Origin of the sequence: Mammaliicoccus sp. D-M19, from assembly GCF_022386695.1 — a bacterium.
In the GTDB taxonomy this organism is placed as follows: domain Bacteria; phylum Bacillota; class Bacilli; order Staphylococcales; family Staphylococcaceae; genus Mammaliicoccus; species Mammaliicoccus sciuri.
Genome location: NZ_JAJNHW010000008.1, coordinates 1 through 57,671, shown reverse-complemented (window position 1 = coordinate 57,671; position 57,671 = coordinate 1). Strand labels below are relative to the sequence as shown.

Annotated in this window: 45 protein-coding genes, 2 pseudogenes and 1 riboswitch (1 of these 48 running past the window's edge); of the genes and pseudogenes, 28 read left to right on the top strand and 19 right to left on the bottom strand. The window is 33.8% G+C overall.

What is annotated here, in order from left to right:
• Positions 1-526: the start of an L-aspartate oxidase gene (locus LQ675_RS12645; RefSeq protein ID WP_107611026.1), read on the bottom strand. It extends 1,049 nt beyond the left edge of the window; 526 of the gene's 1,575 nt are visible here — the first part of the coding sequence; it begins with the start codon at positions 524-526; its stop codon lies off the left edge, out of view.
• 88 nt (positions 527-614) lie between these two features.
• Between LQ675_RS12645 and LQ675_RS12640 the strand changes: the two genes are divergently transcribed.
• From LQ675_RS12640 to LQ675_RS12620, 5 genes are all read left to right on the top strand, one after another.
• On the top strand, positions 615-1,703 hold the full coding sequence (locus LQ675_RS12640; protein WP_048540469.1) for a cysteine desulfurase family protein: 1,089 nt from the start codon (positions 615-617) through the stop codon (positions 1,701-1,703).
• A 4-nt stretch (positions 1,704-1,707) separates the two neighbouring features.
• Positions 1,708-2,226: a transcription repressor NadR gene (locus tag LQ675_RS12635; RefSeq protein WP_025907553.1), complete on the top strand. Its 519-nt coding sequence runs from the start codon at positions 1,708-1,710 to the stop codon at positions 2,224-2,226.
• Between the two features lie 177 nt (positions 2,227-2,403).
• Positions 2,404-4,740 carry an immune inhibitor A domain-containing protein gene (locus LQ675_RS12630; protein ID WP_107611029.1) on the top strand — a complete coding sequence of 779 codons (2,337 nt, stop codon included), beginning with the start codon at positions 2,404-2,406 and terminating at the stop codon, positions 4,738-4,740.
• Positions 4,741-4,888: 148 nt separating this feature from the next.
• On the top strand, positions 4,889-5,401 hold the full coding sequence (locus LQ675_RS12625; RefSeq protein ID WP_048540576.1) for a YfiT family bacillithiol transferase: 513 nt from the start codon (positions 4,889-4,891) through the stop codon (positions 5,399-5,401).
• Between the two features lie 146 nt (positions 5,402-5,547).
• Positions 5,548-6,855, top strand: coding sequence for a CitMHS family transporter (locus tag LQ675_RS12620; protein ID WP_048540470.1), 1,308 nt, complete (start codon positions 5,548-5,550; stop codon positions 6,853-6,855).
• A 176-nt stretch (positions 6,856-7,031) separates the two neighbouring features.
• Here LQ675_RS12620 and trhO read toward each other — a convergent pair whose 3' ends face one another.
• The 3 genes from trhO to spn all read right to left on the bottom strand — a co-directional run bounded on the left by trhO (position 7,032) and on the right by spn (position 9,214).
• On the bottom strand, positions 7,032-7,979 hold the full coding sequence (trhO, locus tag LQ675_RS12615) for an oxygen-dependent tRNA uridine(34) hydroxylase TrhO (RefSeq protein ID WP_107611027.1): 948 nt from the start codon (positions 7,977-7,979) through the stop codon (positions 7,032-7,034).
• A 234-nt stretch (positions 7,980-8,213) separates the two neighbouring features.
• Entirely contained in the window at positions 8,214-8,690 is a 477-nt protein-coding gene (locus LQ675_RS12610; RefSeq protein WP_048540472.1) for a MarR family winged helix-turn-helix transcriptional regulator, read from the bottom strand.
• A 191-nt stretch (positions 8,691-8,881) separates the two neighbouring features.
• Positions 8,882-9,214, bottom strand: coding sequence for an SPIN family peroxidase inhibitor (gene spn / locus LQ675_RS12605; RefSeq protein WP_048540473.1), 333 nt, complete (start codon positions 9,212-9,214; stop codon positions 8,882-8,884).
• Between the two features lie 123 nt (positions 9,215-9,337).
• On the opposite strand from spn, the gene LQ675_RS12600 reads away from it, so the two are divergent.
• Complete coding sequence (locus LQ675_RS12600) at positions 9,338-10,189, top strand: alpha/beta fold hydrolase (protein WP_048540474.1); 852 nt, start codon at positions 9,338-9,340, stop codon at positions 10,187-10,189.
• A gap of 8 nt (positions 10,190-10,197) precedes the next feature.
• On the opposite strand, the gene LQ675_RS12595 is transcribed toward LQ675_RS12600, so the two are convergent.
• A complete protein-coding gene (locus tag LQ675_RS12595) occupies positions 10,198-10,674 on the bottom strand; it encodes a GNAT family N-acetyltransferase (RefSeq protein WP_207593281.1) in 477 nt (158 codons plus the stop codon).
• A 149-nt stretch (positions 10,675-10,823) separates the two neighbouring features.
• Between LQ675_RS12595 and LQ675_RS12590 the strand changes: the two genes are divergently transcribed.
• Both LQ675_RS12590 and LQ675_RS12585 read left to right on the top strand, forming a co-directional pair.
• Entirely contained in the window at positions 10,824-11,648 is an 825-nt protein-coding gene (locus tag LQ675_RS12590) for a class I SAM-dependent methyltransferase (RefSeq protein WP_048540476.1), read from the top strand.
• Positions 11,649-11,673: 25 nt separating this feature from the next.
• Positions 11,674-12,144, top strand: coding sequence for a peptide-methionine (S)-S-oxide reductase (locus LQ675_RS12585; RefSeq protein ID WP_048540477.1), 471 nt, complete (start codon positions 11,674-11,676; stop codon positions 12,142-12,144).
• A 410-nt stretch (positions 12,145-12,554) separates the two neighbouring features.
• Here the strand turns inward: LQ675_RS12585 and LQ675_RS12580 are convergent, their stop codons facing one another.
• The 5 genes from LQ675_RS12580 to fni form a co-directional block, all read right to left on the bottom strand.
• The gene (locus LQ675_RS12580; RefSeq protein WP_048540478.1) at positions 12,555-13,631 is read right to left on the bottom strand and encodes a phosphomevalonate kinase; all 1,077 of its coding nucleotides are present in this window, start codon (positions 13,629-13,631) and stop codon (positions 12,555-12,557) included.
• Positions 13,632-13,643: 12 nt separating this feature from the next.
• Positions 13,644-14,627, bottom strand: coding sequence for a diphosphomevalonate decarboxylase (mvaD, locus tag LQ675_RS12575; RefSeq protein ID WP_119493650.1), 984 nt, complete (start codon positions 14,625-14,627; stop codon positions 13,644-13,646).
• A gap of 5 nt (positions 14,628-14,632) precedes the next feature.
• Positions 14,633-15,556 carry a mevalonate kinase gene (gene mvk / locus LQ675_RS12570; RefSeq protein WP_048540479.1) on the bottom strand — a complete coding sequence of 308 codons (924 nt, stop codon included), beginning with the start codon at positions 15,554-15,556 and terminating at the stop codon, positions 14,633-14,635.
• A 117-nt stretch (positions 15,557-15,673) separates the two neighbouring features.
• Positions 15,674-16,648, bottom strand: a complete 975-nt coding sequence (locus tag LQ675_RS12565) for an SMP-30/gluconolactonase/LRE family protein (protein WP_048540480.1) — start codon at positions 16,646-16,648, stop codon at positions 15,674-15,676.
• Between the two features lie 200 nt (positions 16,649-16,848).
• Positions 16,849-17,895 carry a type 2 isopentenyl-diphosphate Delta-isomerase gene (gene fni / locus LQ675_RS12560; RefSeq protein ID WP_048540481.1) on the bottom strand — a complete coding sequence of 349 codons (1,047 nt, stop codon included), beginning with the start codon at positions 17,893-17,895 and terminating at the stop codon, positions 16,849-16,851.
• A gap of 201 nt (positions 17,896-18,096) precedes the next feature.
• On the opposite strand from fni, the gene LQ675_RS12555 reads away from it, so the two are divergent.
• Complete coding sequence (locus LQ675_RS12555; RefSeq protein ID WP_345772964.1) at positions 18,097-19,008, top strand: osmoprotectant ABC transporter substrate-binding protein; 912 nt, start codon at positions 18,097-18,099, stop codon at positions 19,006-19,008.
• A gap of 556 nt (positions 19,009-19,564) precedes the next feature.
• On the opposite strand, the gene LQ675_RS12550 is transcribed toward LQ675_RS12555, so the two are convergent.
• A complete protein-coding gene (locus LQ675_RS12550) occupies positions 19,565-20,809 on the bottom strand; it encodes a Glu/Leu/Phe/Val family dehydrogenase (RefSeq protein WP_048540483.1) in 1,245 nt (414 codons plus the stop codon).
• A 636-nt stretch (positions 20,810-21,445) separates the two neighbouring features.
• Between LQ675_RS12550 and LQ675_RS12545 the strand changes: the two genes are divergently transcribed.
• Positions 21,446-22,369: an AEC family transporter gene (locus tag LQ675_RS12545; RefSeq protein WP_048540484.1), complete on the top strand. Its 924-nt coding sequence runs from the start codon at positions 21,446-21,448 to the stop codon at positions 22,367-22,369.
• On the opposite strand, the gene LQ675_RS12540 is transcribed toward LQ675_RS12545, so the two are convergent.
• Positions 22,366-23,673 (bottom strand): NtaA/DmoA family FMN-dependent monooxygenase, encoded by a 1,308-nt coding sequence (locus LQ675_RS12540; RefSeq protein ID WP_048540485.1) that lies wholly within the window; start codon positions 23,671-23,673, stop codon positions 22,366-22,368. The genes LQ675_RS12545 and LQ675_RS12540 overlap by 4 nt on opposite strands.
• Before the next feature lie 30 nt (positions 23,674-23,703).
• Positions 23,704-24,456: a 3-oxoacyl-ACP reductase gene (locus LQ675_RS12535; RefSeq protein ID WP_239727793.1), complete on the bottom strand. Its 753-nt coding sequence runs from the start codon at positions 24,454-24,456 to the stop codon at positions 23,704-23,706.
• Positions 24,457-24,565: 109 nt separating this feature from the next.
• Positions 24,566-24,666: riboswitch (TPP riboswitch) on the bottom strand.
• A gap of 131 nt (positions 24,667-24,797) precedes the next feature.
• Here LQ675_RS12535 and LQ675_RS12530 point away from each other — a divergent pair.
• On the top strand, positions 24,798-25,946 hold the full coding sequence (locus tag LQ675_RS12530; protein WP_207593276.1) for an NAD(P)-binding domain-containing protein: 1,149 nt from the start codon (positions 24,798-24,800) through the stop codon (positions 25,944-25,946).
• Between the two features lie 51 nt (positions 25,947-25,997).
• Here LQ675_RS12530 and LQ675_RS15090 read toward each other — a convergent pair.
• The 3 genes and pseudogenes from LQ675_RS15090 to LQ675_RS12520 all read right to left on the bottom strand — a co-directional run.
• A pseudogene (locus LQ675_RS15090) lies at positions 25,998-26,432 on the bottom strand (PTS sugar transporter subunit IIA); the annotation flags it as partial.
• Between the two features lie 71 nt (positions 26,433-26,503).
• Positions 26,504-27,959, bottom strand: a pseudogene (locus LQ675_RS12525) (PTS fructose transporter subunit IIC); the annotation flags it as partial.
• Between the two features lie 79 nt (positions 27,960-28,038).
• Entirely contained in the window at positions 28,039-29,877 is a 1,839-nt protein-coding gene (locus LQ675_RS12520; RefSeq protein ID WP_239753260.1) for a BglG family transcription antiterminator, read from the bottom strand.
• A gap of 213 nt (positions 29,878-30,090) precedes the next feature.
• Between LQ675_RS12520 and LQ675_RS12515 the strand changes: the two genes are divergently transcribed.
• A complete protein-coding gene (locus LQ675_RS12515; RefSeq protein WP_239727801.1) occupies positions 30,091-30,387 on the top strand; it encodes a DUF3219 family protein in 297 nt (98 codons plus the stop codon).
• Between the two features lie 5 nt (positions 30,388-30,392).
• Entirely contained in the window at positions 30,393-31,358 is a 966-nt protein-coding gene (locus LQ675_RS12510) for an LLM class flavin-dependent oxidoreductase (RefSeq protein ID WP_239727803.1), read from the top strand.
• Positions 31,359-31,543: 185 nt separating this feature from the next.
• Here LQ675_RS12510 and LQ675_RS12505 read toward each other — a convergent pair whose 3' ends face one another.
• Complete coding sequence (locus tag LQ675_RS12505; protein ID WP_239727806.1) at positions 31,544-33,349, bottom strand: acyltransferase family protein; 1,806 nt, start codon at positions 33,347-33,349, stop codon at positions 31,544-31,546.
• Positions 33,350-33,562: 213 nt separating this feature from the next.
• The gene (locus LQ675_RS12500) at positions 33,563-33,865 is read right to left on the bottom strand and encodes a hypothetical protein (protein ID WP_239727809.1); all 303 of its coding nucleotides are present in this window, start codon (positions 33,863-33,865) and stop codon (positions 33,563-33,565) included.
• A 316-nt stretch (positions 33,866-34,181) separates the two neighbouring features.
• Here LQ675_RS12500 and mqo point away from each other — a divergent pair, with 316 nt between their 5' ends.
• The 6 genes from mqo (at position 34,182) to LQ675_RS12470 (ending at position 44,158) form a co-directional block, all read left to right on the top strand.
• Positions 34,182-35,666, top strand: a complete 1,485-nt coding sequence (mqo, locus tag LQ675_RS12495; RefSeq protein ID WP_048540493.1) for a malate dehydrogenase (quinone) — start codon at positions 34,182-34,184, stop codon at positions 35,664-35,666.
• 582 nt (positions 35,667-36,248) lie between these two features.
• Positions 36,249-37,826, top strand: coding sequence for a fatty acid degradation protein FadX (gene fadX / locus LQ675_RS12490; protein ID WP_048540494.1), 1,578 nt, complete (start codon positions 36,249-36,251; stop codon positions 37,824-37,826).
• Positions 37,827-37,840: 14 nt separating this feature from the next.
• Positions 37,841-39,340 (top strand): long-chain-fatty-acid--CoA ligase FadD, encoded by a 1,500-nt coding sequence (gene fadD, locus LQ675_RS12485; protein ID WP_207593271.1) that lies wholly within the window; start codon positions 37,841-37,843, stop codon positions 39,338-39,340.
• 80 nt (positions 39,341-39,420) lie between these two features.
• A complete protein-coding gene (fadE, locus tag LQ675_RS12480; RefSeq protein ID WP_025907634.1) occupies positions 39,421-40,626 on the top strand; it encodes an acyl-CoA dehydrogenase FadE in 1,206 nt (401 codons plus the stop codon).
• A 54-nt stretch (positions 40,627-40,680) separates the two neighbouring features.
• A complete protein-coding gene (gene fadB / locus LQ675_RS12475) occupies positions 40,681-42,939 on the top strand; it encodes a 3-hydroxyacyl-CoA dehydrogenase/crotonase FadB (RefSeq protein ID WP_107602103.1) in 2,259 nt (752 codons plus the stop codon).
• Between the two features lie 31 nt (positions 42,940-42,970).
• Positions 42,971-44,158 (top strand): thiolase family protein, encoded by a 1,188-nt coding sequence (locus LQ675_RS12470; protein WP_048540497.1) that lies wholly within the window; start codon positions 42,971-42,973, stop codon positions 44,156-44,158.
• Positions 44,159-44,610: 452 nt separating this feature from the next.
• Here the strand turns inward: LQ675_RS12470 and mbcS are convergent, their stop codons facing one another.
• Entirely contained in the window at positions 44,611-46,197 is a 1,587-nt protein-coding gene (gene mbcS, locus LQ675_RS12465; RefSeq protein ID WP_207593269.1) for an acyl-CoA synthetase MbcS, read from the bottom strand.
• Positions 46,198-46,585: 388 nt separating this feature from the next.
• Between mbcS and LQ675_RS12460 the strand changes: the two genes are divergently transcribed.
• The 9 genes from LQ675_RS12460 (at position 46,586) to LQ675_RS12420 (ending at position 57,536) form a co-directional block, all read left to right on the top strand.
• Positions 46,586-48,115: an NADH dehydrogenase subunit 5 gene (locus LQ675_RS12460; protein WP_107602101.1), complete on the top strand. Its 1,530-nt coding sequence runs from the start codon at positions 46,586-46,588 to the stop codon at positions 48,113-48,115.
• Positions 48,099-50,648 (top strand): DUF2309 domain-containing protein, encoded by a 2,550-nt coding sequence (locus LQ675_RS12455; protein ID WP_207593268.1) that lies wholly within the window; start codon positions 48,099-48,101, stop codon positions 50,646-50,648. The genes LQ675_RS12460 and LQ675_RS12455 overlap by 17 nt, the downstream gene beginning before the upstream one ends.
• Positions 50,649-50,699: 51 nt before the next feature.
• Complete coding sequence (locus LQ675_RS12450; RefSeq protein ID WP_048540501.1) at positions 50,700-51,182, top strand: carbonic anhydrase; 483 nt, start codon at positions 50,700-50,702, stop codon at positions 51,180-51,182.
• A 29-nt stretch (positions 51,183-51,211) separates the two neighbouring features.
• Complete coding sequence (locus LQ675_RS12445) at positions 51,212-51,580, top strand: Na-translocating system protein MpsC family protein (RefSeq protein ID WP_048540502.1); 369 nt, start codon at positions 51,212-51,214, stop codon at positions 51,578-51,580.
• A gap of 148 nt (positions 51,581-51,728) precedes the next feature.
• Complete coding sequence (locus LQ675_RS12440; RefSeq protein ID WP_207593267.1) at positions 51,729-53,381, top strand: Na/Pi cotransporter family protein; 1,653 nt, start codon at positions 51,729-51,731, stop codon at positions 53,379-53,381.
• 307 nt (positions 53,382-53,688) lie between these two features.
• Positions 53,689-54,765 carry a Gfo/Idh/MocA family protein gene (locus LQ675_RS12435; RefSeq protein WP_075578329.1) on the top strand — a complete coding sequence of 359 codons (1,077 nt, stop codon included), beginning with the start codon at positions 53,689-53,691 and terminating at the stop codon, positions 54,763-54,765.
• 15 nt (positions 54,766-54,780) lie between these two features.
• The gene (locus LQ675_RS12430) at positions 54,781-55,497 is read left to right on the top strand and encodes a ThuA domain-containing protein (RefSeq protein WP_048540505.1); all 717 of its coding nucleotides are present in this window, start codon (positions 54,781-54,783) and stop codon (positions 55,495-55,497) included.
• A 17-nt stretch (positions 55,498-55,514) separates the two neighbouring features.
• Entirely contained in the window at positions 55,515-56,555 is a 1,041-nt protein-coding gene (locus LQ675_RS12425; RefSeq protein ID WP_048540506.1) for a Gfo/Idh/MocA family protein, read from the top strand.
• 12 nt (positions 56,556-56,567) lie between these two features.
• The gene (locus LQ675_RS12420; protein WP_107602097.1) at positions 56,568-57,536 is read left to right on the top strand and encodes a sugar phosphate isomerase/epimerase family protein; all 969 of its coding nucleotides are present in this window, start codon (positions 56,568-56,570) and stop codon (positions 57,534-57,536) included.
• The last annotated feature ends 135 nt before the right edge of the window (positions 57,537-57,671 follow it).

Below are 57,671 nucleotides of genomic sequence, written 5' to 3'. Positions count from 1 at the left end.
GTTGTTGTCCATGTTTATCAAGGGCACGTACACCACAAATAGCGTGTTCAGTATCTTTCAACAAATCGATTACTTCAGTTTCTTCATGAATCTTAATATGCTTGGATGATAATTGATTCATCAAATGGTGCGTTAAATATTTACCTGTTTGATCTCCACCAATATGTAAAATACGTGGTCGAGTATGTGCACCTTCCATCGCAAAATCTAAATCATGTTGATTTGTAATCGTATCAAAATTCAATCCATTTTGAATGAGTTGATCAATGTAACGATGACTATGTTGGATGATGGATTGTATGACATCAATATCTCCAAGTTCATTGCCAGCTTTATACGTATCTACAATATGCGCATAACCATTGTCATGTTCGTATTGAGAACAACAAATTCCGCCTTGAGCTAGTGAACTGTTATGTTGATTTAGTTTATCTTTCGTAATGCAATGAATTTCAGTTTGCTCATTAAATGACTGTATAGCTGCTAATGCAGCGATGCCAGAACCTACTATAATGACTTTTCTCAAAGTTTACACCTAACTTTACATATATGTTATCATTTTATATACAATATATTGACACAAAGAAACGTAAATAACAAGAGGGGGATTATAATTGATTTATTTAGATAACGCATCAACTACAATGGTTGATCGCCAAGTGATGGATGTCTATCAAGATATACAGCGTGAAGCATATTACAATAGCGAAAGTTTACATATAGGTGGTGTACATACTAGACAGTTGTTGAATGAGTGTAAACAATTTATAAAGGATTACTTCTCAACAGATAAAGAAGTGATTTATACAAGAAGTGGTTCTCATGCAAATGAAATTGCGATACATAGTTTTTTGAAAGAGAAGGAGGGCGGTAAAGTACTCGTTTCACCTTATGAACACCCCTCTATACATGCTGCTTTAGAAGTTTATCAAGATGATTTTGATATCATTATGTTGCCTTTAGACAACAATGGCGAAATAGATTTAGAACAGACGACTGACTTAATGACGGATGATGTTGTGCTCATCATTGCTCAACATGTTAATTCTGAGACTGGATATATATTGCCTGTTGAAGAATTGAGTCAAATGGCACAGGATAACAATATTTCAATGCATGTTGATGGCGTACAAGCAGTTCATAAATTAAAGGATATTAATGTAAAATGGTTCAGTTCATATGCATTTTCAGGTCATAAGTTTCACGGTACTAAAGGTTCAGGTGTGTTAATGATTAATCATGAGTATGTAAAGCCTTTAAATCAACATTACTTTCATGAAATGTATACACAAAATGGTACAATAGATTCACCAAGTATTATCGCGATGACAAAAGCATTATCAATATTACCAAGTATTGAACATATGCAAAATTTACAACAATACTTCATCGAACAATTAAGTGACTTGTCATTTACACCTATTGTTTACAAAGCGCAAGCACCACATATTATTGCAGTATTAACACCGATATATGAAGGGCAATATATTATGCAATATTTGTCGAATAGAAATATATGTGTTTCGACAGGCACTGCATGTGGTCATGGCGCATTGTTAAGTAGTGGTTTACAAGTTAAAATAGATTCAATACCTGAGAAAACGTATGACCAATATATACGTTTGTCTATTGGGAAATTTACGACTAGAAATGACATAGATACTTGTTTGCACCATTTAAAAACAGCTATAAGAGGAGATTAGTGAAATGAATAACCCTTTTAAAAGAAGAGAGCAAATTTTACAATTACTCGAATCTTCAGATGAACCAATCAGCGGTAAACAATTGAGTCAACAATTTGATGTTTCGAGACAGATTATTGTGAAAGATATTTCTATATTGAAATCACAAAATTATAATATTGATTCAACAAGTCGTGGTTATGTTGTTAATAATGTACAATGTGGTAAAAGATATAAACGTGTCATTGTTTGCCAACATGATAATGACAGAATGGAAGAAGAGTTAAAGCTTATATTGGATAATGGGGCAATGATTGATGATGTTGCAATTGATCATCCTGTATATGGTAGTATTAAAGCAGATTTAATGATTGAAACGTATGAAGATTTATCAAAATTCATTAGTGAAATGGAAAAGTTTGAAGGACAAATGTTAGCACACTTAACAGATAACCTTCATTTACATACGATTTCTGCACATACTGAAAAGATTTTAGACAATGCTGTAAGAGATTTAAAAGAACACCAATTTATTGTAGAATAACCAACAATATACCTCCGTATAATTTGCTTAATGTAAAATTATACGGAGGTATATTATTTAGATATATTAAAAAGAAAAATTAGAATTTTTAGAATTCTCACTACTATTTTATGGGAATATGTATATAATGTATATAGATTAGATAAATAAGGGGGATTTTTTAAAGTGAATTTATTTATGAAAAAGTTATCAGTTGCTTCATTAAGTGCTCTGATTGCACTACCTGCATTTGCTACTCAAGCATCTGCAAATAGTGTCGCACCAAATGAAGACAGGTTACTCGAAACATTAGAAAAAGAAGGTGTCATTGAATCAACTGAAACACCTGAACAGAAAAACAAGAAAATCAGAGAGTATATGGATGGTAAAGGTGAGCAATATCATCAAAAATACATACCGAATAAAGGGCTTTTTGATAAGAAGTATAACAAGGGGAACAATGGTAAGCGTTTAGAACCATTAAATAAGAATCAAAAAGAAATGTATAAAAAGAAAAACAACGGTAAACGTGTTGATAATGTTGAAGAAGAAAAATATAAAGGTAAAGTACGACAAGATAAAGTGTTAGTATTAGCGATGGAATTTCCAGATTATCCTCATAGTTCGATTACAAAAGATGAAACGGATATGTACTATGATGATTACCCAGTTTCTCATTTTCAAGATATGGTATTTGGAGAAAATGGCTATAAAGGTCCAAATGGCGAGAATTTAATGAGTATGAAACAGTATTACAAAAACCAATCTGGTGGTAGTTATGATATAGATGGAAAAGTGCATGGTTGGTATAAAGCTAAACATCCTGCAAGTTATTATGGTGGGAATGTGCCAGACGAAAGTGGCAGCGATGGTAAACCGAAAGAATTGATTAAAGAAGCGCTAGAACAAGCAGCGAAAGATCCAGATATTAATTTAAGTGATTATGACCAATGGGATCGTGATGATATTGATGGTGATGGTGTTTATGATGAGAAAGATGGTATCATTGATCACATTATGATTGTACACTCTGGTCCTGGTGAAGAAGCGGGTGGCGGTAAATTAGGAACAGATGCCATTTGGTCACATAGATGGTCACTTGATTTTGATGATAAAGGTGAACCTTACACAATTCCTGGTACTGATTCAGGGCTTGATCAATTTGATGGGAAATTAGCAGCAATTGATTACACCGTTCAACCTGAAGATGGTGCAGCAGGTGTGTTCTCTCATGAATTTGGACACGACTTAGGATTACCAGACGAATATGATACTGAGTATTCAGGTAAAGGTGAACCCGTTTCATTCTGGTCTATTATGTCATCAGGTAGTTGGGCAGGTACTGTTCCAGGTACTGAACCGACTGGATTTGATCCATACATGAAAGAAATGCTTCAACAATTACATGGTGGTAATTGGCAAACAGGTAATGAAATCAATGCATCTGAATTTAAAGGTGAAACGTCAGAACTTATAGATGAAGCATCTACTAAAGGCACAAACAATGATGCGATAAAAGTTAAGCTCCCTGACAAATCGACTTTAATTCAAAAGCCAATTCAAGGTAAGAAAGCATACTGGAGTGGTGCAGATGATGATTCTCAATATTCTATGGAAACTGCATTAGATTTAAGTTCTGCTAAATCAAGTACGTTAAAATTTAAGACTTGGTATGATATAGAACAAGGATTTGACTATGGTTATGTTCAAGTATCTACTGACGATGGTCAAAATTGGGAAAACGTAGCAGGTAATATTACGAACAATGATGACCCATCAGAGAGTGGACAGAACCAAGGTAATGGTATTGATGGTCAGTCTGAAGGATATGTTAATGCTAAATTTGATTTATCAAAATATGATGGTAAAAAAGTAAAATTAAGATTCTTATATGTAACAGATAAATTTGAAACAAACCCAGGTTGGTTTGTCGATAAAGTTAAAGTAACTTCAGAAAATGGACAAAACATCTTCAGTGATAATGCAGAAGGTAAAGCGAAATTTGATTTACAAGGCTTCGAACAAAGTGATGGCAATAGATATGATGAGAACTACTATTTATTACAATGGAGAAACTTTACAGGACCAGATAAAGGATTACAACACATTAAACGCGGTGGCGGAACGATGTCTTACAACAAAGGTTTAACAGTTTGGTACGTTGATAAGAGTTTCTCAGATAACAACGTAAGTTCTCACCAAGGACAAGGTTTCATAAGCGTTGTAGATGCTGACCAAAATGCATTGAATTGGAAGAAAAAAGGTGTAGCTGATGATCCAGCAACAACACAATTCCAAATTAGAGACGCAGCATTTAGTTTAGATCATCAACCAAAATTAAAATTGAAAAACGAAGAGGGCTATAAACTACACGATAATAAAACGAAGAAAAACCCTGTATTCGATGATAGTCAAGATTACTCAAACCAAGGACAAAAAGATGCAGGCGTATTATTACCGAATAATGGCTTGAAATTTGAAGTATCAGCAAAAAGTAAAGACAACTCAGTCGGTAAAGTAAAAATTACAAAATAAATATGAATCTTATAACAGGAACGCCAATTGGTGTTCCTGTTTTTGGAAATTAATAATTTACCGCACGACACGATATGTTTAATTTTCATTAATCATAAATATAACCTATAATAAAGGTGAATTTAATCTAATGAAAAGGGTGATTATTGTGGATGTAAGATTTCCAATTGGAGAATTAGAATTACCTGAAAAAGTAACAATGAATGATATTAATCAGTGGTTAGATGAGATTGGTAACTACGCAAATCGATTAAGAAAAGTTGTTGATGGATTAAACGACGAAGCATTAAAGAAAAAGTACAGAGAAGGTAGTTGGACAGTTAGACAGCTTGTCCATCATATAGCTGATTCTCAACTTAATATGTATCAACGTTTGAAGATTGCTTTGACTGATGATAGAAAGCCGACAATAGTTGGTTTTGATCAAGAAAAATGGATTGAATTACCAGATAATGAATTACCTATCGAATGTTCACTTAGAATGTTAGAAGGTATTAATGAACGGATAGTTGCAGTTGGACGAAGTTTATCTGAAGAACAACTGCAACGCGCATTCATTCATGAAGATAATGGCGAAACAACAGTAGCCTTTAAAATCGCTAAATTATCATGGCACGAAGAACATCATTTAGCACATATTAAATTAGCTTTAAGTAATTAATCATAATACCGTCCAAATTATATTTGGATGGTATTTTTTATATTAAAAAATGGTAATTAATATTCTGAAAATTTTTAAAATAGTCTATTGCGAATATTTATAAAAACGCTTACAATAATAAAATACAATAGAGGGGGTACAACATCATGAATTTGGCAATACTTGGATTCATAATGGTAATCATTTTTATGATTCTCATTATGAGCAAAAAGATGTCAGCTTTAGCAGCATTAATTATAGTGCCAACAGTTTTCGGACTGATTGGAGGATTTTATTCAAAATTAGGCGAATATATGGTGGATGGACTATTAACAGTGGCACCAACGGGTATTATGCTCGTATTCGCAATTTTATACTTTGGGGTTATGATTGACGCAGGATTATTTAATCCTGTTATTGAGGCGATTATGAAAGCAGTTAAAGGTGATCCAGTTAAGATTACAATTGGAACAGTTGCTTTAGCATCACTAGTTGCGTTAGATGGAGATGGCACGACAACATTTATAATTACCGTTACGGCTATGCTTCCTTTATATAAGAAAATGGGCATGAACTTATACATATTATCAACGTTAGCATTACTATCTATTGGCGTTATGAATATGACACCATGGGGTGGACCAACTGCTAGAGCGATTTCTTCGCTACAGTTAACGACTGAAGAAGTATTTACACCGATTATTCCAGTAATGATAGCTGGTATACTATTTGCTGTATTTTCAGCTTATGTATTAGGTGTTAAAGAAAGAAAAAGAGTCGGTATTAAAAATCATTTAAGTTTAACACTTGATGAAATGCATAATTCTAATGGTACAGATGAAGATGAAAAAGCATTATTAAGACCAAAAATTGTGATTGTTAATGCACTTTTAACAATATTATTATTAATCGCATTGATTACAAGTTTCTTACCAATTCCAGTATTATTCATGATTGGTTTTGCAATTGCATTATTAATCAATTATCCAAGCCTTGAAGTGCAATCTGAATTGATTAAACGTCATGCAGGCAATGTATTAGCAGTTGTAGGGTTAGTGTTTGCTTCTGGAATTTTCACAGGGGTTATGAATGGTACAGAAATGGTAGATGAGATGGCAAAAGCATTAGTAAATGTTATTCCTGAATCAATGGGGAATCACTTTGCACTCATCACAGCAATCTTAAGTATGCCATTCACATATTTTATGGCCAATGATCCATTTTATTATGGTATATTGCCAATCTTAGCAGAGTCTGCCCAACAATTCGGTGTAGCAAAAGCTGAAATGGCAAGAGCATCGATATTAGGACAACCATTACACGTATTAAGTCCGCTTTACGCCGCCGGTTATTTATTAGTCGGTATGTTAGGCATAGATTATGGTACAAACCAAAAAGTTGTTATGAAGTGGGCAATAGGTTCCTCAGTGTTTATGATATTTGTTGCTGGAATAATAGGCGTTATTTCGTTTTAATAGTCGAATAGTGTTTGTTTAAATGAAATAATTTGAAAGTAAGAGATGTCTATTTATAAACCAGCTTATTTACAAATTTTAGGAGATGCAGTATAATAAATGATACATAATTTCCATAGGCATCACCAAACCCCCTTACTAGTTGCGTAGTAAGGGGGTTATTTAGTGATATTTTTTTATACTAATGCTTTAAAGTTTTCTAAGCGGTTTGCTTTTTCTTCTTCGCTAATGTTGTGTGCTTTTACGTAACGGTTTCTTTCGTGTGATGCACATTCGTGGGAGCATGCACCAAGATATTTGTGTTCGTTCTCTTCTGTAACTAAGAATTGACGGTTACATTCTGGGTTACTACAGTTAATGTATCTTTCACATGGTGTGCCGTCGAACCATTCTTTACCGACTACTGTTTTTTCAACTTGGTTTACGTCTACGCTAATTCTTTCATCGAATACGTACATTTTACCGTCCCAGAATTCACCTTTAGTTTCTGGATCTTTACCATATGTTGCGATTCCGCCTTCTAATTGGCTTACGTCTTCGAAACCTTCTTTTAATAAGAATCCTGAGAATTTTTCACAACGGATACCACCTGTACAATAAGTGACGATTTTCTTATCCATAAATTGTTCTTTATTTTCTTTAATCCAGTCTGGTAAATCTCTGAATCTTGTTATATCTGGACGAATTGCACCGCGGAAGTGTCCTAAGTCGTATTCGTAATCATTTCTTGCATCAATTACGATTGTATCTTCTTCTAATAAAGCTTCTTTAAATTCTTTTGGTGATAAGTAGTTACCAGTTAATTCTCTAGGGTCTACATCATCTTCTAAGTCTAATGCTACGATTTCTGGTCTTGGACGCACGTGCATTTTCTTGAAAGTATGTCCTTCTGCTTCATCGATTTTGAATGTAATACCTTCAAATCTTTCGTCTGCTTTCATTTGTTCCATGTATTTATCCGTGTCAGCTTTCGTACCTGAAAGTGTCCCGTTGATACCTTCAGTTGCTACTAAAATACGTCCTTTAAGATCAAGCTCTTTACAAAATTCTAAATGTTCTGCTGCAAAAGTTTCGGGGGCAGTAATTGTTGTATATTTATAAAACAATAGTACTCTATAATCCATTTTCTTATCTCCTCTAATTCTCTTTTTTTATTTATATGATATGTCAATTTGAAAGTATCTAGTTGATATGGAATAATTTTTATATGAATGCACATTTTTATCCTCATTATATTGTATCAAAAAAGTTGCATTTTTCAATTGTTTGATTTTGTAAAATAATATGAAATCGTTTTTATCTTTCTTAAAAGTGAGTTTGAGGTCGAATTGGAGTAATATTGACTATTTTTTATGAAGTTAAACTTGGAGTTCCCCGTCTTTAATTACTTTTGCGTAATTACTAAAATGATTGTCTAATTTATCTAAAGTGGAAATGAAGTTCGTAAATTCTTCATTAGGTAATATTTTTAACAAGTGATCTAGATTTGTGATACATATTTTATTTAATTCTTTAATTTTTTCACTACCAACTTCTGTTATAAAGACATGAATTTTTCTATTATCTTGAGGATCCATTTTCTTTTCTACATAGCCTTCTCTAATTTGTTCATTTAATAATCGACTTAAATTTCCTTTATCCATGTCTAAGGATTCGGCAAGTCCAGCTAAAGTCATACCTTCATTTTCACTAATAAAATACAATAAGTTCAGGTAATTTAATGAATAACCATTACTATTAGCAACATGTCCACATAGAAATTTAAAATTAGTATTCAATCGTAAAAGCTTAGTTTTAAAATCTTGTAATAACTCTTCTTTCTCTATATTTTCCATATTGTATTCCTCCATTAAATTAATTAATGCATTAAGATTTTACCAAACTTTCAATTATAAAAAAAGTAAAATTTCTTAAATAGTATAAAAAAGTTTAGTTGTTAAGAACAATTAAATGTATGTGAATCATAATATGTAAATTCACATAAAAAGTTGAATGACATGAATTATGCCATTCAACTCTTTATTTCCTATTTCCAGCCTTTATGATTTCTATATTTATAAAAAGCAGAAACATCAATGTTTTGCTTTTCAGCAGTTTTAATAACTTGTCCTACATTTTTAAAGCCTAATAATTTAAAATAATCAATAAGTTGCTTTTTAGTTAATGCATCAGTATCTTTACTTAATAGAGTAGCTAAATCTTGATCAGTATGGAAAGGTAAGCGCGTATCATCATGAAGCGTTAATCCATTTTGAGAATACGTTCTAGCATCAGCATGATGAGAATCAGTAATACTAATCGCACCAAAACCTAAAATAACAGCAGATAAAGTAACAGGAATTAATTTTTTGAATTTCATATATAACCATCTCCAATCATTTGATGAGTTGATTATAATATAAAAATTCCAAAAAAATAGGCAGTTAAAAGTTATTTAATAATAGTTAAGAAATAGGGGATAATTTAAAAAGGGGAGAAGAAAATGTTCGAAAAGTTTCATGTGTATGCCAAAAGAGGCAAGTTTGAAGTCTTTAAAAAGGGCAATGGAGAACCATTAATATATACGCACCATTATAGTCAATTTAATGAAAATGGTGACTACTTTTCACAATTATTAAGTAAGTATTATACAGTGTATATAATTAACCTTAGAGGTGCTGGTAGCTCAGACGGTATTACAAAAGACTGTACATATAGTATGAAAGATACTGTTCGAGATTTGGAAAGTATCAAAGAAAAATTAGGAATTAAGAAATGGACTATGGCAGGGCATTCTACTGGAGGTTTTTTAGCATTATATTATGCGATATTATATCCTAAATCTTTAAAGAAAATTATTGCTGGTGGAATTGCAGCTTCTGGCGAGTATATGAATCATGCAAAAAGTATATATAATGAAACTAACCCGAATCATAATCGATTGATGGAAATATTTAAGTTGCTAGAAAACCCAGAAACTAGTATTGAAGAAAAAAGAGCTTTAAATAAAGAGTGGATTATGATGTCTTTACATCAAAAGGATGCTTACTATGAAATGATTAATATAAAACAAAGTGGAAAAGTCTTGTCAGATAGACTGAATTATTTTAGTGAAGAACTACCTTACTATAATATTACTAATCAATTAAGAGATACAGAAACTGTAGCTTATATATATTGTGGGATTTATGATGCACAATGTCCATATGAATTTAGTGAAGAGGTGTCACTTAACATGCCTAATGCACAATTAGAAACATTTTATGAAAGTAATCATTATCCTTTCTTTGAAGAAAAAGAAAAATTTATAAATTATGTTGAGGATATAGTTTCTTCAAGTAGAAAAAGTTGCTAATCAACTTCTCATAAATGCTTCTTCATTAATATTGTTAAATCACCATCGTTATTTATTTCTACGCCGGTATCTACAAAGCCTAATTTATTATATAGCTCATATGCAATTCGATTTGGGATATCAACTAAGAGTGCAATGTGATTTATATGTGGCATATGTTCTGATAAGTAATGATTGAGTTGTTGTAAGCTTTGTTTTGCGTAACCTTGTCTTAAGTATCGTTTATCTGTTGATAATGATCTTACAAAAATTGTGGATTCATCAGGTGTTGAAAAGTACTTTGTAAACTCGCTATGTTCATGCAAGACGAAGAATACAGCCAGATTATCATCTTCTGTTAATCCTAATATGCAATGTCTATTTTTATTTTGTGGTGCCAGTTTAATATTTTCTTGTGGAGACTTTGTAAACTGCAATTGTGAATCATCCATTTGATATGACTGCACTTTATCATAATGATTATCGTTATATGCAATTAATTTCATAGTAGTCCTCCAATTTGATTTTTTAGATTTTAGTTTATTGTATTTTATCATAATTTGAATATCCTTCCTTAAAAAGAATAAAAAGTTTAAATTGACATTTTTTAACAATGTGCAATAATAAATTTAAAATTCTAGTGGGGGGCTATGGTATGTCAGAATTAAAAGGAATACCTGAATCTATGTTAATACCACTTGCTGCTAAGGCGAGAGAGACTTTAAGTGATATGCCAATTATCGATGATCCTTTATCTGTTAAAATAATAAAAGAAATAGATGATCTTGTACTTGATACATATGTGGACTGGCGATCACAGCTTGGTATTAGTATTAGGACTGAGATTTTAGATGAAATTGTTATAAACTTTATTAATCATGCTAATCATCCATTTATTATCAATATTGGATGTGGGTTAGATACGCGTTTCAGTCGATTGAAATTGACCAATATTCCATGGATTGATATTGATCTGCCGGGAAGTATAAATCTTAGAAAACAATTTTTTAATGAAACATATTTTTATAAAATGATTAATAAGTCTATGTTTGATTATACTTGGATTGATAGTGTTAAGAGTAATGTACATTTTAAAGAAGATAGTGATATTTTAATAATATTTGAAGGTGTGTTAATGTATTTTGAGAAAGAAGAAATTGAAGCTTTGTATAAAGAAATTGCTCGGTCATTTGACAAGCATCAATTAGTAATTGCTTCAGAATTTTGCTCAAAGTTTATGACTAAACATACAAATCATCATCCATCTGTCTCTAAGCTTTCTAGTAAACCATTATTTAAGTTTGGTTATAATAATGTGGTGGAACTAAAAAATATTTTGCCAGGAAATTGGAAAGTTGTTAAAGAATATAATTATTTTGATAGATATCCACATAGATGGCGACATTTGAAATGGTTTAAGTATATAGTCTTTCTTAAAAATCGATTTAATAATAAAATTGTATTAATCAAAAACACTTAATATAAAAGTGTAGTGGGAGTTGGCTATGGAAACGATATATTTAGCGGGTGGTTGTTTATGGGGCGTACAAGCTTTTGTAAAGACGTTACCCGGTGTAGTTGAGACAGAAGCGGGTAGGGCGAATGGAAGTAGTTGTACACTTGAAGGTGTATACGATGGTTATGCAGAATGTGTAAAGACTGTATTTGATCCTGCAATCGTTCAAGTAGAAAATTTGATGACATACTTGTTTGAAATCATAGACCCATATAGTGTGAACAAACAGGGTGAAGACGTCGGGTTAAAATATCGAACAGGTGTCTATAGTGAAGAAGAGCATCATTTAAAAGTTGCACGCCAATTTATAGCAAATAGAAGTGATGCAGACCGAATTGTAGTTGAGGTTAAACCTTTAGAGAATTATGTACGAAGCGCAGAAGAACACCAAGACCGTTTAGAAAAATGCCCAGACGATTATTGTCACATTTCCCAAGAAATGATGAATAAATATAAATAAAAGAAATATGAGAGATGTGTTCAGAGGTGCTGTATTTATCAAGACAGGTGAAACAAGATAAATAGGAGCTTTGTATTTATCAAGACTGACCAAACAAGATAAATAGGCGCCTCGAATTTATCAAGACAGGCGAAACAAGATAAATAGGGACGTTGTATTTATCAAGACTGACTAAACAAGATAAATAAGGACGCTGTATTTATCAAGACTGACTAAACAAGATAAATAGAACCGTCGAAAATTGCAAGACGGCCATGACTAGCAACATAGAGGCGCTGAATATTGCAAGACAGCCATGACTAGCAACATAGAGCGACCGAATATTGCAAGATAGCTCTAACTAGCAACATTCACCATATATTTTTCCACAAAAAAGCTAGGACTTGTTCAAAGTCCTAGCTTTACTTATATTATTGTCCATGATAAATACTAAAGTTAAGTGGCTTAATGCCATTGCTCAACCATTCATTGTATATTTTTTGTTTATTTCTATCGTTTTCTACAATTGTGATACCGCAGTCACCACCGCCAGCTCCTGATGTTTTACTTGCGCCACCGTATGATTCTCCGATATCGCATAATTTTTTAAGGTGTGGTGTTTCGATATCTATTGTAGCGAATGAATCTAAATATTGTATAACGGTACGATTCTTTCTAATTGTATCTTGAACACCTTGTATATTATTTGTCTTAAATGCTTTAATTAGTTGTTCAACATATTTCTGTGATTGATCTAAAAATTGTGTATATATTGTTGGGTCTGCTTTTAAACGTTTTACTTCACTAACTAAATGATGTGAAGAAGCGGGTGAGCCTGTCCAACCGATTAATACTTCCATATGCTCTGGTGCTTGAAGTGGTTCTATGTGTAAGCCTGGCCAGTTTTTATATAGTACGTCCATTACAGATGTTTCTTCTATTTGTTGTTTGACCCAAACGTGATCAAAAGTACTATAGACTAACCAACCTGTATAAACACTTACTGCGATATCACCGCAAGAACTTAAACTTTGTAATTTCATATTAGCGATAACAGCTAATTTATAAATAAATAAATTTGATAATTGTAAGTTATAGAATTCGTTTAGAGCTTTGATAACAGATACTAATACTGCAGCACTAGAGCCTAAACCATATTTATGACCGGATGCATCATCGAGGTTACTGTCAATCGTTAAGTTATAATGTCTTAATGTGACATTGGAACTTTTAGCAAATTGTTCAAAGACTTCTATAGCTTGTGTAATATATTTAAGCTGATCTGCAGCATCATTATCAGAAATGATGATTTTGTCTTGTTCTCTTGTAAATGTAATCGGCTCATGATGTAAAGTCTTAGAATGGATAAATCCTGATGATGAATTCGTATCTTCAATTGTTGCCGTCACAAATCGATCAACTGCAATTAAGACAGATTTATATCCAGGCTCTGTTACTGCATATTCTCCAGCAATATACAGCTTTCCTGGCGCTTTGACTTGAATCATTATATCTCTTCCTTACTCAATAATTTCAATTCCTGTGTTTGTAATATCACTCGCAATAACTTGTTCTTTATTAAAAGATTTAAGTAAAGCGTCTATTATAAATTGCTGGTTTTTCTTTTCGACTAATATTTTAACATTTGGACCTGCATCCATTGTGAAATAGCATGGATATCCAGCTTTTCTACATTGATGTACAATATCCATAACTTCATAACTTTCTGGTACTAAGTATGTGAAAGGTGGCTCTGCACCTAAATTAGTAGCGTGCATGCGTAAGCCATTTTCTTCGATAACTTCACCTAAATGTTTGAAGTCTTTGTTACGTATCGCTTCTTTAACTGATGCAATATCTTCATCAACATGATCTAACCAATATTGGTAGAAACGAGATGTGTCTCTTGTATGGGACATGCCTGAACGACTAGATACTTTTTTAGATTGGTTATTGATGACAACAAATACCATTGATAAATCTTCTTCCCAACCTTGTGCATCGATTGCGTGTGCATATGAGGTTTCGTCGTCGTGACCTTTATCCCATTCAGCAAATCCACCAAAAATACTTCTAGAAGCTGAGCCTGAACCTCTTCTAGCTAGTCTTGATAAATCTTTATCAGACATATTTAAGTTAAGTGCTTCGTTACAAGCTCCTGCAAGGGCTGCAAATGCACTTGCTGATGAAGCAAGACCTGCTGCTGTAGGAACATAATTGACACTTTCAATATGAGCATAGTGTGAAGTATGACTACGTTTTCTTACAAGGTTCATAAACTGATAAATTTTCTTCGATTGTTCTTCGTTTACTTCTTCACCATTTAGAACGAGTATATCTTTCGTGTATTCAGGACTAAATGTTACTTTTGTTTCTGTATAAAATTTATCAAGCGTAACGGATAAGCTATTATTCATGGGGATGATAAGTGATTCATCGGCTTTTCCCCAATATTTAATTAAAGCAATATTTGTGTGCGCACGGGCTTTACCACTCATATTCAATCTCGTTAACCTCCTAAATTTTCAATCCAAGTATGATGAGCACCGAATTTTTCAGCACTTGTTGCAATTTTTTCAGCAATGTCGAGATTTTGAGCGAGTACAATCATGCTGCCACCTCGGCCGCCGCCTGTAAGCTTGCCAGCAGTTGCACCTTGTAATTTACTTATTTCAAGTAATGCTTCAATATTGTCATGACTAACTGTTAACTTGCGTAAATTTTCTTGTGCACGTTCAAATACGTGTGCTAATTGTGTGAAATCATGATGTTCGATTGCTTCATTAGCATCATATACGAGCGTACCGATATGCTCTATGTACTGCATATATTGTTCGTTATGATCACATAATTGGTGGACATCTTCGACTGCTTGTTTAGTAGAACCTTGAACACCTGTATCTATCACGACCATATAGCCGTTTATGGATAATGGTTTTAAAGTAGTTACTTTTCCTTGGTGGAACCATACTGGTTTATTAGAGACAATCGTTTGTGTATCGATGCCACTCGGTTTGCCATGAGCGATTTGTTCTGCCCAATTCGCTTCTTCTATTAATAATTCGTCAGAAAGAGGCTCTCCTATATAATCATAACTTGCTCTTACAAAGGCGATAGCCATAGCAGCACTGGAACCTAATCCTCTTGAAGGGGGGAGATTTGTTTCGAATTTAACATTTATAGGCTCTTTGATATGATGTTTATCGATAAATCTTGAAATAACAGATTTAATATGTTCAGGAGCTGTTTGTAATGTTCCTTCAAATACATCACTATTAATATATGAAGTATCACCAGCGTTAAGTGATTGGATAGTTACGTTCACTTTACCTGTTGTAAATGGAATCGCTATTGCTGGTTGCCCAAAAGTAACAGCATGTTCTCCTATTAAAATAACTTTCCCATTTGCTTCCCCGTATCCTATTTGTGCCATATTTTCAATCACCTTTAGTATTTCTTATTTTATTTTTGTTAAACACTTTATTATTATAAAGCTCTGTCACCATATATTCAAAAACTTTAACTAATTAATGTGCAATAATTACAATTTTTAATGAAATTGATAGCTATTATGACCTTTTGCGAAGCCTTTTGCTATAAATAACCAAGAATCGCCACCACGTTCTATATCATTGGCGCAAATAATTAATTGATTTGTACCTGGTATAAATGCAGGATGTGTCGATCTTAACATATGCCCTTGGTCACGACCTGGCATTAATATTTGACCGATAGGGTAACCACTTTTGTTAAAGACAAGTACTCTACCTTGACCATACATAGCAACATACAGATTATCGTCACTATCAATACAACAAGAATCTGGACCTTCATGACCTGTAAAATGATATGGAATAGATGCACCAAAAGGTTCGATTGTTACACCATCTTCTTCCAATGAAATACGATGTAATCTATTCGCATTTGTTTCAGTCACCCATAGTACACGTTCATCAGTACTTAATGCAATACCATTTGCTACTGCGATATTTTGAATAATAGGTGTAATCGTTTGATGATCAGGTGAGACATAATATACGCCACCAAGTGGATTTGTAGAATATCCTCTAAAATCAGTAAAGTAGAATCCACCTTTACTATCGAATACTAAATCATCAACGCAATATTCTGTATCGATATCAGAAACGATACTTTGTGGATTTTTGCCGTCTGGATCAGTAGCAAAAATACCACCAGAACTTTTGAAGTCACCTAAATAAGACATATATAATCGTCCGTCTTTATGTATTTTAACAGAAGCCGGGTTAGTTTTCTCAGATTTAAATACTGTATTAACTTTTTTCTCAGGTAAATCTATGCGGAAAATAGTTCCGCCAAATACTTCACATAAGAAAAGATTATGATTTCTATCAAAGCATAAACCTTCTAATTGAAGACCTTCATCAGAAATTTTGAGCCAAGGTTCAGCTGTTACAGTTTGCAAGTGCTGTTCATGCGCAAGTAGCGGTACAGCACTTTTTGAAGCTTCCGTATAATATAAAGATGGTATATGTTGATCAGACATGATAATCTCTCCTTTAAGTTGTACAATATAGAAAAGTACACATGTACTTTAAAGATATGTTTAATATATATGTTTAATATTATCACTTTTAACTTACAATGAAAATGAATATTAAATTGCGAAAAATATGAATGATGTTTGAGATATTATAGTCATATAAAAAACAGCTTTTCGACAAGAAGAAAAGCTGTTTTTTATGATTAAGCTTTAATTGATTTCACGCGTTGTTCTACATATGTCTGTAATTCTGGAGACAATACATAGCTGACTGATTTTAAATCAGATACGTTTGATGCATTCAATAAATTAGCAATGACATGCATTTGTTCTATAAATTGTTTCATATGTTCAATTGTATCTTCTACGCCATAAGCATCTAAATATTTGAGAACATATCCAGATAAGCCAACAGCTTCTGCGCCTAGTACAAGAGACTTAATGGCATCGAGTGGGTTTTTAACGCCACCACTAGCTAATATGTGAATATCTGCATTTAATAATTGTGCTTCTAATAAGCTTTGAACAGTACTTTGTCCCCATTGATTTAAGAATGCCATATCTTTTAATGGTCTTCTTTGATTTTCAATGTCCGCAAAATTCGTACCGCCTCTACCACTGACATCTACATATTGAATGCCAATATCTTTAACTTTTTGAATCGTTTCAGCACTCATACCGAAACCAACTTCTTTGATGATCACTGGTATATCAATATTATCTTGAATTTCTTGAATGTTCGTTAACCAATTTTCAAATTCAGTATCACCTTCAGGCATTATAAGTTCTTGAGGTGCATTGACGTGAATTTGTAAGGCATCAGCATTTAAAAGTTCTATTGATTTCTTAGCTTTTGCATATTCAATATCTGCTCCAACATTACTAAATATTAGACCTTCAGGATTTTCGTCACGTACTACTGTGAAACTTGATTCAGCGTTAGGGTCTTTTAGAGCTGAATGTGTAGAACCTACTGCCATAGGTATGTTACAAGCTTTAGCGATTTGAGCTAACTCTTTGTTAATAGTTGCTGCTCTTTCACTTCCACCCGTCATCGCATTGATATAAATAGGGTATTTAAAAGTGAAATGCGGAAATTTTACTGATAAATCAATTTGATTTTTATTAATAGAAGGAATGGATTGATGTATAAGCTGTACTTTATCAAAATCAGTACTAACTGGTGAATACGTATCTAATGCCAGCTGAATATGTTCATTCTTCCTTTTGCTTCTTAATGAGTCGTCCATTCATTTATCCTCCGTGCGTCTATATGTTTAATGATATATTTTATCTTAATACACATTATAGCAGTTGTATAATTGAATATAAACTAAACATTGTTATACAATCCGCTTCTAAATCTTTTTCCAAATACCTAAAAATTTGATCAAACAATTTATGATAATATTAATACTATACAAATATACATAAAATGGAGGAGAATCGTTATTAAATTTAAAAAACTTACTTTAATTTTAATTTGTACATTATTATTAAGCGGTTGTACTTTACCAGGCTTAGGTGGCGCATCGTCTGATACAGTGAAAATTACGGCGCTTGCTACAAGCGAGTCTCAAATCATGGCGCATATGATTCGCTTGCAAATCGAGCATGATACAAAAGGGCAAGTAAAACCGATAATTGTAAATAATCTTGGTTCTGCGGTAATTGAACATAACGCGATATTAAATGATAATGCGCAAATATCTGCTACAAGATATACAGGTACTGATTTAGTAGGTGCTTTAAACTCTGAACCCATTACAAATACTAAAAAAGCTGAGAAAGCTGTCAAAACAGGTTTCCAAAAGAAATTTGATCAAACATTTTTTGACTCATATGGATTTGAAAATACCTTTGCATTTACAGTCACTAAAGAAACAGCTAAAAAGTACAATTTAAAAAAAGTTTCGGATTTAGCCAAGCATAAAGATGAATTAAGAGTAGCAAGTGATCCTACATGGATTAAGAGAAAAGGGGACGGCTATCCAGCTTTTTCAAAAGCATACGGATTTGAATTTAAGGATATTAGAACAATGCAAATCGGACTCGTATATGATGCATTGAAGAACAAGAGCATCGATGCAGCACTTGGATATACAACAGACGGTAGAATAGCTGCTTATAATTTAGTGACACTAGAAGATGATCGTCACTTTTTCCCACCATATGACGCCAGCCCATTAGCAACAAATGATTATTTAAAAAATAATCCAACAGCTAAAAAATCTATAGAAAAATTGGTTGGGAAAGTATCTACTAAAAAAATGCAAGAATTGAATTATAGAGCAGACGGTCAAAAAGAAGAGCCAGCTATAATCGCAGAAAAATTTCTTAAAGAACATCGCTACTTTGAATAGTTAATATAGTAAAAAGCAGGAACCACAAGTGCGGTTCCTGCTTTTTTGATACCTATTGAGGATGAAATATAAGGGGAATAGGAGATTCAAGGCTTAATAGGGACGTTAAGCCAAGAGATAGACGAAGTCGTGGCTTAAGTGATGAATAAAGCTAAGAGAACGTCCAAGTCTTGTCTTAAGTACCGAGTAAAGCCAAGAGATAGGGCAAGTCGTGGCTTAAGTATCGAGTAAAGCCAAGAGAACGTCCAAGTCATGGCTTAAGTGTCGAGTAAAGCCAAGAGATAGCCCAAGTCATGGCTTAAGTACTGAATAAAGCCAAGAGATAGGGCAAGTCATGGCTTAAGTACTGAATAAAGCCAAGAGATAGGGCAAGTCGTGGCTTAAGTATCGAGTAAAGCCAAGAGATAGACGAAGTCGTGGCTTAAGTGATGAATAAAGCCAAGAGAACGTCCAAGTCTTGTCTTAAGTACCGAGTAAAGCAAAGAGATAGCCCAAGTCATGGCTTAAGTATTAAGTAAAGCCACGACTTAGATCATTTTCTTTAATATTCTATTTATTAAGCCCATCCTCTGAAACGTGTTGCTTCTGCTGTACGTCTAACACCTACAACGTAAGCTGATAATCTCATGTCTAATTTTCTTTTTTGTGAAATGTCATATACTTTGTCAAAAGCTTCTACAATTTTAGTTCTTAATAACTGAATTACTTCTTCTTCTGACCAATAAAGTCCTTGATTGTTCTGTACCCATTCAAAGTATGAAACAGTTACACCACCGGCACTGGCAAGTACATCTGGAATTAAAAGTACATCATTTTCTGTCAGAATACGTGTTGCTTCTTGTGTTGTAGGACCGTTAGCCGCTTCTGCTACTATACTCGCTTTTATGTCTCCTGCATTTTGTGCGGTGATTTGGTTTGCTAAAGCTGCTGGTACTAAAATGTCACAATCAATTCCAAATATATCTTCGTTCGGAATAATGTTATCAAATAAAGGTGTGATTCTGCCGTGTTCTTTACGAAGCTCTAATAAATGATCAATATCTAAACCTTCTGGATTATATATAGCACCACGACTTTCTGAGATACATACAATTTTTGCACCTTTATCATGTAGGATTTTAGCGATAAAGCTACCTGCATTACCAAATCCTTGTATAACAACTTTTGAACCTTCGATATTTATATGCTTACGTTTAGCCGCTTCTTCGATCGTAATCACAGCACCTAATGCTGTTGCTTGTTCTCGACCAAGTGAACCACCTAAAGAAATGGGTTTACCTGTAATGAAATTTGGCGCGTTAACTTTATGCATAATACTATATTCATCCATCATCCAAGACATGATTTGAGCATCTGTATATACATCTGGTGCAGGAATATCCTTAGTTGGTCCGACGATTTGAGCAATTGCTCTAACATATCCACGTGACAATCTTTCTAGTTCATTTTGACTCATGCTATGAGGGTCACATTGAATTGCCCCTTTACCACCACCATAAGGTAAGTTAACGAGACCACATTTTAAAGTCATCCACATAGATAATGCTTTTACTTCATTTTCATCTACATCAGGGTGGAAGCGGACGCCACCTTTAGTAGGTCCTACTGAACTATTATGTTGAGATCGATATCCTGTAAAAGTTTTTACAGATCCATCATCCATTTTAACTGGAATACGAACTCTTAAAAATCTAGCAGGTTCTTTAATCAATTCAAAAAGACCTTCATCGTACCCTAATTTATATAAAGCTTGTTCAATTATATTTTGTGTAGAAGTTACAAGATTGCTATTTTCACTCATGAATGACGCTCCTTTGTTGGTTAAAATAATGTCTAAAAAAAACATATTAAATAAAATCATAATACAAATGAAAATGGTTTTCAATAAAATAAACTGAATTTACTAAAAATTCTATTATGTATAATGATAAATTTTGTTGCATTTTAATGTAATGAGTAGAAGTAGTTGGTAGTAATTGGAAGGCATGATATAATTCAATTACGAGCATATACAAATATAATGAAACCATTATATTTACTAGTGTGAATGAATCTGGGGCAAATGAATTTTTGTCCCAGATTCTTCTTTTTTATGTAAATGATGTGGTGTAGAAAAAGAGGTTCATGAAGCCATAATGTATATTTTATAAATTGAGTGATGAGTGGAATGAGAATATTGGGTGAGATGTGAGTTAAAGAGGCAGTAAACTCACAAGATCTCAAAAGACGTGAGTTAATACCCTAGTAAACTCACAAATTCCATAAAAACCCAGCTCTATCCCACATCTCAGCCCCTAATCCGATTCAAAGTTTGTATCATTTTCTCACATATAGCACACGATTATTCGCAATACTAAAAAGACGCCCCCAACAATTATCTAAGAATGTTATGATATTACTATCAAAAACTTATCTTATACATCGTGGGGGTGTCTTTTTGTCTGAAATGCTCAATATTTTACTAACGGTTGTTGTACCGATTTTTCTAATGACAGCGTTAGGTTATGTTCTTCAAAAGCGTGTGAAACTTGATTTACGTACGCTCGCAAAATTAAATATCAATGTGTTTGTGCCTGGATTTATTTTTGCGAAGTTTTACAAAGCTGAGTTAGCAGTAAATTTATTATTATTAATCATCGTATTCTTCGTTATATACATAATTGCATTATATATCGTCGCATTTGCTATCGCCAAAATGCAAAATTTAGATAAGGGTAAAGAGACAACTTTAACAAACAGTGTACTCTTCTTTAACTCTGGTAACTACGGTGCGCCGTTAAATGATATTGTATTTAAAAGTGATCCACTTGCAATGTCTGCACAAGTTATTGTATTAACGCTACAAAATGTCTTCACGTTTACATATGGTGTCTTCGCAATTCAATCCGTTCAATTAGGTAAACTTAAAGCATTACTCAATTACTTTAAGATGCCCATTATTTATGCACTCATTCTTGCTATTATTTTAAACTATAATCATATTCCAATTCCTGAATTCATGTGGACGACTGTCAGTTATTTGTCTGATGCTATGATTGCGATTGCTTTAATTCTTCTCGGTGCACAAATTGCTAATATTAAACTTAATTTTAAATGGTCATCTTCTTATATTTATATCTTTATAAGATTAGTAGTTGGACCAGCTATCGCATTTGTCATTATAAAATGCATGGGTTTAGACGGCATTATCGCTCAAACATTATTTATTGCTTCAGCGATGCCGACATCCGTGAACAGCTCAGTTATTGCACAAGAATATGATAATTATCCAGCTTTAGCTGCAGAATTAGTCTTCATGTCTACGTTGTTTAGTTCTATTTCTGTTGTTATTGTCATTTATTTATCTTATTTAATTTTTTAATTTACATTTAAAAGTTCTTTAAATGTCTGACTTGAATATGCTTCTCTATAGAGTCCGCGTCGTTGTAATTCTGGAACAATATATGTTACAAAATCTTCGAGACTATGTGGTAAAGTAGGTGGCATTAGATTAAAACCATCAGCAACACCAGACTTAAACCAAAGTTCCATTTCATCTACTATTTCTTCAGATGTACCTATTAATGTGAGATGCCCACCACCTGCATTGAGATAACCTAATAATTCTCTCACTGTAGGTTTGGTATCTTCTATAATTTCTAAAATCGTTTCATATCTGCCTACTGGACCATCGAATGCATCTACAGGTGGCAATTCTGGGACAGGTTCATCCAATGACCATTTCGAACAATCTTGCCTAACAAATGTACTTAATTGTTTGATGGCATTTTCAATTGGTAAAGCTTTATCTAATTTTTCTTTTTTTAGCAGTGCTTCTTCACGTGTTTCCCCAACATAAGTAACCAATCCTGGAAAGACTTTAATATATTTCTCGGGTGTATCGCTTTCGCTAATGGCCTTATTTAATTTATTTCTATAAGCTTTCGCTTGTTTCAAATTCCATGATACTGAATAAACAGCATCAGCATGTTTGACGGCTAATGCAATACCTTGTTTGGATGCACCAGCTTGCATAGCGACCGGTTTGCCTTGTGGGCTACTCGGTGTCGATAACGGTCCATTTACTTGGAAATAATCGCCAGAATGGTGGAAAGCATGCACATGCTCATGGTTAATCACTTTATTGTTATGACGGTCATGAACGAAGTCTTCTTTATGCCAAGATGTAAATAATTTGTCCATCAACTCAGCAAATTCTTGAGCTTTATGATATCTATCATCATGTTGAGGTAAAGCTTTCATACTATGGTTTTGAGCTTCTATATCTGTCATGGATGTTACTAAGTTCCAACCGACACGACCATTCGTTGCATGATCGAGGGTTAAAATTTGTCTAGCCGCAGTATAAGGGTTTGAAAATGAACTTGATATTGTTGAAACTAAACCAATATGTTTTGTAACTTGTGATATAGCAGTCAAGTTCACAATTGGATCCAACCAGAATGCTGGTAATTCACTATCTGATTTTGCAGGGAATGATTGATTATCTGCAAAGAACACAGCATCTAATAAACCTCTTTCTGATAGTTGTGCTAATGATTGATAATAAGAGATATCACCAATCTGTTCAATAGAGGAGTCTTCCATAAGCCATGCTGCTTGATGATGGCCACATCCATATAATAAGACACCAATATTGAGTTGATCGCTTCTTAAATTACGCATTTCTATTCTCCTTATCTCTCTTTTGGAATTCTAGTTCATTGTTAAGCCACCATCTACAGTATAATTTTGTCCAGTTATACCACTTGCTTTATCAGAAGCAAGAAAGCTCACCATATTTGCGACATCTTGTGGTGAAGTGACTTTTTTAAGAGGTGTTGATTGAGCAATTAAGTCAAACACTTCAGGTGTTGTCACAGAGCTGGCATCGGTCGTTTTGAGTAGGCCACCAGAAACAACATTGGCTGTAATGCCATGTTGACCTAATTCAGCAGCGATATTACGCGTGAAGCCAATTAAACCAGCTTTCGCAGTTGTATATTCGTGATAAGGTACGACAGGATTTTGGAATAAATTCGTACCGATGCTAATAACCGCACCTTGTTTTCTTTCAATGAATTGAGGTGCAACACTTTGCACAATATTAAATGCTGCTTTTAATGTGCCATCAATTTGTTGTTGATAGTCTTCCCATGCAAGGTCGACGAATGCTTTTTGTTTTACTGGGTCAAATTTAAAGTTAACTAAGGCATTGTTGACGACGACATCAATTTTTTCAAAATGTTTCGTACCTTCATCAATTAACTGATCAACTTCAGCGCGATTCGTCACATCCGCTTGAATAGCAATCGCTTGTTCTGCTCCAATTTCAGCAACTAACTGTTCTGCTAACGCTTTACTATTATGATAATTAATGATGACTTGATGTCCTTCAGATGCTAATGTACGTGCGATTGTTGCGCCTAATCCTCTACTACTACCTGTTACTAATATTGTCTTTGTCATATGTAACACTCCCATATAGAATTTTAAATAAAAAAATACACAACCTTCTCGTAAGAAAGTTGTGTAAAAACAAAGATATTTATAAAAAGGGCATAGTCATCCCTATAAATTCATTTCACAAACACTTTCCTACGCTAGTACGATCTAGTTCAGGTTCAAAGGGTTCGAGTTCATCCTCATCTCAGTTAAAAAACACCCCTAGTGCATCTATTTAATTACTATCAATGTATAGTTTTTAATAATCGATGTCAAGTTTGTATAAATGTCAGTTGCAAATGATAGGAAAAATCGGTTATGATATAAAACGTATTGATTACGATTTATAAAATGAAGGTGATAAGATGAAGTGGACGATAGTAGGTGGTGGCATCCACGCTATAACGATAGCATTAGAATTAAAAGTTAAAGGATTAAAAAATAAAGACTTAACAATTATTGACCCGCACGATGTGTTCTGTCATCAATTTGACCATCGAACACAGAATATTAGTATGCCTTATTTAAGGTCTCCAATCGTACACCATGTTCACCCAAATCCTTTTCATTTAAAACAATATTTAAAGAAAATGGACTATGCAGGTGGAATTTATGGTAAGTATAAAAGACCAAAAAGAGATATGTTTATGGACCATACAGCGGAACAAGTTGAATATTATCGATTACATGAATGCCATATTAAAGACACTGCTGTAGATATAAAGAAATATAGAGATGATTGGTGTGTCGTATTGGAATCAGGGGAGATGATATATACACAGAATGTCATCATCGCATCAGGTTGTAATCATAAGCCAAAGGTTCCAGAAATGTATGAGCATGCACCAGATGTACAACATATTTTTGAAGATGCAAATATTCAATTTAATGAAAGTTCTCACGTTGTTGGAAGTGGGATATCAGCTGCACACTTAGCGTTAAAATTAATTTATCATGATGATGAAAAACATGTGCATCTATGGACGAATAAGCCGTTAGAAATTCATGATTTTGATGCTGATCCAGGATGGTTAGGACCTAAAAATATGGCAAGTTTTTCAAAAGTGATAGATCCAGAAGAAAAGATGGATATTGTTTTAAAAGAACGTCATAAAGGTTCTATGCCTCAGGAGTTGTTCATTAGATTAAAGAAATATGTGAAAAAGGGCAGACTAACGATACATCTCAATGAACTAGACTATATTAACAATCATCAAATCATAACAGTAGATGGGAAACATATTGATTATGATCATATATTGTTGGCAACAGGGTTTGACAATACTTTGTTAACACAACCGATATTAAATCGCTTAATTCATGAGTATGAAGCACCACTCAATAAATGTGGTTACCCTGAAATCAGTAAACATTTGGAATGGCTGCCGAATTTATTTGTATCAGGTGGATTAGCAGATTTAGAACTGGGACCTTTCGCAAGAAATATTATGGGTGGAAGAGAAGCGGCACGTAAGATAGGTGAAAAGTATCACGAAATAGAGCAATGCAGTTAGATTTATCAGACATAGAAAAGCCTGGAACAAATTCGTTCCAGGCTTTTTAAATTAAATTTCTTTCAAAATATGATAAATAGCTTCTGTGCTTTCAGCGTTGATTAATTTTTCTCTTGTTTCATCATCCATAAGTGTACGTGACAGTCTTTGTAATAACTTCAAGTGTGTATCACTACTATCATTTGGTACAGCAATTAAGAAGATGATTTTAGGTTGTGTTTCATCTAAACTTTCCCATTCAACACCATGTTTGTTTTTCAGAACAGCTACGACAGGCTGTTTGACAACATTTGATTTAGCATGCGGGATGGCTACATTCATACCGATTGCTGTTGTTGATTCTGATTCGCGTTTCAATACAGATTCTTTTAACGTTTCTTCATCGTCTATAAAGTTGTGATATTTTAAATTGTGAATCAGTTTATCTATTGCGTCATCTCGTGACATTTCAGCGTCTTCTATCGTAATGACTTTTTCATGAAAGACTTGTTCTGAATCTGTTTTAGTTTCATCATTTGAAGTGGATGTTTCTTTTTGATCGTTATCATCTTCATCTAATCCCATAAATGATGTTGTCATACCACTATTAGATGATTCCATTTCAGGTGATGCAACTGTTGCTTCTTTTTTCTTCAATAAAAGTGTAACAAGCATTGTAACACTACTTCCGATAATTACAGCAATAAAGAACCATATTATTTTATCGATACCACCAAGTACGGCTACAATTGGACCACCATGTGCAACTCTATCTCCAACGCCACCTATAGCTGCTATGGCTGCTGCGACCATTGCACCAATCATATTTGCAGGAATAATACGTAATGGGTCTTGTGCGGCAAATGGAATAGCACCTTCAGTAATACCGAATAATCCCATCGTAAATGATGCTTTACCCATTTCAATTTCACCTTTATTAAATTTACGTTTATTGATAAAAGTAGCAAGACCTAAACCAATTGGTGGTGTACATACAGCTACTGCAACCATACCCATAACGGCATAGTTTCCTTCAGCAATTAAAGCTGATCCGAATAAGAAAGCAACTTTGTTTACTGGACCACCCATATCGAATGCAATCATAGCTCCGATAATAAGTGCTAAGATAATGCTATTTGTACCTTGCATACCTTTTAACCATGTTGTTAAGCCTTCAAAAATACTTGCAATCGGCGCACCGATAACAAATATGAAAATAAGTCCTACAATAATTGAAGAAATAATAGGAATAATGATAATTGGCATAATAGGTGCCATTGCTTTAGGAATTTTAATGTTTTTAATCCATTTAGCAATATAACCTGCTAAGAAACCAGCGACAATACCACCTAGGAATCCTGCACCAGCTTCACTTCCGTAAAAGCTACCATCAGCAGCAATTGCGCCACCAATCATACCTGGTACTAAACCTGGTTTATCAGCAATACTGACTGCAATGTAACCAGCTAGGATTGGAACCATAAAGCTAAATGCTAAACTACCAATATTTTCAATAGATTTCCAGAATGAATCATCAGGAATTTTAAGACCTTCTGGTGTTGTATCTCCACCTAAAGTTAAAGCAATGGCCATTAATAAACCACCAACTACGATAAATGGCACCATGAATGAAACACCATTCATTAAATGTTGGTAGACCATTTGTAGACCACTTTTTTGTTCTTCGTCATCATGAGTTTGTTTGCTGCCACCTTTTTCATGATGAATATGTGCATCTTGATCGATGATGCGTTGGATTAATAATTTAGGGTTGTGAATACCTTCTCTAACACTTTCGTTAATTAATCGTTTCCCGTCAAATCTTGATAAATCGACTTGTCTGTCAGCAGCGATAATAATACCATCCGCTTCTCTAATTTCTTTTGATGTCAGAACATTTTCTGCACCGACACCACCTTGCGTTTCTACTTTAATATCTATGCCCATCTCTTTTGCGGCTTGTTCTAATTTTTCTTGAGCCATATAAGTGTGTGCAATCCCGTTTGGACATGATGTAATTGCTAAAATTTTCATAACGTCAGCTCCTTCTTAATTCAATTGTAAACGCATTCACTAAAACATAAAAAAGAATAATTGCCGTTAGTAGTGGCAATTATTCTTTAAAACGTTCAATGATATATTGTTTGAATGGTTCATCTTCTATTTTTAGTAAATGCGTAACATCTTGTTCTGTTAATGTAGCAATACTGTGAATGATTTTCTTCATTACTTGTTTATCTTTGTCTGCAATAGATAAGAAAAATACTAAATGAACTTTATGCTGCTTCCATGCTATATCTTGGCGGAGTCTAAACATTAATACATGTGACTTAAAGACTTTAGTAGGATCGCCATGTGGGATAGCAATGCCGTTTCCAATATAAGTTGATGAGAACTTCTCCCTTTCTAATGCACTTTCAATATACCCACTTGATATAGCATGTTGTTGATTAAGCAAACGTTCTGCATGTTGGAATATATCAACAGTAGAATGTATGTCTGTTTCGATCGGTACTGATAGAAAATCGATAGGCAATAATGCGTCGTTGTTTAAAACAGGGTTTTGCTTCTGATTTAAAATGGTTTGGAATCTATGTGCATCTTCTTCTGAAAATAACGGCGATACTTGAACAACTTGTACGTTACTAGGTAGATGTGTCATATCAATGTCGTGTGTTGTAACAAGTATATCTGTGTTAGTGAATGGGTATGTTGAAACATCTTCAAGTTTAATCGTATCGATAATATTAATTTTATGGTTTAACTTTTGAATTTTTGCTTCTAACAAGCTTGAAATGCCCAGTCCATAATAACAAGTAATGACAACATTAAATTGATCTTGTATATTACGATCTATTGATGATTGAAAATGCAATGCTAAAAAGGCTATCTCATCTTCACTTAAATTGAGTTGTGCATCTTCTTCAAGTAAATGAACCGTTTCATATAATGCGTTGAACACAAAAGGGTATTGCTGTTTAATATCCTCTGTAAGCGGGTTGTTAATATAAACATTCTTAACGATACGCAAATATGTTCTACTAAAATGCGAATAAACATTTTCACGAAGTACAGCATCTTGCATAAAATCTATACCGACTTTCGAGTTCATTTGATAAATTAAGCGTTCAATATAACTTTGAATAAATATTTGTTTAAAGCCGAGGTCATATTTATCAAAATAATAGCTAATAAAAAATGAAAATAACTTTGCTGTTTCATCGCTTAAAGTGTATTTAAGCTTTCGGTTGATGTCTTCTATTATTGCTCGGGAAATGACTAAAGCTTCTTGATTAATATCCCATTGCTCTGTCGTATCGTGGATTCTTTTGAAAATGATAATAAGGTGTACGAGCAACTGTTTAATATGCACTTTTGAAGTTTGAATATGGTAATGTTCTAAATGTTGTTCCATAATTTGCATCATTAATTCTCTATGTGCTTTTGGTATTTCATTCATAATAAAGTCTTCTACTTTAACATTGTTTGTAGAGAGTTGGTTTAAATGAAGAATGGCGTTGCGAATATCCATTTCATTACCACTTACCGTAATACCTTTTCTTTTAACAAGATTAATCACAACATCATAAGATTCACACCAAGCTTGAATTTGGTTTAAATGATCGATAAGTTCATTCTTCGTTAAAGCAAAGTCATCAGATAATTGCTCAAGGGTAACAGATTGCTTATACATTAATAATTGATAAGCCATCTTGATGAGCGTCTGACCATTCTTTTCCGTATATTGATTCAGAATAGACTCTATCTCTTCAGCTTGATACAACTCGTGATTTAGTTGATAACCACGCCCTTTAATACTAATAATAACATCTTTAATTTCACTATTAATATATTTAATATCGCTTCTTACAGTTCTATTTGAAACATTCAAATAGTCAGCTATTTCAGTCCCGTTTAAATAACTATCACGATTTAAAAGTAATAGTCTCATTAATTTCACATGTCTTTTTAACAATAATCCCACCACATTTCAAGTCCACATTTAGATTCATATTATATTGTAAGCGTTTAAAGAATGGGTGACAAATAAATGATTAGACACTCATTCAAGTATTCATGCGCTATAAACAGAATGCATGTATTATATCTTTCAACATATTATATTGAACTTAGATAATAAATATAAACTTTGAAGGTGACATAATTGGTTGAAAATATATATTTAGATAAAACGCAAATTCCATTAACACATTTTGAAGATGAAACTGTAGATGGTTTATATAAAGTAACAATTGAATTTAATGTAACGAGTGAAGCGTATCACGATATTGCTGTTTTATTATATAGAGGGCGTTTTGATGTAGAAATTCCGGATAAAGATAAGAAATTTAAAGGTGAAATTTATAATTATTCAACATCTTTAACAAATTTATATAAGGACAATCAAGTTGCGGAGTACCGTCTTGTACTTAAAGAAATACGAGAGGGACAAAAGGGATGAGCAATATGAAATTGAGTATACTTGACCAATCACCGATTGTGCCTGGTCAAACAGCCAGTGATGCTTTTAAAGATTCGTTGGCATTAGCACAGTTAGGAGAGGATTTAGGTTATGAAAGGTATTGGCTAACTGAACATCACGGTTTGTCTAACCTTGCAAGTTCAGCGCCAGAAGTATTACTTTCATATATTGGTGCACATACGAATCATATTAGAATTGGCGCAGGTGCCATATTGTTACCACATTATAGACCTTATAAAGTTGCAGAACAGTTTAATACATTGGCTACTTTATTTGCAAATAGAGTTGATTTAGGTATAGGTAGAGCACCAGGTGGCTCAGCTGAAGCTACTAATGCATTATCGACGCAGTTTTTAAAGCAAGTGTGGGCTTTACCAGAACTGTTAGAAGAATTATTAATGTTCTTGGAAGGGCAATTCCCTTTAGATCATGAATATCATAAAGTAAACGTGTTACCGCAACCTGATGTACCACCAACACCATGGTTATTAGGAACAAGTGAGAAAAGTGCTTTACTTGCAGCTAAAAATGGTATGCCTTATGTTTACGGTGTTTTTATGAGTGATCAAGATGGCCGTGCAATTGTGGATCGTTACCGTGAACATTTTGAACAAAGAAATCAAGAAACACCTAAAGTGATTGTTACGGTATCTGTCATATGTGCTGAGACTAAAGAAGAAGCGGAAGCACTTGCTATAGAAAGTTTAATAACTAAAGCACAAGGTGAAGATAAAAAAGAAAAAGTACAAACATTTGATGCATTAAGTGAACGTGAAAAAGAAATGCTTTATGACATGAAAGACAATATGATCATAGGTGATGTCGAAACCGTTCAATCAAGACTTCAAATGATTCAAACAGAATATCAATGTGATGAAATCATGGTAAGTACAAATACAATAACGCATGAGGATAGAATGCAATCTTATAGATTATTAGCACAAATATAAATATTTGTTTCAGAACTCAAATATGATATTAAAGGATGATTTCGTATGATTTTATTAATAGGAAAAATCATCATCTCAGTCGGTCTCATAGTCGGTTCAATTATAGAAGAAACAATACGAGCTAAACGAAAAAAACAGTCTAGAACAAAATAGGGTTCTAGACTGTTTTTTGTTAATTTCAAATATCATGATTTTACATGTTTATTTATTTCGGATACGAGTGCTTGTACACCTTTGTATTCTAAATGAACGCCGTCATATGCAAAGTATCCAGGATTGCCTTTAGCTTTTTGATACCAATTGATTAATTGAACATTCTTATGTGAATCTGCTGCTTTCGAAAGTTTCTCATTTACACTTTGTTCCCAATCTCTTGGTACGTGTGTATTAACGACATATACATGCGCATTACCAAACATTTTAATGAGCTTTGTCAAATCATCGTATGAAAAATCACCATTCGTACCAAGCTCGAGCACTACTTTTTGATTGTCTTTTTTAAAGTTATTGTATTTTTCTTGAACGAGTGGAATAGCGTCATTTAAATTGCGACCTATTTTTCCATCAATAATTGCACCTGGATATGTCTTATGTATTTCTTCGCCAATATCAACCATGACAGAATCTCCTATAAATAGTATTTCTTCTTGATTTTTGTCATTATTATTTACAGTTTGTGTACTATTCACATTAATTTTAGGAATAGGTAATATTAAGCTATTCTTATTTTCTTGATTTGAAACTTTAAAAGTCGTCTTAGCATGATGATGTTGCGTTTGTTGTAAATAATCAAAATGCCCTGAAAGTATTGTTAACGTAAGACCAACTAATACTAAAGTAATGCTACTTTTAGCAATGAGTGATTTTAATTGTGATTTTCCAGGCTTGAAGTATGCTAACCCATTTACTCGAATAGGTACTTCAACATATCGATAAGAGCTTTCAGCTAGCAATAACGTTAGGATGATTTCAACTAATACAATATATATAGGTATTTGCCCTTGAACAAAATGTTTATTGATAAATGTTATGACAGGATAATGCCATAAATATAAACTATATGATCTTTGTCCAATCCATACCAATAATCGATTACCTAATATTTTTGATAATAACGTACTAGGATGAACGGCGCTCGCAATGATAGGTAAAGAACTTAAAGATATAAGATAAATGCCACCAAAGTATAACCATCTGTTATTGGATGAGACAGTCCACATGAAGTAAATTAATAGCGCTAATGAAATACAACCTATTGTTTCAATACCTATTTTTAACGGTGTTATAATTTGCTTCTTCAATCTAAAAGGCGGCCATATGTATGCCAGTAAAACACCTAATAGCAAAGTTTGTAACCTAGTGTCAGTGCCGAAATATACTCTCGAATTATCAACGTTCGGTTCAGCAATTAAGATCATTAACAATAATGAAATAAGAGAAGTTATAAACACAATTAAAAAGAAATGTCTTTTTAATTTTTTTATGCGAAGTAACATCATTAATAAAATTGGCCAAAATACATAAAATTGCTCCTCAATCGCTAAACTCCATAAATGTTTAAGTGGCATCACTTTAAAGCTATCAAAATAACTAACATGATGAAAAATATACCACCAATTAGATACATAAAATAAAGCAGCAAACCCATCTTGTTTCACATTTTTAATAATGCTCGGTTCAAATAATAAGGTATATATTAAAACAATACTTAATAAAAATAAGACTGCCGGCAGTAACCTTTTAATACGTTTCTTCCAAAACTGTAAGAGGTCAATCGTGCCAGTCTGTTGATATTCATAGATTAATATGCTTGTAATTAAATAGCCAGAAATAACAAAAAAAGTATCCACACCTAAAAAACCACCCGATAACCACTTAGGATTAAGGTGATAAATGATGATAGCTATAACAGCAATTGCACGTAAGCCATCTAAACCATATAAATAACGAATTGAGTGTGAATTCGTACTTTTTCTTTGTCGTTCAATCATTACTCAATAACTCCTCAATATATTATAAAATCTTTAGTGAAGTCTATTTTATCATGTTTTACAAAAAATTTACAAAAAAGGGTGATGATTAGGAGGATTAATCAATAAGAGGGGGGAATGGTAACATTTAAGAAAGAGAAACAAGATTGTTAGTCGGTAAAATAAAAAACTGGACCAAATCAATCATGGTCCAGCCTCATAATATAAATCCACTTAACACATTCGTTTCAATAACTCAGCTTTAATAATATTTTGTGCTTCTTTGTAATTTTCTGCAGTATGTTCCTGTGCATTGACAATAAGTAAGTCGATTAAATCAGAATCACTTTTTTGATTAACTTCATCTTCGAATTGGAAAATGTTTTCTTCTGTTTCCCTATGGCTCGCGTTTGGCTTAATAATTTGATAGTAATTATCAGCGCCTAATCCACCTTCTTCAATCATAACTGAAATCTCTGAAGATCTTTGTTCATTCTGTCGGTTCACTTTTATAAGATTTTTACCTTCAACAGCCATTTGAAAAACCTCCTTGATTACTCATAATGAATATCCAAAATTCAAAGCAAGAAACAAATACCTATTTAACATTAGTGTATTATTACACAAGAGAAATTACAACTAGAAAGCTCAAATAAAATTTTTAATGTATTTTTACAACACATCATATGACCTGCACACCTTATGATTTACTTTTACACAATATTGATTTAGAATTGGTATATAAAGAATTAAGATATCTCTTAAAGAAAGTTGCAATTCTTTCAGACTATTGTATTTATGTATACCCAATTCATGAATATAATACATCTTAAATTTTAGAAAGGTGATCAAAATGGATAATAACCAACCAAAAGACGTTATTCTTATTGGTGCTGGTATTTTAAGTACGACATTTGGTTCTTTTTTGAAAAATATTGAACCAGATTGGAATATTAAGTTATTCGAAAGATTAGAACAACCAGCTATTGAAAGTTCAAATGAAAAAAATAATGCTGGTACAGGTCATGCTGCGCTATGCGAATTAAACTACACAGTTGAGCAAGAGGACGGTTCAATTGATGTTGAAAGAGCGAAAGAAATCAACGAGCAATTCGAAATTTCTAAGCAATTTTGGTCATACTTAGTTAAGAGCAAAGCTATCGAGAATCCACAAGAATTCATTAGACCATTACCACACATCAGTTTCGTAATGGGTATTCGAAATGTAGATTTCTTAAAACGTCGTTATGATGCATTAAAATCTCTACCTATGTTTGAAGGCTTAACTTATACAGAAGATCATAAAGTATTAGCTGAATGGATGCCTTTGATGATGCAAGGTCGTAATTCAAACGAACCACTTGCAGCAAGTAAAATTGACGAAGGTACAGATGTTAACTTCGGTGAATTAACGCGTAAATTAGTTAAAAATATCGAAAAACACGAAAATGCACAAGTTCATTTCCGTCATGAAGTAGTAGACTTTAAACAACTTTCTAATAGTAAATGGGAAGTTAAAGTTCGTAACTTAGAAACTGGTAAAGTAGAAACGCATGTTGCTGATTATATCTTTATCGGTGCAGGTGGACATGCCATTCCATTACTACAAAAAACAAAAATTCCTGAAAGTAGACATCTTGGAGGATTCCCAATTAGTGGTGCATTCTTAGTATGTAACAACCCTAAAGTAGTAAGTGAGCATAATGCCAAAGTTTATGGTAAAGAGCCACCTGGCACACCACCAATGACTGTACCTCACTTAGACAGACGTTATATTCAAGGAAAAGAAAGTTTACTATTTGGTCCATTCGCAGCAATCGGTCCAAAATTCTTGAAAAATGGATCTAACTTAGATTTATTTAAATCTATTAATACAAGTAATGTTGTGACAATGTTATCTTCAGGTGTTAAAAACTTATCACTTGTAAAATATTCAATTCAACAAGTATTACAACGTAAAGAAGATCGTATGAAAGAATTGCGTCGATTTGTACCAGATGCAAAAGACGAAGATTGGGATATTCATATCGCTGGTAAACGTGTACAAGTTATTAAAGATACAGAAGAACATGGCCGTGGATTTATTCAATTCGGTACAGAAGTTGTAAATTCAGAAGACCATACTGTAATTGCTTTATTAGGTGAATCACCAGGAGCATCAACATCAGTATCTGTAGCTTTAGAAGTAATTGAGAAAAACTTCCCACAATATATTGATAAATGGGAATCTAAAATTAAAGAAATCATCCCTTCATATGGAGAATCTTTAATTGAAGACTCAGCATTATTGAAGAAAACACGTAAACAAACAGCAGAAGCTTTAGAATTAAATAAATAATTTTGAAAAAAGAAGTCATTCCGGTAAGTCGGAATGACTTTTTTATGTTTAAACGCACGAAGACTGAGAGATATCGTGCGCGTATAAATGAATCGTTCAATTTTTAAGAAATCCTACTTTTAGAATTGTTCACTCCACCTATTTCTTCTAATTATTTACTTGTGTGTTAATGTTTCATTTATCAAATAATAAAATTTCAAATTATTTTAGAGTGAGAAGTGATATTTTCGCTTGGTGATTGGTATTTCAATGTTGTTGATTATACGATGCATGAGTAATTTAATGACCGTAATATTTTATTGATATAATGAAGTTTTTTATGTGTGTGATAATTTTCAGGGTATACGTATGTTCTGAACGAGCAATAATTATTTTAAAAAATATTACAACTACGGTATGTGAGGAGGTACTAAGTGTTAGTTGTAATTATTTCTAATTTGTAATTAAAAAGATATTGTCGTATACCTTTTTACTTTTCTTTCATATTTACACTATGTTATATTTACTAATGTAAGGGCTTACATTTTATTGGGGAGGTCTTTTATGGAATGATTGTAATTATGAAAGATAGGGGATAATCGTATGCAAATTATTTCGTTCGAAGATTTGAAAGACATTGTAAAAAGTGGAGATGTTATTTCACTGGCAGCTTTATCAGTGAGTAATTTACCAGTGAGTGTCTTAAAACATTTGGTTAAAGCTCATGATGAATATGGAAATCTTAATGATTTAACTTTTATGGTTGCGAATGATATTAGTGATTATCGTGGTGATGGTTATGATTTAGATTCATTTGTGAGTAGAGGTATGGTTAAAAGGCTCATTATGAGTATTATTATTGGTTCACCTAAAACGATAGAAGCGATAAAGAATAATGATGTAGAAGCATATTTTGTACCGCAAGGATTGTTAGCTACACATTATCGGAATTCGTTAGCCAAATTTCCAGATATGATTTCTAAAATAGGTTTACACACTTCCGTGGATCCTAGATTTGATGGCGGAAAAGTCAATGATGTGACTAAGGAAGATATCGTTTCTTTATTAGAAATTAATAATGAGGAATATTTACAATATAAATTTCCTAAAGTTGATATTGCATTGCTTCGTGGTACATACGCTGATAGCGAGGGGAACATTTATATGCATCATGAAGCACACTTAGGAGAAGGCTATGGTGCTGCTCTAGCGGCGCATCAAAATGGTGGGAAAGTCATTGTACAAGTTAAAGAAATTGTACAACATGGTAGCTTCAAACCAACTGAAGTCTTTATTCCTGGAGAGCTTGTGGATTATGTATGTGTAAATGATGACCCAAAACATCATAGACAAACCATTCAAGATTATTATAACCCAGCTATTTCGGGTGAATATAAAGTACTTAGTATGCCTGAACCAATTAATGAATTGAGTACACGTAAAGTGATTTTACGACGTGCTGCCCAATTTTTAAATGTAGATAATGTTGTGAGTATAGGGTTTGGTATTAACAATGAATTATCGAATTTATTGGTTGAGGAAAAAGCTGAAGACTTAGTTCAACTGAATATAGATACAGGAGTGTTTGGTGGGATGATTGGAAGTGGTCAAAACTTCGGATTAAATTACAATTTAGATGCGAAGATGCGACATGAAATGACATGGGACTTTATTTATAGCGGAGGCATAGATGTAGCTTATTTAAGCTTTGCTGAAGTGGATCAGTTTGGTAATGTCAATGTTTCAAAATATGGCGATAGAATGAATGGTTGTGGGGGATTCATAGATATTAGTCAAACGGTCCAAAAAATTATTTTCTCAGGAACAATGGTAGTAGGAAGTAAGGCTACTTGGAATGATAAAGGTTTAGTTATTGAAAAAGAAGGTCATGCAAAGAAATTTGTTGAACAAGTGCATAATATGGACTTCAATGCATCTTATGCTAAGTCATTAAATCAAGAGATCTATTATGTAACGGAACGCGCTGTATTCCAATTAACCGATGAAGGTGTGAAATTGATTGAAATTGCAGCTGGATTAGATTTAGAGAAAGATATTCTAGCCAATATAGCATTTCAACCGATAATTGCTGAAGAACTTAAAGTAACGGATCAGCAAATTTATCAAGAAAATTGGGGAGGATTGCAACAATGTATTAAAGACAATGGTTCAAACTATTAAGGGGGTAGTTTAATATGAATTACGATTGGATTAAAACAAGAGCGCAATATGACGAAGAAAAGGCAGCAGTTACCGATCCACTAAAAGGAACAGAATGGACTTATCAAGATTTAAATATTCGTGCTGAGAACTTAGCCAACCATCTTGAAGAACAAGGTATTAAAAAGGGAGATGTCGTTGGGATATTTGCACCAAATGATGTAGCGGTTCTTGACTTACTATTCGCTTCATTTAAGATTGGCGCAGTATACTTCCCAATGAACTGGAGACTCAAACCGAACGAAATTGAAAGTGTCATAGAAGATTCAGGTGTGAAGTTTATATTCTATGCGAATCGTCATTTAAGTAGTTTACAAGGGATTGCAGATGACTATTTACACATGGATATCGATTCACCTGAATATGATGAACTTGTAAATCCTAAAAATCATAAACCATTCAAGACAGTAGATGTAGGTCGTGATGATTTAGCGGCATTAATGTACACAAGTGGAACAACAGGATTACCAAAAGGTGTCATGTTCACTTATGATTCATTCACATCAAATGCGATTAATACGATACTCACTTATAAAGTGAATTCAGGATTTTCATCTATTATTTCGTTACCGATGTTCCATGTATTTGGATTTAATGATTTAGTGATTCCATTGTTGATGGCGGGTGGTTCACTCGTATTACATCGTTACTTCGAAGGTGAACAACTCAACGATTTAATGGCTAAATATAAACCGAATTACTTATCGCTTATTCCAACAATGTATTATGCCATGTTAGTAGCACCTAACTTTGATGTGAAGAACTTTGACAATATTGATTTTCTTATTCAAGGTGGTTCAGCACCATTGCCTGGTGTTCAGAAAAAATTTGCAAGCATGGGGTTAAATATTATTAATGGTTATGGCTTAACAGAAGCACCATTAGCAATGATTAATACACCTACTAACTCACTTGAAAAGCCAATGAGTATAGGGAAGCCAGTCATGTATGTAGAATCAAGATTATTTGATGAAGATTTCAATGACGTACCTGTAGGTGAAATTGGTGAATTAGCGATTAAAGGTAAACAAGTTACACCAGGTTATTGGCAAAAACAAAAAGAAACGGAAGAATCTTTCCATGATGGCTTTTTCTTAACAGGTGATTTAGCACGTATAGATGAGGATGGCGATATATTTATTGTAGATAGAAGAAAAGAACTGATTATTACAGGTGGAGAGAACGTCTTACCATCTGAAGTTGAAATCGTTCTAGCTGGTCATCCACTCGTCGCACAATGTGTCGTTGTAGGTTACGAAAATGAAAAATTTGGTGAAACTGTAGCGGCAGCTGTGTTACTGAATGAACAAGATCCAGATTTCGTAGAGAAATTAGATGCTTATATGCGTGAAAACTTGGCAAGTTACAAAGTGCCTAAAAATTATCTAACCGTTACGAAAATGCCATTAACTTCAACTGCTAAACCAGACAAGTTAGAAGTGAAAGCTATGATGAAGAGAAAGTTTCAACAATAAACAAAGATGACGCTAACATGAATACTAAATTTTTTTAGAGAATTATGTAAGCGCTTTAATAACATTTGGAGGTCATATATATGTCAACAAAATTAGAAACATTAAAAGCATTATTTCCAGAGGATGTATTGAATATTTCGAAACAATTAACAGATGGTGAAGTCAAGTTCTTAAAACAACTTGATGATTTATTAGAAGAAAAATATCGTCCAACAATCAACGAACATTGGGTGAATGCGACAGTGCCAGAAGACTTCTTCGATGATATGGGGAAACTCAACTATTTCCAAAATCCATTATTATTTGAAGGGCGTGAAGGTGCTAAGACACCTAGTCAATTATTCCAATTTTTCATGTCTTATGTCGTAGCACGATTCGATGTATCTTTAGTAACATTATTAGGTGTCCATCAAGGATTAGGACATAATTCATTCTTATTCGGTGGTAGTAAAGAACAAGTTGCATACTACATCCCTAAATTACAATCACATGAATTAAGAACATGCTTTGCGTTAACTGAACCAGAACACGGATCAGATGTTGCAGGTGGGTTAGAAACAACTGCAAAACGTGAAGGCGATAAATGGATTTTAAATGGTGAAAAGAAATGGATTGGCGGTGCAAATTTAGCGGATGTTATTCCGGTGTATGCTGTAGATGTTGAAACAGGTAAACCTAAAGGCTTTATTGTTAGACCAGAACAAGCAGGTGTGGATATTGAAGTGATTGAAAATAAAATTGCTTTAAGAATCATTCCAAATACAATTATTAAATTAGACAATGTAGAAGTTGAAGAAGATCAAAGACTTCAAAATATAAATGGTTTTAAAGATATTGCGAAAGTACTTTATTCTACACGTGCAGGTGTTGCATATATGGCAACGGGTGCTTTAGCAGGTGCTTTACGCGCAACACTTGATTATGTAACAGAACGTAAACAGTTCGGTAAAGAAATTAGTAAATATCAATTAATCCAAGAGAAATTAGCAATGATGCAAGGGAATTTAGCACATTCAATGTCTATATGTGCTCAACTTGCTAGAATGCAAGAAAATGGTGAATACGACGAAGTTGCCACTTCAACTGCTAAGATGATGAATTCACTTAGATTAAGAGAATCTGTCGCAATGGGTCGAGGTATCACAGGCGGTAACGGTATTTTAGCTGAATATGATATTGCGAGATTCTTCTCAGATGCAGAAGCAGTATACACATACGAAGGTACACACGAAATCAATGCACTGTTAATTGGACGTGCATTAACTGGAGATTCAGCATTTATTTAAGCTAACTGAGCAAGATGGAACACACTCAGAATATATAAATTTGGAGGACTTTTTATGACGATAAGTAAAGCGACCATTCTAGGTGCAGGTACAATGGGTAGCCAAATTGCTGCACTATTAGTGAATGCAGGTTTAAAAGTAAAATTATTAGATATAGTAATCGATGAAAAAGACCCGAATAAAATTTCTAAAAAAGCATATGATGTAATTACAGATGCTAAAAGACCTTTATTATTCGATTTAGAATTTGCATCTAATTTATCTTACGGTAATTTTCAAGATGATTTAATAGGTGAAGATGATGCAGATATTTATATTGAAGCGGTTAAAGAAGAATTAGACATTAAACATCAAGTATGGAAACAAGTTACTCAAGTTGCGAAAGATAATGCGATATTTGCGACGAATACTTCAGGTATTCCAATTGAAGCAATATCTAAAGCATTTAGTGATCAAGATAAAGAAAGATTTTTAGGATTACATTTCTTTAATCCACCTCGCATTATGAAACTTGTAGAGGTCATTCCGAATCGTAATACGTCAGATGCGATTGTTGAAAGAACACAAGTATTTGCTGAAGAAGTACTTGGTAAAGGTGTTGTTGTTGCGAATGACGTGCCTGGATTTGTAGCGAACAGAGTCGGTACACAAACGATGAATGACATTATGTATCGTGGCGAAGAACAAGGATTTTCAATTATTGAAGTAGATGCTTTAACGGGTAGAGCAATTGGTAGACCGAGTACCGGAACATATGGTTTATCTGACTTAGTTGGTTTAGATATAGCCGTTACCGTTACGAGAGGACTCCAACAAGTGCCTGAAGAGCAACCGTATTTCAAAGATACTAAAGTTGCCGATACACTTGTTAAAAATGGCTCGTTAGGTAGAAAAACGAAACAAGGTTTCTATAAAAAAGATAAAAAGACAAGACTTGTTTACGATATAGAAAGTGATTCGTACGTACAACCTGAACCGCCTAAATTCGAAATTCTTACTAGATTTAGTAAAGACTTAAAATCCAATTTAGATGTCATTTTTAATGCTGAAGATGATGCAGGTAAATTCTTATGGGAAACATTAAGGAATAATTTCTATTATTCAGCGATTAATGTTCCTAAAGCTGCAACTGACTTTAAAGATGTAGACCGTGCGCTTGTATGGGGATTTAACTGGAAAAAAGGACCATTCCAACTTTGGGACTTAATGGGCTTTGACCGTGTTAAAGATAGAATGAAACAAGAACTCGGTGAATTACCTGAATGGATCGAACAACAAAGTGGTGGCTTCTATAAAGAAGGCGAATCAATAGAACGTGTCACACCGACATCAGCTTTTATTGACCGTGAAGTTTGGAATAGAGAAGATTCTAATTTATCAGTAGCAAATAAAGATCAATTATTACTTAAAATTCAAAGTAAAAATAATATTATATCTGATGGCTTTGCGAACGACTTAATAGAATCGATTGATTTATTAGAACAAGAAGATTATACAAGCATGGTTATATATGCAGATGGCAATAATTTCAGTGTCGGTGCAAACTTGTTCTTAATGAAACAAGCACATGAAAGTCAGAAAGTAGATGAATTAGTAGGTCCGGCAATTGATAAATTACATGAAAGTTTCGGAAGAATGAAATATTCACTAAAACCTATCGTAACTGCAGTTCATGGTAGAGCTTTAGGTGGCGGTTGTGAAGTTGTCTTACACTCACCATTTATCGTTGCTGCGAGTGAAACATACATTGGATTAGTTGAAACTGGTGTAGGTCTATTACCTTCAGGTGGTGGATTAGCAGAGTTTGCAGATAGAGTACTTAGAACAAATCATAAAAATGATGATAAACAAGCATCGATTACGAAAGTATTAATGAATGTCGGTTTAGCTAAAGTATCTACAAATGCATACGAAGCTAAGAGATATGGTTATTTAAGAGATATCGATACAATCATTTTCAACAAAGAAAGACGTGTTGAAGTTGCTTTAAATAAAGCGAGATATGAATCTGAAACAAACTATATTCCTAAACCTAAAGCTCAATATCCAGCGCTAGGCAGAGATTTTAAAGCTTTAGCACAAGCTGAACTAGATGCGCAAAGAATTGGTCACTTCATTAGTGATTATGATTACGAAATTACTTTAAAAGTTGCACATATACTTGCAGGTGGAGATTTACCTCGTAATACGTATATTAATCAACGATATATTCAAAAGCTTGAACGAGAAGGCTTTTTATCTCTACTCAAAAATGAAAAAACATATGATCGTATCACGCATATGTTAGAAAAAGGTAAACCATTACGTAACTAATGAAGTGTTGAATAAGAGAGGATGGATATCAATGCAAGAGGCATATATAGTAGCATACGGACGTTCTGCAGCAGGTAAAGCTAAACCAGGTGGTGCATTATTTCATGAAAGACCTGATGAAGTTGCAGCTCAAGTATTAAAAGGTGTACTCAATCGTGTAGGTGGTACATTTGATGGAAGTATGGTTCAAGATGTTATCGTGGGGAACTCTTTTCCAGAAGGATTACAAGGTCAAAATATTGCACGTTCAATAGCATTACTTGCTGGATTACCAAATGAAGTTCCTGGACAAACGGTTAATCGTTATTGTTCTTCAGGCTTGCAAACCATTGCGATAGCAGCAAATGAAATTATGTCTGACCAGGCAGATGTGCTTGTAGCAGGTGGCGTTGAATTAATGAGTGCCGTACCAATGGGTGGTAATGAGCCAACAAATAATCCGGAGTTACAAGAAGCGGATACAGGTGTTTCTTATCCTATGGGACTAACGGCAGAAATGGTTGCTGAAGAATATAAAGTTTCAAGAGAAGAACAAGATGCTTATGCAGTTGAAAGTCATAAAAGAGCATCAGAAGCACAAAAATCAGGTAAGTTTGAAGATGAAATTATACCAATTGAAGTGCATAAAGTTAAATACGATGAGAATGGTCCAAATGTGACGAAAGAAATATTTAAACAAGATGAACTCATTCGTCCAGAAACAGATTTAGAAACATTATCTAAATTAAGAACAGTATTTAAAGCTGACGGCACAGTTACAGCAGGTACATCGGCTCCACTTACAGACGGAGCAGGATTTGTTGTATTGATGTCAGGCGACAAAGTAAAAGAATTAGGTGTTAAACCAATTGCTAAATTTGTAGGATTTAAAGCAGTAGGTGTAGACCCTAAATTAATGGGCATAGGACCAGCTTATGCAATACCAGAAGTATTAGAATTAACAAATTTATCAGTAGATGATATCGATTTAGTAGAACTTAATGAAGCATTCGCTTCACAAACAGTAGCATCTATAAACGAAGCAGGGTTAGATATTAATAAGACAAACGTTAACGGTGGTGCAATAGCACTCGGACACCCACTCGGTGCTACAGGTGCTATGTTAACAGGTAAGCTATTGTCAGAAATGAGTAAACGCCCAGACTCCAAATACGGTATGGTAACAATGTGTATCGGTGTCGGAATGGGAGCAGCTGGCATATTTGAATATGTTAGATAATATATGTAAAGCATTCGATCATACGGTCGAATGCTTTTTTGATGGTATAAGGTGGGTGTGTTGGAGATTTGGTGGGAGAGGTGGGGGATTCTTGGCTTAATGGATGAGTAAAGCCAAGAGATGGATGAAGTCATGGCTTAATGTGTGAGTAAAGCCAAGAGATGGATGAAGTCGTGGCTTAATGGATGAGTAAAGCCAAGAGATGGATGAAGTCATGGCTTAATGGATGAGTAAAGCCAAGAGATGGATGAAGTCATGGCTTAACGTGTGAATAAAGCCAAGAGATGAGGAAAGTCATGGCTTAATGGTGAGTAAAGCCAAGAGATGAGGAAAGTCATGGCTTAATGGCTGAATAAAGCTAAGACATCTCTACAAATCTCATCTCAAACAAAAAAAGACGAGACATACATTTTGTCTCGTCCTCCAATCACTACTTTTCAATACTTCTTTTCCTATGATTGTTTATTATATTTTTCTTTTTCAGCTTCTCTTAATTCAACGCGGCGTATTTTGCCTGAGTTAGTTTTTGGTAGTTCGGATACAAATTCGATTGCTCTTGGATATTTATATGGTGCGACGTCACTTTTTACGTAAGTTTGTAGTTCTTTGACGAGTGCTTCGTCGCCTACGACATCATTTTGTAAAATGACAAATGCTTTGACGATATTGCCTCTGATTTCGTCTGGGCTTGCGACGACTGCACATTCTTGTACTTTCGGATGTTTAGTAAGTGAATCTTCTACTTCGAATGGTCCGATTGTATAACCTGAACTAATGATAATGTCATCTTCTCTTCCTTTAAACCAGAAGTACCCATCTTCGTCTAATCTTGCGCGGTCTCCAGTTACATAATAGTTTCCACGTTTTGATTTTTCGGTACGTTCTTCGTCTTTAAAATAGCCTTGGAATAATGATGGTGAATCTAATGATACGGCAATGTCTCCTGTGGCACCGTTAGTTATTGGGTCGCCATCTTCGTCTATTACGGTTACATAACTACCTGGTATTGCTTTACCCATGGCACCTGGTCTGCTTTCTGTATCTTTTAAAAATGCGATAAGTAATGTATTCTCAGTTTGGCCATATCCATCTCTTACTTTAATGTTGAAGTTATGATTGAATTGTTCGATGACTTCTTTATTTAATGGTTCGCCAGCTGATACTGCACTGTGTAAATGTTTCAATGTATAGTCCGAAAGATTTGGCAGTTTAGCCATTAATCGGTATTCAGTAGGTGTACAGCATAATGCGTTAATTTGATGTTTTTCGAGTAAGTCCAAATATTTAGCTGCATTAAATTTACCATTATAAACAAATGCGATGGCGCCAGAACCTAATATTGATAGAAATGGACTCCAAATCCATTTTTGCCAACCTGGTGCTGCAGTTGCCCATACAGTATCTTTGTCTGTAATACTTAACCAATGTTTTGGCGCTGTTTGGATGTGTGCAAATCCCCATCCATGTGTATGTATAACAGCTTTTGGTAATCCAGTTGTACCAGATGTATATGATAAAATTGCGATATCATCACGTTTTGTTTCATCAACTGTAAGTTCTAAGCTTGCAGTTTGTATTGCTTCATCGATAGAAATCCAATCTTGTTGTTTAGAGCCTACAATAAATTTAGTGAGTTGATCATATTCTTGAATATTTTCAAATTCGCCTGTACATTGATCGATGACTATGACTGCATTGACTTCACCATGCGTAATGCGATGTTGTAAGTCTTTAGTTCTTAACATTTCTGAACTTGGAATGATAATAAGCCCAAGTTTAAGTGCAGCAATGTATACTTCATATGTTTTTATTAAGCGTGGCATCATAATAAGTACTTTGTCGCCTTTTTGAAGACCTTGTGCTTTAAAGATGTTGCCCACTTTATTTGAATTTTGTAGAAGTTTAGCGTACGTAATCGTTTCTACGTTGCCATCGACATCTTCGAATATAATGGCTTCTTTCGTTTCATCTGCTGCATGTCTTTCGATTTCATTAACAATATTGTATGTTTCTGGTGCTATTAAGTCTGATCTATTCATGTTAATCTCCTCGTTTGTTTAAGATATTGTTTTATTTTAACAGTGAATAATCATTAATACGAATAAATGAAACTATAGAATATTTTAAATAGTCAAACTATTGACATTTGATAAAAATAAATATATGTTATTAAAGTATATAAAAAATTCATAGCATCTAAACTTTAGCAAGTGGCTAATCGATATTGGCTAATTGAAAAAGTAAAAACGTTGCAATGACTCACGATTAAAAATTTCAAAAAGATTACATATAAATAATAAGGAAGCAATTAAAATAACGGTAAGCGTTAGTTTGATTGAAGCCGACAATTAAAGCAAATCTGCACGAGAGGTTTGTTTTAAATTGTCGGCTTTTTTTATTGCTTTTAACAGAAAAGGAGCAACCGACATGACAGGTTTATTAGTATTATTTTTTATTTCAATTGGATTAGCGCTTATAAGTAGCATCATATATTTACTGCCAAAAGTGGCAAAGTCATATATTAATGTTCACTTAGTAATTGCATTTATACCAGTGCTTATCTCATTAATTGGCTTGTGTATGACAAGCGGAAATGTATATATAGGATTTTGGCATTTAGATAAATTGTCATGGTTGCTCGCACTCTTTATTTTGAGTATTGGTCTTATTATTCAAAGGTTTTCCGTACGTTATTTAGATGGAGATGCACAGTATCGTAAATATTTTTCATTATTTACATTTATGACGGTGTTTGCTTCAGTTGGTTGGTTAAGTAATGATTTAAGATTAATGGCGGTATTATGGGGGTTAACATTATTTTGTTTAACGCGTTTAATCGGTTTAAACAAACAATGGCACATTACGAAACGTTTAGCGAAAAGTACTAGCATGATCTTTATCGTTAGTTGGATTGCTTTAGTAATCGCGATTATACTGACATACAATGTAACGGGTGAATGGCAACAGTCTACTATATTTAGTGAAAGCCATCTTGACCAATTTGATTCGTGGCAAGGTGTGGTTATTCAGTTGATGTTAGTGATATCGGTCATCATTCCAGCAGCTCAGTGGCCATTTCATAGATGGCTAATAGAATCTGTAGCGGCACCAACTCCTGTTTCAGCGATTATGCATGCCGGTATTGTAAATGTAGGTGGTGTTATTTTAACGAGATTTGCACCGATTTTTACAAATGAATGGATAATTGGATTGCTCATCATTATCGCAACGATTTCAGTATTGATGGGAGCTGGCATTAGTTTAGTACATGTGGATTATAAAAGGCAGTTAGTAGGTTCAACGATTGGACAGATGGGCTTTATGCTTATCCAATGTGCTTTAGGTGTTTATTCAGCAGCTATCGTTCATCTTATGTTACATGGATTATTTAAAGCGACGCTATTTTTACGTTCTGGTTCTGCTGTAAGAACTTTTGATATGCCTTCAAGAATGAATGAAAGTGTGTCATATATATGGGTTCTAGTTGGTCGATTATTATCAATTATGATTGGTATTATCTTTTGGCTTATGGATCCGACGAGTAGTTACCAAATCATTAGTGCACTTATATTAGCTTGGTCATTATCTGTTTCATGGACACAACTAGTCGCATATGGTGAGGGCAAGTTAGGTAGAATCATTGGATTATTAGCACTTTTAATTGTTGGTTTATCTTACTTTGGTGTACATCATTTATTCCATGATTTGTTACATCAATACGCTACAAATGTGAATCATACACCTATATTTGCAGTCATTATTATGATTGTATTGCTTTTAATAGGAAGTGCACTGAACTTGTGGGTTGCAAGAAATCATTCATCTAAAATTGTCACGATTATATATTTATGGATTGTACATTTAGGTGAATCGAAAGTGCAAAATATTGAAACACATCCACGCTATTTGAAAAATCATGAGTTTAAAGGAGGTTATCAGCATGACGCAAACAATTGAATCACAAAATGACATCACATATTCAATTAAAGAGGCGAGTCGTGTCATAACACCACTTTCTCCTATTAATATATTTGCAGCAAGACATCCTTGGGCAAGCCTAGAAGATTGTACTTTTGAAAATGTCGCGAGATGGTTTCAAAATGTACAGAATGTCGATTTGTATCCGAATGAAAGTTTATTATTTGCTGCAATTGAAAAAGGAGAAATTAAACAGGAATATATAGAAGAACGGTTATCGGCATGGCTATCGAATGATAATACGCCATTAAATAAAGTGATGTTAAGAGAATACGCTGAAAGTATCTTGTTTAATAGAACTCACAAAGTAAATCTTACTGAACAAGATCAAAAGCAATTAAGAACATCATTAGAAAATGTTGAACTGAGTAAACAAAAAGAGGATGACATTATTTTAAGTACGCGTATTGAACAATATTCTGGACAGGCATATTTAGATAAGTTGGATGCACAAATGATTAAGTGGAGTAAATTATATCTTGATGATAATCAATCAGGATGGGCAATCCATAAAGATGGTAAAGGTTTCTTCAAAAATTGGAAAAGGTTAGCTCATTTGGATCCATCTTTATCGAAGGCAGAAAGGCATAAAATAAAAATGCTACCATCAACATCTATTGAAACAATTGAAAGTTGTTTAGACAAACTTGGTATATCAGAAGCACAAGTACAATCATATCTTGAAATACACTTGTTGGCTTTACCAGGATGGGCAGGTATGATGCTTTGGAAAGACGAACGTTTAAACTTGCTGACGGATTATTTAGCCATAAGATTGGCTTTGGAATGGACATTGATGAGTGAACATGCTCAAGAGCAACAACATACTGAAGAAGATATGTCTCAAGTGCTATCTTGGTTTGAAAGTGGAATCTTAACGTTGGAAAATTGGTTCGCATTATCTCAAGGTGAACGAGAAGATTATGTAACATTTGCGCATCAATTTGATCGCATTACACAACATAAATTATTGCTAGAAGCTTGGGAAGATACGTATGGGTCACAATTACAAAGTGAAATTCAATCTCATTTCCATCATGAAGATGATAAAGCATTTGTCGAGGCACAGCTCGCTTTTTGTATTGATACACGGTCGGAACCTTTTAGAAGACAATTAGAAATGGAAGGTCCTTTCGAAACGATTGGTATTGCAGGATTCTTTGGACTACCAATTGAAAAGTGTGAACTCGGACATCAACATACACACAATGCTTTACCAGTAATGAATAAACCGCAACATAAGATTTATGAATACGAAGATGCACATCAATCCAATCATTACGTTGAAAAGAAAAAAAGTATTTCGTCAATATTTTATACATTTAAAAAAATGAAACAAAATGTATTACCAAGTCTATTGCTTCCAGAACTAACAGGTTCATGGCTAAGTGTACAAACGATAGCGAGAAGCTTTATGCCTAAACGTACGGGAGATTTGGTCAATCGATTTAATAAAAATCTTATGAATAAACCGGAAACGAAACTTTCTATAGATTATGCGTCAAATCGGTTTGGTGATTTACCTATTGGGTTTACGAAACAAGAACAGCTTACTTACGCACGAGAAGCATTGAAATTAATGGATTTAACGGAAGATTTTGCGCCATTAGTTGTCATTTGCGGACATGGTAGTCATAGTGCAAACAACCCTTATGCAGCTTCATTAGATTGTGGCGCGTGTGGTGGATCAGCGAGTGGTTTTAATGGAAAAGTATTAGCGACTTTATGTAATTTGCCTGAAGTTAGAGAAGGACTCAAAAGCAATAACATTATAATTCCGGAAGATACAGTATTTGTTGCTGCTGAACATAGCACGACAACAGATCAATTAGAATGGCTTTATGTACCCGAACTCTCGAATCAAGCTGAGCGTGCTTTAGAAAAATTAAAATCAGCTTTGCCTAAAGCTAGTCAAGAAGCAAATCGTTTAAGACTTGAAGATATTCCGGGCATGGAACATTCAAATGCACAATCTACAACTAAAGCAGAACAGTTAGCAAGTGACTGGAGTGAAATCCGACCAGAATGGGGATTAGCTAGAAATGCAACGTTTGTTATTGGTAAGAGAACATTAACAGAGCAATCTCAATTAAATGGTCGTGCATTTCTGCATAATTATGACTGGATGAAAGATCATGACGGTGAAATTTTAAATACAATTTTAAGTGGTCCAGCGACAGTTGCACAATGGATTAACTTACAATATTATGCTTCAACGGTAGCACCTTACTATTACGGAAGCGGCAATAAAATAACCCAAACGGTGACGAGTGGCATTGGTGTTATGCAAGGAAATGGTAGTGATTTACTGACAGGTCTTCCTTGGCAATCAGTCATGAAAGCTGATGGAGAATATTATCATGCACCGATTCGATTATTAGTTGTAATACAAGCGCCGAATGATTATATTCGTAAATTACTCAATGAAAATACCGCGCTTAACACAAAAGTTAAAAATGATTGGTTATTGCTATCAAGTATAGATGAAAATGGTGAATGGCATAAATGGTAAATAAATGAGCAGGACAACAATTTATGTCCTAGACTCGAGAGGATGTATAATATGAATGATGAAAAAAATATACTCATACTATCTGATTTAAATACACATCTAGAAAGCCAACTTGTTGAATCTTTAAATTTCAACCCTAATCATGTTATGTCGATACAAAGCTATCAAGCAGAAATTTCGCATGCATATGGTGATGTGATGCGATCTATTATTATCGCGATTTATGAATATGATATAGAGAATATTTATATCATTAGAAAGTCAGACGATAAACAAGTGATCGCATTACCTGAAAGTGTTAAAAGTCATACAGAAAAAATTAAAACACTCGATTACTTGTTTAATAACTGTAAGCCTGAGTTTAGTAGTGACAATATTCATGAATGGTTAAATGGTGAAAGTGATATTCACCAAAGTATTAAACAAAGTATTCATCAAGTTTCTAATCATCCACTTATACCATCTGGTATTACAATAAACGGTATGACCATTAATCAAAGCAATATTGAAACAATTGCTGAATATTTAACATAAAGCAAAATAAGCATTAAGGAGAGACAAATATGGAAATGACAAAAGGAGCATGTGAATCAAAAATTAGTAAAGCCATTACACAATGGGAAAAAGAATATTTAGGTAGAGGATCTCTATCTGTAAAGACAGATATTATTAGGGATATGATTATTGTTGATTTACAAGGTGTGCTTACACCTGCAGAGTATAGCGTTTGTGAAACGCAAGAAGGTTTACTGAGTATAAAACGTACACGTTCAAAATTAGTAGAATCAGATATGGATCATTTATATCAAATGATATTTGAAATTACACAACAAGACGTCAAAAGTTTCCATACAGATTTAAGTTCACGAACAGGTGAACGTATGATGATCTTTAAAATGCATCATAATATAGAAGAACAATTTAATAAATAATTGCCAGATATCTATAATGAAAACCTTTTAAAAATTAAGTAGCAAAGAATAATCATAATTTTAATAAAAGTTAATTAAAAATTTACATTAGCTTAACAATTATAGTTTATTATTCACAATGGTTACAATAACTTTAAAGAGGTGTGTTATGGAACTCTCGGCTTTACAAATGATTTTTACATTCATCGGTGGATTAGGTATCTTCCTATACGGGATTAAACAAATGGGTGATGGATTACAAGCAGCAGCAGGCGATAGATTAAGAAGTATATTAAATAGATTTACAAGTAATCCTATTATGGGTGTACTTGCAGGTATGATCGTGACAATTTTAATACAAAGTAGCTCAGGAACAACGGTTATCACAATTGGACTCGTAAGTGCTGGATTTATGACGATGCGACAAGCAATAGGAGTTGTCATGGGTGCCAATATCGGTACGACGGTCACAGCATTTATTATTGGGATTAACATTGGTGAGTATGCTTTACCAATTCTAGCGTTTGGTGCGTTTTTAATTTTCTTCATTCAAAAAAGAAAAGTTAAAAATATCGGTATGATTTTCTTCGGATTTGGATCACTATTCTATGGTCTAGAATTAATGAGTGGTGCGGTGAAACCACTTGCTAATTTAGAAGGCTTTAAACAAATTATGTTAGATATGTCTTCTACTCCGATATTAGGTGTACTTGCAGGTACATTTGTGACGTTAATCGTTCAAAGTTCAAGTGCAACGATTGGTATTTTACAAGGGTTCTATGCCAATGATTTAGTTTCATTGCATGGTGCATTACCAATCTTATTAGGTGACAATATTGGAACGACGATTACAGCTGTATTAGCGAGTTTAGCAGGTTCTATCGCCGCTAAGCGTGTTGCGATGGCGCATGTTATGTTTAATGTTATCGGTGCAGCAGTATTTCTATTAATATTACCATTCTACGAAATGATAATGGAATGGATTCAACACGCTATGAATTTAAATCCAAAAATGGTTATAGCATTTGCACACGGAACATTCAATGTAACAAATACACTTATACAGTTACCATTCATCTTCGCACTAGCTTGGATTGTAACGAAAATCATTCCAGGTGAAGATGTAAATGAAAAATATAAACCGAAATATCTTGATAATAATTTAATTAATCGAGCGCCTAGTATCGCACTTCAAGAGGCTCAAGATGAAATTCAAAATATCGGTAAAATGACTGTTTCAATGTTGAATAATGTTGAAAATATTGATGAAAAAGCAATTAAAAAGCATAAAGATAAACACCTTGCAGTAGATAATATGTATGATAATGTCCGTCAATATTTAAATAAATTATCTGAGAAAAAACTATCAGCTAAAGATGCTGAAAGGCTATCTGTTTTATATGATGTTAATAGAACAATATTGAAAGTATCAACTTTAACAGAATCATACTTAGAAGAATTGCAGAAGAAACAATCAGCTGATATTCAAATTTCATCAAAAGCAGAAGAAAGCATTGAACGATTATATGATCATGTAAAAATTTCATATGAAAAAACGTTTGAAGTATTTGATGTTTATGACAATGTGAAAAAAGACGAAGTTGTTAAACGAAGCCAAGATTCATATGTACTAGAGCATGACTTACGTAAAAAACATATCAAAAGATTAAGCTCTGGCGAATGTTCACCAGAAGGTAGCCTTGTATATATCGACATGATATCAATTCTTGAAAGAATTGGTTACCACTCACGAAATATATCAGAATCCATGATTAACCTCGGAGAGCATTCATACACACAAACAACTGAAGTGAAGATATAAATAAAATAAAAATAAATACCACCTCATTTCGCTGATTTAATCAGTTAGAAATGAGGTGGTATTTTTATAATTTGTGATTTTGGTCTTGGTCTTTTATTTCAAATAATTCACTTGTTTTTTCTATTTATCATACTGAAAATATTTTTAACTTATGAAAATATATTCAGATGTAAAATATAAGTGTCTTTGCAAGTGTTATTCGTTGGTGTTTATTGTTTTTTATTTTAACATAGTTATATAAACAAAAATGTAAGCGATTGCTTAATGTTATTAAATTGAGCATAAATACATAAAAGGGGTTGTACATATGAGTTTGAATGTAGGAATTATTGGTTGTGGTGGTATTGCTAATGGTAAGCATTTACCGAGTTTACAAAAAATAAACGAAGTGAACATTGTTGCTTTTTGTGATATCGATATTGAAAAAGCACAAGTAGCAGCTAAGGAATATGGTACAGATAATGCGAAAGTTTACGAAGATTACCAATCACTCTTAAAGGATGATGCTATTGATGTCATTCATGTATGTACACCGAACAGTTCTCATAAGGAATTAACGGTTGCGTCATTAGATGCAGGTAAACATGTTATGTGTGAAAAACCTATGGCTAAGACGACAGAAGAAGCGCAAGAAATGATTGAAGCGGCTAAACGTAATGGCAAGAAACTTACGATTGGTTATCAAAATAGATTTAGACCTGACAGTCAATATTTACATAAAGCGACAGAGCGTGGCGACTTAGGGGATATTTATTTTGGGAAAGCACATGCTATTCGTCGTAGAGCAGTGCCGACTTGGGGTGTCTTCTTAGACGAAGAACAACAAGGTGGTGGTCCTTTAATTGATATAGGGACACATGCACTCGATTTAACATTATGGATGATGGATAATTACGAACCAGAATCAGTAATGGGTTCAACTTTCCATAAGTTAGGTAAGAAAGAAAATGCAGCTAATGCATGGGGACCATGGGATCCTGAAAAGTTCAAAGTAGAGGACTCAGCTTTCGGTTTTATTAAGATGAAAAATGGTGCGACAATCATGCTTGAATCAAGTTGGGCGTTAAACTCTTTAGAAGTAGATGAAGCAAAATGTTCATTATCTGGTACTGAAGGTGGTGCCGATATGAAAGATGGCTTAAGAATCCACGGAGAAGACTTTGGTTCTTTATATACAACGCAAGTAGAACTTGAGAATAAAGGCGTTGATTTTTATGAAGGCGAAAAAGTAGATGAAGCTGAAGTAGAGGCACGTAGTTGGATTGACAGTATTCTTAATGATACAGAGCCTGTTGTGAAACCAGAACAAGCAATTGTGATTACACAAATATTAGAAGCACTTTATAAATCAGCTAAGACTGGTAAAGCAGTATATTTTGACTAAGAAGGGGTTTTATTAATGAACATAACAGTATGGAATGAATATAGACACGAAGTAGAAAGTGAAGAAATTAAAGCAGTTTATCCTAATGGTATTCACAATGTAATTGCTGAATTTTTAGGTGAAGAGCACGACGTTAAAACAGCAACATTAGATGAAGCAGAACACGGATTAACGGATGAAGTATTAGCTGAGACTGATGTCTTGTTATGGTGGGGTCATAAAGCACATGATGAAGTGAAAGATGAAATCGTTGAAAAAGTAAAAGCACGTGTACTAGATGGTATGGGTCTTATCGTGTTACATTCTGGACATTTCTCTAAAATATTCAAAAGTTTGATGGGTACGACATGTGACTTAAAATGGCGCGAAGCAGATGATAGAGAGCGACTTTGGGTAGTTGACCCAACGCATCCAATTACAGATGGATTAGGGCAGTATATTGAATTAGAAAAAGAAGAAATGTATGGCGAACACTTTGATATACCAGCACCAGATGAAACAATATTTATCAGTTGGTTTGAAGGTGGAGAAGTGTTTAGAAGTGGTGCGACATTTAAGCGCGGAAACGGAAAGATTTTTTATTTTAGACCGGGACACGAAAGTTACCCTACTTATTATAATGAAGAAATTCAACAAGTTATTAAAAATGCTGTTAAGTGGGCGAAAAATGATCGCACACCAAAACATCAATATGGTAATGCACAACCTTTAGAAGAAATTAGCAAGAAATAAAATAGGAGATTATATTTATGGATAAACTTAAACTAGGTGTTATAGGTGTCGGCGGTATCGCACAAAACAGACATATACCAGCTTTACAAAAATTAAATCACTTAGTTGAAATTGTTGGTGTACAAGATATCAATCAAGAGCTCGCTAAAAAAGTATCATCACAATTTCAAATTCCAAATGTCTTTTCTGAATATGGGGAGATGTTTAAAAGTGTAGATGCGGTCGTCATATGTACACCAAATAAATTTCATGCAGAAATAACAGTTGCAGCGTTAAATGCAGGTGTACATGTATTTTGTGAGAAACCAATGGCTATGAATCGTGAAGAATGTGATGCAATGATTGAAGCGGCAAATCAATCCGGTAAAGTGCTCGCAATAGGCTATCATTATCGCTTTACAGATGCGGCGATAACAGCCCGTCGTGCAATTGACGAAGGTGTTGTAGGTGATGCGCTTGTAACGAGAGTACAAGCATTGCGTCGAAGAAAAGTGCCGGGCTGGGGTGTGTTTACAAATAAACAACTTCAAGGTGGTGGCAGTCTAATTGATTATGGATGCCATTTATTGGACCTTGCTTTATGGTTACAAACAGATGCTAAACCAGTCGAAGTATTAGGTAAGACATACAACCGTTTGAGTCAGACGCCTAATCAAATCAATGATTGGGGAACATTTGATCATGAAACATTTGAAGTAGATGACCATGTTTCATCATTTATAACATTTGAAGATGGTTCAACGATGCAGTTTGAATGCTCATGGTCTGCGAATATTAAAGAAGATAAAATTCACTTAAGTATGTCTGGTGTAGATGGAGGCATTAACCTTTATCCATTTGAAATTTATCAACCTCGATTTGGTACATTTTTCAACGAACAAGCATATGCTGAACATAATGAAAATATTGCTGCAGAACGTCAGACTTTAAACTTTGTGAACAGTTGTTTAGGACTAGAGTCGTTGGTCGTGAAACCGGAAGAAGCTAGACGCGTGAGTGCATTAATAGATGCAATTTATGAAAGTAGTGAACAAGGGACGAGTGTTAAAATAAAATAAGGGGTGTTACATATGAAAATTGGTGTATTTACAGTACTTTTTCAAGATAAAACGTTTGAAGAAATGTTAGATCATGTTGCAGAATCTGGATTGAAAATGGTCGAAATCGGTACAGGTGGGAATCCGGGTAACCACTTTTGTAATGTAGATGAATTGTTAGAAGATGAAAGTAAAAGACAAGCATTTATGGACGCTATAAAGAAACGTGGATTAGAAATCAGTGCATTCAGTTGTCATGACAATCCTGTTTCACCAGATAAAGAACATGCTAAACAAGCACATGAGACATTTATTAAATCGGTAAAATTAGCTTCGATCCTAGGTGTCCCAGTTGTTAATACATTTTCAGGTATACCAGGATCAGATGAAGACGCTAAACATCCAAACTGGCCAGTAACACCATGGCCAACAGCATACTCAGAAATATTAGAGTGGCAATGGGAGAAGAAGTTGATACCTTATTGGAAAGAAGCGGCGCAGTTTGCTAAAGATCATAACGTTAAAATAGGGATTGAACTACACGCTGGATTCTCAGTACATACACCACATACACTTTTAAAACTTAGAGAAGCGACAAACGATGCTATTGGTGCGAACTTAGATCCAAGTCATTTATGGTGGCAAGGCATTGATCCGATAGCAGCTATTAAAATTTTAGGTAAAGCTGGTGCGATTCATCATTTTCATGCAAAAGATACTTATATCGACCAAGAAAATGTCAATATGTACGGATTAACAGATATGCAACCGTATAGTTCAGTTCAATCAAGAGCTTGGACATTCAGAACAGTCGGTTATGGACATAGCCCACAAGTATGGGGAGATATTATTAGTGCATTGAGAATCAATGGATATGATTATGTCGTGAGTATAGAACATGAAGACCCAATCATGTCAGTAGAAGAAGGATTCCAAAAAGCAGCACATAATTTACAAACAGTAAATATAAACGAATCATTAGGAAATATATGGTGGGCATGAAGAAAACCATGGTTTCAGCTTGAGTGCTGATACCATGGTTTTTATTGTGTAATTAAAACCATACGCTATGCGTATGGTACAGTATGGTTTAACCGTTGTATTAAAAAATGCATCTCTACATGCTAGAATAATATT

Excerpts from the sequence above, each read along its gene's own strand:
- LQ675_RS12590 (WP_048540476.1), top strand. The coding sequence starts at position 10,824 with ATGTCAGAATTAAAAGGAATACCTGAATCTATGTTAATACCACTTGCT.
- LQ675_RS12470 (WP_048540497.1), top strand. The coding sequence starts at position 42,971 with ATGCAAGAGGCATATATAGTAGCATACGGACGTTCTGCAGCAGGTAAA.
- LQ675_RS12455 (WP_207593268.1), top strand. The coding sequence starts at position 48,099 with ATGACGCAAACAATTGAATCACAAAATGACATCACATATTCAATTAAA.
- LQ675_RS12440 (WP_207593267.1), top strand. The coding sequence starts at position 51,729 with ATGGAACTCTCGGCTTTACAAATGATTTTTACATTCATCGGTGGATTA.
- LQ675_RS12500 (WP_239727809.1), bottom strand. The coding sequence starts at position 33,865 with ATGGCTGTTGAAGGTAAAAATCTTATAAAAGTGAACCGACAGAATGAA.
- fadD (WP_207593271.1), top strand. The coding sequence starts at position 37,841 with ATGAATTACGATTGGATTAAAACAAGAGCGCAATATGACGAAGAAAAG.
- LQ675_RS12450 (WP_048540501.1), top strand. The coding sequence starts at position 50,700 with ATGAATGATGAAAAAAATATACTCATACTATCTGATTTAAATACACAT.
- LQ675_RS12620 (WP_048540470.1), top strand. The coding sequence starts at position 5,548 with ATGAATTTGGCAATACTTGGATTCATAATGGTAATCATTTTTATGATT.
- mvk (WP_048540479.1), bottom strand. The coding sequence starts at position 15,556 with ATGGCACAAATAGGATACGGGGAAGCAAATGGGAAAGTTATTTTAATA.
- LQ675_RS12460 (WP_107602101.1), top strand. The coding sequence starts at position 46,586 with ATGACAGGTTTATTAGTATTATTTTTTATTTCAATTGGATTAGCGCTT.
- LQ675_RS12505 (WP_239727806.1), bottom strand. The coding sequence starts at position 33,349 with ATGATTGAACGACAAAGAAAAAGTACGAATTCACACTCAATTCGTTAT.
- LQ675_RS12580 (WP_048540478.1), bottom strand. The coding sequence starts at position 13,631 with ATGATTCAAGTCAAAGCGCCAGGAAAGCTGTATATTGCTGGAGAATAT.
- LQ675_RS12425 (WP_048540506.1), top strand. The coding sequence starts at position 55,515 with ATGGATAAACTTAAACTAGGTGTTATAGGTGTCGGCGGTATCGCACAA.
- fadE (WP_025907634.1), top strand. The coding sequence starts at position 39,421 with ATGTCAACAAAATTAGAAACATTAAAAGCATTATTTCCAGAGGATGTA.
- LQ675_RS12635 (WP_025907553.1), top strand. The coding sequence starts at position 1,708 with ATGAATAACCCTTTTAAAAGAAGAGAGCAAATTTTACAATTACTCGAA.
- LQ675_RS12585 (WP_048540477.1), top strand. The coding sequence starts at position 11,674 with ATGGAAACGATATATTTAGCGGGTGGTTGTTTATGGGGCGTACAAGCT.
- spn (WP_048540473.1), bottom strand. The coding sequence starts at position 9,214 with ATGAAATTCAAAAAATTAATTCCTGTTACTTTATCTGCTGTTATTTTA.
- LQ675_RS12550 (WP_048540483.1), bottom strand. The coding sequence starts at position 20,809 with ATGAGTGAAAATAGCAATCTTGTAACTTCTACACAAAATATAATTGAA.
- LQ675_RS12565 (WP_048540480.1), bottom strand. The coding sequence starts at position 16,648 with ATGTCTGATCAACATATACCATCTTTATATTATACGGAAGCTTCAAAA.
- LQ675_RS12600 (WP_048540474.1), top strand. The coding sequence starts at position 9,338 with ATGTTCGAAAAGTTTCATGTGTATGCCAAAAGAGGCAAGTTTGAAGTC.
- LQ675_RS12540 (WP_048540485.1), bottom strand. The coding sequence starts at position 23,673 with ATGCGTAATTTAAGAAGCGATCAACTCAATATTGGTGTCTTATTATAT.
- LQ675_RS12510 (WP_239727803.1), top strand. The coding sequence starts at position 30,393 with ATGAAATTGAGTATACTTGACCAATCACCGATTGTGCCTGGTCAAACA.
- mbcS (WP_207593269.1), bottom strand. The coding sequence starts at position 46,197 with ATGAATAGATCAGACTTAATAGCACCAGAAACATACAATATTGTTAAT.
- fni (WP_048540481.1), bottom strand. The coding sequence starts at position 17,895 with ATGGACGACTCATTAAGAAGCAAAAGGAAGAATGAACATATTCAGCTG.
- mqo (WP_048540493.1), top strand. The coding sequence starts at position 34,182 with ATGGATAATAACCAACCAAAAGACGTTATTCTTATTGGTGCTGGTATT.
- LQ675_RS12435 (WP_075578329.1), top strand. The coding sequence starts at position 53,689 with ATGAGTTTGAATGTAGGAATTATTGGTTGTGGTGGTATTGCTAATGGT.
- LQ675_RS12535 (WP_239727793.1), bottom strand. The coding sequence starts at position 24,456 with ATGACAAAGACAATATTAGTAACAGGTAGTAGTAGAGGATTAGGCGCA.
- LQ675_RS12630 (WP_107611029.1), top strand. The coding sequence starts at position 2,404 with ATGAAAAAGTTATCAGTTGCTTCATTAAGTGCTCTGATTGCACTACCT.
- LQ675_RS12530 (WP_207593276.1), top strand. The coding sequence starts at position 24,798 with ATGAAGTGGACGATAGTAGGTGGTGGCATCCACGCTATAACGATAGCA.
- LQ675_RS12520 (WP_239753260.1), bottom strand. The coding sequence starts at position 29,877 with ATGAGACTATTACTTTTAAATCGTGATAGTTATTTAAACGGGACTGAA.
- fadX (WP_048540494.1), top strand. The coding sequence starts at position 36,249 with ATGCAAATTATTTCGTTCGAAGATTTGAAAGACATTGTAAAAAGTGGA.
- LQ675_RS12420 (WP_107602097.1), top strand. The coding sequence starts at position 56,568 with ATGAAAATTGGTGTATTTACAGTACTTTTTCAAGATAAAACGTTTGAA.
- trhO (WP_107611027.1), bottom strand. The coding sequence starts at position 7,979 with ATGGATTATAGAGTACTATTGTTTTATAAATATACAACAATTACTGCC.
- fadB (WP_107602103.1), top strand. The coding sequence starts at position 40,681 with ATGACGATAAGTAAAGCGACCATTCTAGGTGCAGGTACAATGGGTAGC.
- LQ675_RS12430 (WP_048540505.1), top strand. The coding sequence starts at position 54,781 with ATGAACATAACAGTATGGAATGAATATAGACACGAAGTAGAAAGTGAA.
- LQ675_RS12595 (WP_207593281.1), bottom strand. The coding sequence starts at position 10,674 with ATGAAATTAATTGCATATAACGATAATCATTATGATAAAGTGCAGTCA.
- LQ675_RS12445 (WP_048540502.1), top strand. The coding sequence starts at position 51,212 with ATGGAAATGACAAAAGGAGCATGTGAATCAAAAATTAGTAAAGCCATT.
- LQ675_RS12610 (WP_048540472.1), bottom strand. The coding sequence starts at position 8,690 with ATGGAAAATATAGAGAAAGAAGAGTTATTACAAGATTTTAAAACTAAG.